This is a genomic window from Paenibacillus sp. FSL M7-1414 (assembly GCF_038003195.1).
Classification (GTDB): domain Bacteria; phylum Bacillota; class Bacilli; order Paenibacillales; family Paenibacillaceae; genus Paenibacillus; species Paenibacillus amylolyticus.
Map to the genome: position 1 here is coordinate 4959749 of NZ_JBBOOS010000001.1, position 57671 is coordinate 5017419.

Genomic DNA, 57671 nt, shown 5'->3' on the forward strand with positions numbered 1-57671 from the left:
AGCTCATACTCCCATGGTGCATGTCGCAGAGCGTATGAGAGTTCCTTGCTTAATTTCATCAGATCCAATGCAATCATCTCCCACATCTAATAAAACTGTCTATTTTTGCGATTGAACCGCGGTTAAAATCTCCTGAATGTTACGTTCCAATCCTTCATCGTCTTCCTGATTGAATTGGCGGTGTCCATCAATCCCACGTTGGATAATCGTATTCATCACCGGATGAACCTCACGATCAGAAGCCACCCGAATCAGATCATCGGCAAAATCAACCGCCTGCTGTTCACTGTAATTAAACGGTTTAATCAGCATCCGAATGCTCAAGGCATGGGCCTGCGGCTCCGCCAGCTGATCCCGATGAGTGATGCCATACACCGCGCCAAAACCAAAAGCAGCCATGACCTGACGCTCCAGTTCTGTTGTCTGTTCCAAAGGCGTGCCAATCAGCTCACACATTTTGTCCACCATTTGCTCCAACTCGTTTGCTGCCGCAGCCAGAATTACGTCATTAATATCGTCAGCGTTGATAAATTCAGTCATATTGGTTTTCTCCATTTCTGCACCGTATTTGATCCATTCTCTCAGACTCTATGAGAACATTGTATCGGAGTTGGGGTGTTCGTTTCAAATTCATCTACGAATAAAGGCGAAGTGAATGCTCCCGAAGCAGTTTTCTTACAGAAAGTTTTTAGGTCTGCTTCTTCAGTGCATGAAGATCTTTATGTATGCGTGGGGCAACTTGGTAAATGTTCATATGCGTCACTGTTAATACCAACGTGATTCATCGTTTGGCGCAGCTCCGATACAAATTCCATAAAATACACTTCAGGACTACGGCTTGCGGCATAATACTGCAAGTCATAATCGTAATTCAACCTCAAAAATACATCATGCAGATCGTCAACCAGTATCTTTTTCATATCCTCTCTCGTAATAGCTGGGTCCATGCTGCACTCGTTGGCCAGGGTCTGCATTGTCTCCTTGAGCCCCTGCTGATCGTATAACGGGTTAGACAACAGATGTTGCAAATCATACAAGTCTTTAAACCTGGGCCTCACTATCGTTTGATGCAGCTTCCATGCAATTTGGATGGAGAGTGGTACAGTGTAAGGAACGACAAAAGCTTCACCAACCATGGGTTGGTAGGATAGAGTAACAGGCTTCTCATCCAAGTCGAGGTTAAAAGATATATCAAGATGCAGTTCATCCTCATACTCATTTTCATTCCTTGGTTCACTATCAATATAAAAGGCAAGCTCCGTGTTCACCGTAGGAAAATCATCCGCCATCGCGTAGTCTATTCTTCTCCAGAAGGCATTCTCCCGAAAGCTTCGGAATATGATACCGTCATTCAGGTCCATCTCCGTTACCCGGATCATCCAGTCTGTAAATACTGCATTGGCCTGATCCTCAGTCTCAATTCGACCTGTATACAGAAAGTCGATGTCATCCACATAACGAATATTGGGATTCTCCAAATACTGTCTTGTTAATAAGCTTCCTTTTAATACAAATGGACTATTCACTAGAGAAGCGCGTTTTAATAGAGCTTCTAACACAACAATGAATCTCTCATCCTCATTTAGGAGATGCATTTTTATGTTTTTTTCTGACACTCGTTCTCCTCCTCCATTCATCGTACTCAACATCCAATTAGATCCATCCACGATCCAGTTCTTCCCGGCTGTCATAGATGCACAGTTCATATTGCTGTTTTAACAGTTCGATCTTGTTCGTATGCAAAATGGTATGGATCTCTCCCACTCTACGATAAAAATGTTCTGCACTCTCATATTCACGGACCGTTACGAATCTCACTTTGCCATCTGCATTAAGTGAGTTCCGTGAGATATGTCCGCCCGAATCCGCGCACAGTTGCTTAAATACGGCCACATCATCCACACATACCTTTCCGTGCCATTCGAAATAAGGCTTGGACTGTGCCAGCATCGGCTGATCAAAATACGTTTCTTCCTTAGCCGGAATTTCCACCTTCGTCCGAACAACTGTGAATCCGTTATCCCGAAACTTCGCCCCAACTTCTTCAATAACATTCTTCACTTCTTCGTAATTCGTGCTATGTACAATGCCTGTAATCATTGGCTGATTAATATATTCACCTTTGTCCAAGACGATCAACACGGGCTTCACGTTCTCTTGATTACAGATGTTGATAAAGGTCTCTTTCTCGTTCTGCTTCAGATCACGCATGGTTACATGATATTCAAATTCCATCAGGTCACTTCCTTACTGATTTTTGTCATCTCTCATTAGACAGATCTCTCTTCTATCTTCTGTTAATTCTCCACTCACATCGCTCAACTCAAATATTTCCACAGATCTTCTTTAAGTTTTAGAATTCACGTTCAAAACGCACCCCTAATTTCTCTACAAGATACTGACAACTGGGGCATTCGTTAACATGAACTAGGAGAACTTTATTTACTCAGCAATTCAAAAAATTCTAATATATTGGTCGCGACTTTTTGTGTCACAGGAGAAAACTCCTCTGACTCTTCATGAAACCAAATAACTACAGTAGGCTCTTCTGTTTCTCTAAAATCCAAACAAATAAAATCTCCTGAAAAAAGCGCTGCAATAGGAACTACATTCATTCCCACTAAATCTTCATTATCAGTTAATCTATCACCTATTTGCGTAATAGTAACTTCAATATCATACCATCCATTAATAGGATCAGACTCACTGTCATCCAATATACATAGAAATTTTTCTATTATGTATTCTTGCTGATTCATACTAAACATATTTGTGATTGGTACAGCTCCGTTATGTTCCTTAATAAAGTGCCTATAAGATTCAGGGAATGAAACTCTGAAACTTCGCTCAACTGCATCTAATAAATCATCGCCTGGTAATGGAACGACAATCGTATTAACATCCATTCTCATATGCTTCACTTCCCATTCTCATCTTTTAACACATGCCCCACCACATGGACTTTAACCAGGAAGATCAGAATCCCCTAACAACAACTTCCTTTCGTACACACCATTAGTATAAAACTGGATATGATGCTCTTTCTACCATTTGGAAACTCAAAATAACTCGATTCCATTTGAGTGTTGTCGTCATCATTTTGGCATAGGAATCTGAAACAGGCTCTCCTGTATAGGGGTGAACTCCCAGCTCAAACAAGCACACCTTTAGGTAACAGATGTAACAACTATAGCCATTTCATCAAACTATAAAAAACTCACTCCTGACTCATTGTTCGAGTAGGAGTAAGCCTTTTAATTTTTCTCATATGATTGCATTATAGGAAGAACCTATTCTTCTAGCATATCAAGAAAACGATTAACATTATCTGCAATTTTTTCTGTAACTGGGTCATACTCATCTGATTCCTCATTATACCATATACAAACAACTGGATCGATTTTACTTTCAGTATAGTCTAGACAAACAAATTCTCCTGCAAATAGAGCTGCAATTGGTACTAATTCAGCACCTGTCATATCTCCATCAAAGAGTATCCTTTCATCCAATTGACTGAAACAACCTTGATATCATACATACCTTTATCATGCTCGCTTGGCTTGTCCAATAAACAAAGAAAACGATCAACCACATATCTATTCGATTTAAATTCAAAAAATCTAGTTATTGGAATAGATCCATTGCTTTCCGATATAAAATCTATAAAATCTTTAGGAAACTCGATTTCAAAATTCTCTTCTACACGCTTAATTAAATTACTACCTGGAAGCGGATAAATTATACTGTTATTTTTTATTTTTAACATATTTCACCTCTCAAATTAATGTCTTGGGGCGTCTGCTCAATGTCCCTTTGTTCTTCCTCCATTATGCTTTTGCAATATTATGAATACCAAAAGGTACAAGTTGCATCAATCCGCTTTCCTCATTATGGTGACAAATTGTTCTTCTGGTTGTACTTTATTTGGTAATCTAGCGTTCAGTCACTTGAATTGTACAACCTCTGTTGCCTTCAAAAGTTCCTTGGTAATATATCTTCTACAATACTACACTTCATATCGGAGATTTCAAACCTTTTAATTTCTTCACTTTAACCGTCGGGAAAACCGCTTCGTACTCCTCAATCGCCATGAACAGTGGCTCTAGCTCTGGTGGCAGATTCGCTACATGAACAGGCGCTTTGTTGCTGCCCTCCTGTTGCAATAGGCCAGCTCGTACCATGGCCTCCCCTCCAAAATGGGTGAGAAAGCGAACATAACAAAAAACAGATCCATTATGGTGGTATCTGAACATAATCGACCCGTTCAACTTGATGCTATTAAGTTAAGTAGGGGATAAAATTTAAGCGTTGATGTGCGTACAAACAAAATGAAGAAATCTCTATACAGGTACTACATAGGTTAAGTATGGGATTAGTTAAATGATGGCTTCATTTGGTACTGGGTGGGGGTTACTTCATTAATCGCCGCCATCTATATCAGAGAATGAAAAAGACCACAACACGGGCGGCTAACTCGCATTGTGGCATTATACGATCTTGTTGCTGGGGTTATAAACCAAGTTTACACTAAGTCTTTGACAGCCCCTGTTAAAGTACAATATCTTGAAGACCCACTTCTATTACTTCTTCATTTTCAACACCAATACCCAATCCGTGTTCTTGTTCCCAAGTGCAATCACATAATATCCCTACTCTTCTAATACCATCCTCGAAATCATATCTTATTAGCAAACCTGTAGGCGTAACAAGTCTCCCTAACTCGTCTATTGATGAAATCTTTGGAGCAATTTTTTCAACTTCTTCACTATCACTTTGCATTGCTCGATAATCTTCAAAGTTCTCTAAATAATACTCTAAAATCTTATCTTCGCTTTCCTTTACTATGCTAGGCATATTCGCTTTGAATTGCGAAAAAGCATCCCGTTGGTTCGGAGTAATTTCTTCATTCTCTTCGCCATAAATATTCAAAAGTATTTTTCGTTTTTCTCCAAATATAGTTATCTCTGTCGTCCCTATCCATAAATCTTCATAAACAATTTTTCCAAACAACTCATCTTTTTTCATTTTTAGAGTATCGTCCTTTCTTATTTAACTTCACTTACACCACCAAGGTGTCCAAAATTAGAATTAACACTACTCGGAACCAATTGTATGGTTTTCCCATCATTAAGTTCATACTAAGTATACTTGTTTTTTTGTTCTCCATATTGCCATTTCAGCCTTGCCCTTAAAATTAAATTCCGTATCCAGGCCTCTTTTGCATTGCATCATTTTATCTTTCACATCATACGATATGTAGTCATGAGAAACCCGGACTCCTAGCTGTTCATCCAATTTTTTTGTCATTTTTCATATAATTCTTAATGACTTTATGTATCATATGGTTGATCAAAGTTTTGACTTTTAAAACGCAAGATTAACCCTTTCTAAAAAACCTCAAAACAAATAAGCTCCAGACAAATAACTGGAGCTTATTTGTTTTATCTTTGAACTAAATATACAACTGGATATGACGCTCTTTTTCAGGAATATCTTCATCTTCTAATAAATCCACTTGAGTTAGCGCACCCTCATGCTTAAGTTCAGCGATGAACAATGCATAGAAGTCTCCTGCTGTCGGATAGGAGAATAAACCATATCCTTTTCGAGAAATTAACTTGTTCACTTCCCTTATTTTCTCAGGGAGATATTTGTAGTCAAACTCTCCTAACTCTTCTAGCTGATCTGCAGTTCCCAATTCGATATCATAGGCATACTCATAGTCTAAAATGTAATTGACGATTTCCTGATCCACTTCTCCTTTGTAGTCCAGAAATAAAAACCGTTTGGTCGCTAAGCCATGATTCAGCATACTATAATACGCCAGTGATTCATCCGGATCATTCAAAATCATGTCGATATCCTCTGTATTATCAAATATTAACGGCACCAAATCTTCATCTGCCATGCAATCTTCCTCCTCTCCTACTCAAACAGAACTCCATGGTGGTTCGGGATATACTCAGGATAGTTTTTCCGATAAAAATCATCAATCATTCGTAGAACGGGGTCCCACTCTGGATACGGTTCAGGATCTTGAATATTCATTTTAGCCTCCGGTGAGTTCATCAGGAAATCATCAAAATGACTTGGATTGGGCAGACCTTGTTTTTTTCTCACATGAAGCAAATACAAAATTTCATAAGGATAGAAAGCGTAATCATAATTACCAAATTCAAGCGATTTCCCTAACTCCGATGCAAGCATGGAATGATGTTCGGACATTCTTCCAATTAAACGTGTAATTTCATCCAATTCAGGCGTATTCCATTGTTCCAATACTTCTCTGTAGATTCCAAGTTCTTCTGGAATCAAGCCACATGGCTGTTCCCGATCTGTTAATGCGGATTTCACAGCCAAGTGAACATATTTATTAGTTCCTTCAATTTCTTGCTTGGTATGTTGGAGATATAACTCTAGTAAAAACCAGATATGTTGATTCCAATCATTGGCTTCCATTAAATTATCTCCAATATATTTGACTATAAAATCAAAAAATATCTGTTCCTCCTTCGCCCATCCAAATAAATTGAAGTGAACTAATGATACGATGCTATTTTGAAAAGAATAATCAATTACTTTCATCTCAGGATAACGATCTTTATAAATGTGCCTGCACATACATTGATAAAAAGTTACTTGCTGTATGTGTTTCAACCCCATAGGATTTACCCCTTCTTTAATTAACACTTCATTTTTCCATACTTCCAACCAATAAGAAGATATTTTGTACATTCTATTCAACAATTTGTGATCTTGATCTACTGCATTACTTTCTACCAAAGAAACAATCTCAAGTTTAGCTTCATCATATTTAGCTTGAACATCATTCAAACCGTCATCAAAGTTTTTGACATAGCGCTTGTATGCCATTTTCATTTTTTTCACATTCATTTATAGTCCCCCTAATTTTCAATTTATTTCCTTACTCCAATCTTTTACTTTGACGACATCTACCCCAAAACCTACGGATGTTTTAGAAATATCCACTTCAACCCTAATATAATCAAATTTCAATCCAGGATAATCGTCAATTAGCTTTTGAAGTTTCTCTTGAAAAACAGAAAAACTTTTATTTTTACGGCTTGACATCACTTCAAAATATTTTGGACCACCGAGTTTTTGCTCTGTTGAATAGTTGAAATTTCCCCACTCGGAAGTCTTAGCCTCAATCATGGTTAATTTAGGAGGCGGACCTTTGGACAAAAAGGCTCCATCTATTCCGTTCCTACCAACTTGAAATTGATCGGAAATATCCTTACCCAGATTGTTGTTTATTGCGATTTTTTTCGCAACTTCCTCGCCAAAGTCACCCTTATCATGATCATAATATTTTTTATTATCGATTTTTCGCTCATACCCTTCTACACCGGATAAATCAAATTTACTACTTATATCATCTGGAGTATCTAGTTGATTGGCCAGCTTACTTCGTTCTCGTTTTAACTTCTTAATTTCTTCTTCACTGGCCCCTACTTTTTCCTTAATTTTAATTTTCTGATCCAGATCGTCAAGTTCTTGTTGGATTTGCTTTTGACTCTTTCCTTTTTTCTTTTTCAGATTGTCATTAGTATTTGGTTCTTTTGTATCATTTGGTTTCTTCGTTTGTTCGCTAGGGCTGCCCTCGTCCTTCTTCGTGGTTGTAGACGGTTTCCAAGTGTTCACTTCATTCGGTGTTTTATTGTTAACTGAATTCGAACTTTCTGGCTTTGTTCTTGCATCTTTGAGTTTCGTACTTGAACCATTTTGTTTAGTCCCTGTACTTGAAGAACTTGGTTTTGAGTTTGCTGGCTTGTTATTTCCAGATGAACCGGTTTTTACAGTCTGCTTCGAAGATTCAGCTGCAGTCTTGGGAGGGTTCCCAGAGTTAGGACTCGTTTCAGTTTCAGCTTCTGTTTTACCACCAGAACTTGCTTGTCCCGTTTTTTTCGACTTATCCCCGCTCCAATCGCTTCCTCCACCAGAAACGATCCTCATTTTCTGACCGTCTGTCCATTTCTTCTTTGCAAATGTCGCTGCTGTTTTTAATCCGTTACCAACAACTTGCATGACCTTTCCTTCAATGTCTGGCGTCCTTACCCTTAGATTACCACCAATCATCGTTCCGTTCTCTATTAAATCGCGATGCATTTCATAATCGTAGATCATCTCTACGAATTTCTCATCGCTAATCGGATTGTAAATCAACTGTGTCAGATATTTCATCTGTTCCAATGTCAGGTCCTGACGCAACCAAAAATCGTAATCTTTTACTTCCTCGACGGTAATATTATGATATATGCCAGCCCTGTCTAATGCCCATGAAATTTCTTGGTAATAGGGCGAAAAGAAGGTTTGATGTTGAACATCGTCTTTCTCCACACTCTTGAAAAATTCCAGCGACTTCTGCAGGTCACGTTGGGCTTTTTCATGCGCCCACTTCTCACGGAAGTAACTCGGAATCTGCTCATAAGCAAGGCTAATCTCCTTGTTCTGTTGTTCCAACTTCTTAAAGAAATCGGTCACCGAAGTCGATGTAGTCAACTCTTTGGCGGCCGTCAGCATTTTACCCAACATCGTCCATTTTGCTTCGTTCTCCTGCTGTTGCAGCTCAGCAAAACCATTCGTAAATCGGTCCAGCAAATTCAGAGCCGAAGGCTTGAAGGAGCCTATCTTCGGCACGCTCGCGATGAGACCCGTGGCAACGGCAGCAATGCCTACGCCGATGGCTGTCTGGGCAGCAATCCCCCCTAGAGCTCCCAGGATCGGAATCATAGCAGTGATGGCCAATGCAGCTCCAGCCAACGATCCATCTTTCGGGTTCGTCGTTGATGCCTGCGTCACTCCAGCAGCCTCTGCGGCTGCTGCGGCCTGAGCCGCTTCGTACTCCTCAATCGGCATCAGCGGTGGCTCCGGCTCCGGAGGCAGATCCGCCACATGAACAGGCGCTTTGTTGCTACCCTCCTGTTGCAATAGACCTGCTCGTACGTTGGCCTCCCCGTCCAAAATGAAGCTACCACCCCCGCCAAGAAGCCAAATCGCTTCTGGTGCTGTAGCTTCGATCTGTCCGGCCGCAAGCAGGATATTGCTACCTTGAATGGACAGATTGCCTGGACTATTCAATACGATCCCCTGATCATTCAAGGTAATCGTTAACCCGGATCCGGCTTGCAGTGTAACCTCCTCAGGCGACATCCCGATAGAGCTCCCGGCAGGATGCCCCCAGACTTTATGGTCTGTCCCTCCGTTAGTGGAACGTTTACCCTCAGAGATGGAATGACGAATGTACGCTCCGGATTCAAGACTACTTGGAAAATATAATTCCACCTGATCCCCGATCTCCGGCATCATGTATAATCCGCTATGCCCTTCCGCAGCATAAACTGGCGCGACCGGATAGGGGCAGGCGGAGCCTGGCGTCATCGGGCCCTCATCCATGGGTAATTTGATCTGAATGTGATCATGAATCACGCGGACCACCTCGCCGTACAGCGATAACCCAATCAGGTCCGATAGGTTGCATCTAGGTACACGAATGTGGTCTTCGAGTACCATGCGGTATGTCGTCATGAGCAACCCGGATTCCAGTCGCGAATGGGCATACACCACGGTCAGCTCTCTACCATCCGGAAGTTCGACCTTGTCTCCGAGCGAATAGGTCTCGACACTTTCCACCGTATATTGCAATACGCCTTGCGATCCCTTGGAGCCCTGAATGATATATCGATCTTCCGTTCCGGAGCCGTGCCAGTCGATTCCAGCCAGTTCCTTACGAACCTGATAAGGTTGGTCTTCTGGCCATTTCCACAACTTGCCTGCGGGCAAACCGATATACAGTTTGGGTGATGCCGCTGTGATTTCCGGGACCAGCACTGTACCGAATCGCGAGGCAAGCCTGCGTAGGAACATCCAATCGGTCTCTTTATATTGTAATACAAGTCCGCTCAATGAGGTATTTCCGGTAACCTGATCCATGACATCCGAATAGCGGTAAGAATTCATAATGAATTGAATGAGTTCCTTGAACGTCCACCCTCTGTTTTGAAAGGCTCGTTCCTCAATTCGCATATCCATTTGATAGGAGTTGGACAAGGCTTCAAGTTCGAATCGATAGACCCCTCCCGACAAATGAACCGAGAGCGATGTCATTACGCCATGGAAGAGTCTCCTCACTGATCTACCATTTTCATCGACTTGTCTGAGTACGATAGATTCCCCTTCAGCCTGAACTTGAAGAATGCCCGGCCCATCCTCTTCCGGAATTATACCGCTGACGTAGAGTTTCGCATGCTCGTTCACTTGGCGGGTAATTTGCACGCCTTCTAACGACTGTGCACGATAAGGCCAATATAGACGTATTTGCTCATAGCCGATCTGGTCGAGTTTCTTCTCCGTAATTTCATTCATCGTCAAAAGTCCAATTGCTGTCCGTCATTCTCTATGACGATATCTCCGCCATACAGACACTTGTGCGTACAGTGACTGAGCAGTGCAGCTTTCCCTTCCACCTTGGTATCTCCCTTTCCATGAAGCCAAGGCATGGTCAGCACGGGAACACAAGGCGCTTTCTTAACCCCATAGATGTCAACCATCGTGCTTGCCGCTACTGCTGGATTAGCTGGATTGGAACAGTTACCGAATGATCCAATATGAATACCTGGAACATAATCCTCGACAGTCATCTTCGCCTTCCCCTTGATATATACGCCATGACTGAATGGTATCTTCAATCGTGTACGCTGCGTCCCGCAATTGCATTTAAGTATTGCTCCTGCAACGACATAGCTTTTAGAGGCTTCTCCAGCCGTATGAATCTGGGCATCATGATCTTGACTTCGCACCATCATAACCTCTCCCTTCTAATTCGTTTGTTCCAAGTCCAACGGAATGAATTGTACTCCTGCCACATCTCGCCGCAGAATGCTCTCCGACAACGCCAGATTGACAATGATCACGGTTTCGCGCAGCTCCATCAATTGGAACAGGGGTACATCCGGGAAATCTCGCTTCAGTACGATCCGCTCCAGACTTCCATCCATGCGCCGACGGGTATGAGGAGATAATACGTTTGCCAGTGCAGGAGGATGAATGGCCCAATACGTCTCTTGGGTCATTCGCTCCTTGTCCGTTAATACGGTAGCCCTTCGCTTGAGCTGAGGACAATACAAAATAAGTGTTTCAAGCAATTGATCTGAAACTAAGGGAACCGGCTGTTCCAAATAATCGGTATAATCGACATGGAATCCGCTTCGCACATAAAGGTTAATGGCTGTATGCTCACTGCCCGAATCATGAAAAGCCTGATTCCAGGTCCTGCGTTGCAGTTCACCGACAGGCTCAGTCTCTACGCGGTGTATCCATCTGGGATCGGCCATTAGACGAAAGTATCGGATAACCCTCGCCTCCTCTCGTCATCGTCAAAAATCGCACCCTCCACATCAGCACCCTCCCATAACGTATCTGTTAGATTAGCTCCACAGAATATGGCTCCACGAAGGTGTGCCCCTCGGAAGTCAGCACCTGAAAGGTTTGAATTCTCGAAGTTAAGCGCATCGTATTCTGGACCCTGAGCGAGTCCTTCCGGATGTCCTACCTCCCCTATTATCTCCCTGAAAACAGCTCTTTCCAGAGAACACCCGCTGAAATCTGCCCCATATAGAATGCTTCCGGTGAAATCGGTATTCTCCAGACTACAATTGCGCCAACGTGTCCCTATCAAGATACAGCGTTGAAAATCGGTAGAATGCAGATCGATACGATCAAAACGGCTGTAACGAAAATCCAGATCGCTACATTCCATTTCGCTCATATCCAGTCCCTGAAAGTGCGCGTACACGACCTCCAGACCATCACTTTCTTCCAATGCTTCACCAATCTCCTCAATGCTCCTATTCCTTCGATCAAGACGAAATACGCACTCACTAGCATCCAAGTATTCTCCTACACGTACTTCGAATATCTGTTCCAGATCCATAAGAGAGTTCCATTCGAAGTCCTCCAGCGCGCGACAGCTACGGCGTATAAAATGTACAAGATATCGATTCACCAACGCCGCTTCCTGTAACATGATTCGGTCCAGTTCTACCGCTGTAACGGTTCCTTGATAGTGAGGAAGTTCTTCTCTTAATCCATTGAGCATCCGTTCAAGACACTCATAGGCCCAGTGGGAAGAATAGAATGAACGGATGGGTGTTCGATCCAGCAACCATGAAGCATCATATGCTTCGACCAGGACATTCATCGCCCCTCCAAGAAGTTCTGTTCGCAACATAGAATATTGAATGTATGCGATCGGCCCTTTCGCCCCACGCTTTTGGGCGTCGCTGACTTCCTGAATCATCAACCTGAAATGACTTAGGAACTCGGCTGTCAATTCCGTATACCTTGTATGCAACGTATGCTGCAAATCATCCATAAGTTTGGCCCGCGCAGGTTTTACCTGATGGGTATAAAAATGCAACATAGATTCCTTGCGATCCATTGGAAATTATCCCTCCTGCCCATACGTCACGTATCATGCTAGTTGGCTTTCACTTCTGATCCACTCATTTTTGCCTGTCCATCCAATTTGAATGTCCCTCCCCCGCCTTCCAGCAACAATTGTGAATCGGCAGACAACGTTATTTTCTTCCCGGCTTTGAGCGAGATATTGCCCCCGGCAGACATCCGAATCTGCTGGCTTCCGATGATCTGAATGCCCTCGTCCCCGCTGAGACGAATGAACACCTCGCCCTCTTTGCTGCTAATGGAGATGGAATCTGGGGTCAGTCTGATTTCTTTGCCATAAGGCGTACGGAAAATTTTATGATCCGGTTTGTTCAATTGGTTCGTTCCAGTTACCTTGTTATCCAGACGGGGTGCTCCTGTCGCATAGGCTTCTTCTTCGTTTTGCGTAGGAAAATATACGGCCACCGGATCACCCACTTCAGGCATGACATACCAACCTGTCTGCCCCTCTGCGATGTATGGAGACTGATACAACAACCACAACGCTTCCTCTTCCTCCTGTTTTTCATCACAGTCCAGCTGAACTCTTACATGACCACCATGCACTGAAAGGATGCGACCAAGTAATGAGCTTCCGGCAATTATCGAATTGTAATATGTCTTTTGTCTTAGTCCTCTATGAAGGCTAAGTACATATTGGTGCTTCACTATTCCTCCCACAAGCTCGGTATATGCCTCAGTCACATATAGGCTTCTGCCTCGGAAGGTAATATGATGTCCAAGCTCCATCACCTGATCTGTCTCGATTTCGTATATAATGAAATCTGATTCGTTGACCTTTAACGTATCGTTTTCGGTAAAGTACATGAATGGTGCCATGTTTTTGCGGATTGTATAACGTGTATTGTCCAGATCGATTGAGTTTCCGTGCTCAAAGACGCCAAAATAAAATTTGGGGCTGTCAAACTGAGCGGCCGGCATCAAGCTGGTGTGAAAGCGAGAAGCAAGTCTCCTGAGAAATGCCCAATCCGTTTCTTGATATTGCACGGCAACCTTCCCGATCTTGGCCCCCCCTGTTCCCTCATCAATCACGTCCAGCCCCGGATAATCCTGATCCAGTTTCTTTAACAAATCGGGTAACTTCATTTTGACATTTTGAAATGTACGCGTTCGTTTTGTAATGTCCATCCGGTATGTATGTGAAATGGCCTCCACGTGGAGCGTATATACGCCTCTGACAACCTGCACTTCAACAGATAGTGGAATGCCTTTGAACAGAGGCTTCTTATTGCCATCCTCATCTTTTTGCCACACTTCAATTGGGGTATTTTGATCCGTAACATCGACATAGCGATCCTTCCATTCCTCAGACACCATGCCCTTAAACACGAGCCGAGTGTGCTCATTCATTTTTTTCCGGATCGTCAGTTCTTGCAAATGCACCAGTTCATATGGTTCAATAATCAGATTCTCATAAGTCAGACTCATGTTTCCCATCTCCTTTCAACTTCAATGGATCGCAAGTGAATTTAGAATCGTCTCGCCAGGCTCCAGCCAATCGCGCTTTTCTTCATCCGTGCAATTAAATCCGTAAACAAGAACTGACTGGTCTAAAATCGAAAAACCGATATGGTTATAAATCTGATTATTCAACCCCTGAACGGAAAACTGACAGTAGCCCGTGAACTGTCCCGTTTCAGTAATTCGAACGCCATGTTTCTCCCATTGTCTGATAGGCTGCGTTCCGCGAATGACATTGGCCATCGTTTCGGTAAAGGAAGTCAGCTCCTCTTCCGAAATTCGATGCTCCAGTCTGTTAAACGTAAAATTGACTGTCCCTGAATCATTGGTATATATCCATTCCGGCCGATGAGACGAAGGATACTTCATGCTCGCTTCCTTCTCTGAAATTAAACGCAATGAACGTGGAAGGGATATGGCTACCCTACTATCGTACAGCTCAGTTCGTTTTAGAAATACGCTTTCCTTTCCAATACGGAGCCTCGCTGGCAGCTCTGTTGAATCAATAGCCTGGGATTTATGTGCTAATTTAACCGCCTCTTCTACTTCACTGTTTTGATCATTCTCTTCATTTTCACGATGGTTATATAATATGGGAATTACTTTGCGATCAAGATATTCCATATGAAAAACAACTTCCTTTCCTTGTGCTGAATCAATCCACAATCATACGATGTGGTCCGCCCACCGGCATACCCGAACGTCCCGTTCCCCGACCTGCATTCGCCAGTATGCGATCCAGATATCGATGAATTTGCGCATTATCATATTCTCTGTACTCCAGCCCTAATCGACTAGCAATGTGATGCAAAATGACGCTACGCGCAACCGTTCCTTCATTGAGACACATCATGGCGAAGACCAGATCCTGGGGATCAGAGGTCCCCGTTCGAAGCAACCTCTCGGCATAATCCTTCATGACAACAGGAGATAAGGTGCTTGCCCCCTCGGCTGCATAAGGGACATGAATGACATGCAGGGTGTTGAACTCCGTTGCCAAGTCGGCAAAGGTCTGGTAGTCACGCCGCAGCCGGGCCCCTTCCTTCAGCTTGAATCGAGCCAGTTCCAACTCTCTCGATGTGCACGTTGTCTCTTCATCCAAGAGCAGCTCCGAGTGGCTTATCGTCATGTCACTCACGGTCTCCTCCGCGGTAAACCGAAGCTTCAGCACATTGACCCGTCCCGTAGCTTGGTATGCCAGTTCCATAGGCTCTGTCAGCATATAAATCCTTCCTTTATGCAGCACCATCCCAGGGGCGACCAACAATCTGTCCGGGAAAACTTCTACCTCTGCACCTGCAAGAATGCCATCTGCATAACCGCGATAGTACAGTTCGATGAAGTCTCTGGGGAAATCGCGTAGTCCCTCCAACATGGATGTTTTCAGAATTCTTCCCTTGTTAAAATGCGGATGCGAATATGTGAACATGAGCGTTGTTCCCCCTTTCTGCTCGTGATCCTCACTTCATTCCGTCAAAGAAGTCCAGTTCCGACAAGTCTGTTTCAAACGGAAGTAGCTTCTGCGATCCCAGATACAGCCGTTCATTTCTGCGAGCTACAGGCAACACATGGAAGCCCCAATGACGATCATCCGGAAACACAAAAAACTTCGTCTCTCCATTCACGATGGAATCCGTATCATCCTGCGGAATTTTATCTCCATATCGATCTCGAATGTCTTCGTAGAGCACCTCTTTATAGAATTCCGGGCGGTTCCCATATACGAATTTTTGTCTCAGCTGGCCATCGCTTCCGCTAAGATACAACTCCACTTCTGCCGTCTCGAATGGACGGGAAATGCTACCTGGAATGCCATCACTCCGATCCAGACTGCTGATCAGCATTTTTTCACGTCCATTATGTGTGTAGGCACTTACGGTATACGGAATTACAGCGGCATCATGCGTGATGTCAGCTTGAACGCTTCCTGTTTTGCGGGCACTCAGATAACGAATTGCCCCTCGAAGGCAGGCAAGTTTAAGATCAGGCACACGCCCTTCCGCAGGTTTTTGCCGAAACTCAATGCTTCTGCCTGGAACGAACTCCTTCAGTGCTTCCCGAAATACATCAATGCGGCAGGACTGACCTGTCAACTTGATAATCGAGTACTGGTTCATCCGCCCTTGATGATAGAAATCATCCAAAAACTTGCGAACCACCTCATAGATATCGGCCTTAATCAGCTGGGTAATTTCCTTGATATTGAACACCACATCGGGGAACTCATATTCATCCTTCAACTCCCCATTCCGTTCTACCGAGAGGAACCAACGCTCCATGGTCGTTATTTGCAGATCACTGTCCCCGTCGTCCTCCATCTCCGAGTGGAATCGGTTACGCAATATGCCGGTTTTGCGGAAAAATTGCTGCTTCATCTCTTCTGCGATTTCCCACAGAAAGTAGAAGTTGCCTCTTACCCGCAAATACTCGTCCCGAGAACGATTCTCTCGGCGCGCAAACGCGGTAGGGATGATGTGTTCTGCCTCATCATATCGCTGCTCCAGCTTCTGATAAACGGACTTCACACCCTCTTCGTCCACCTGACGGAACACATCCGCACCAGGTGCCTCAATCAGGCTATCAATATCCGTCACCTGACGGCGTCCGCTATAGTAGTCGGCGAATACAATTTTCATGAATTGCATAATACGATAGGTAATGTTGTGACCTCCGAAGTTCGTATCCCCATTTTCGTAGGTAGTATGAATATCGAGCTTGTACGCCATATGTCCATCCTCGATCGTAAAGGCACAGGAAGATAAATCCGTCGTTCCACCGCCACAATCAATCACGAGCGCATGATACGTCTGCCCTTCCATGAAAGCACCACGTTCCATCCCGTCAGCAAGGGTGTTATAGAGTACAGCCATTCCCTCATCCAGCGCATACGTCTGCTCAATCCGATAATCCGGAAGCATCTCGCCGAACATCTGCAAAAACTGTGTTTTCATCTTCACGGGACTGGTAAAATGCACATGGCGAAACTTGCACTTGAACTGATGCTCTGCCGTTCGGATGATGTAATTCATGTACGCACGCAGCAGATCCATACGAGAAACGATGGCCGCATTGCCATGAACATCGACGATTTCTTCCATTTTGTTGTAATTGTTCACCCATCGCTTCATGCTGCGGAAGACACTCGCCCGGCTACTGTATCCTCCCCGACGCATACTTCGCAGCGCTTCATAGCCGAACTCGTAACGAATGTTCGCTGGATCCGAACACTCCGCCACCCCAATGGCCGTAGGCAGGACCTCGATCCAGTCCGTATCTTTGTATGTAGGATCGGGAAAAGAAACGTAGTTGATGGCATCCATACGGACTCGTCCATTCAGCAAATCCTGGCTGCTCGGCGCCTGAATATAACCGTTATGCAAATAGGCGCCTGCCGTCGTATTGGAGGTGCCAAAATCAATTGCAAGCACTGCTTCTGTCGGTTCAAGCTCCCGGATGTCCAGATCTGCCAGTGGGATTTGAGTATATTGAATATGAACCGGTGGAAGCGGTCTGCTGGAATAATAGGTCTGATATAAATACTCCGAGTCGCGTTTACGGAAAAAGAGGAGACTGTACTGTCTGTTGCCCGATTTCTTCCAGGTCGACCCACTTCCTGCGGTCAAGTAAAAGGTTCCCGATACGGAGTCGTCCTTAACCAGGTTGAAGATGCCACACAGCTCCATGCTCTCATTGACTAAAAGTACGTTGGATTCGGTTAATCCACCCGGTGCTGTGACCACATATCGATCCAGCTTGTCCACGTTCAATCCTTCGTACAGAATCAGTCGCGCAGGCACACTAATGCCTCCATCACTGCTCATGGGAGCCGTCATATGACGAGAGATAGCCTTTTGTATACGCTCGAATCCGCCATCAACAGACTGGTCGATCCACAATACATCGTCCGCTCCCAGAAATTTTAAAATAATCCGAATCAGTTCTTCCCGCTCCGTCCGAGGGCCCAATCCCTCAATTAACCGTTCCTTGTAGCAAATGTTCCGTAATTGGAATGTGGTCATGTCCATCAATTCTTCGCGCGTATAACGCATCGTTCCTCTGGAACGTTCCCTGCTCGTGGCGTCAGGATACAATCGGTATGAATAGCCGTTCATCTATACTTCCTCCTTACAACTGCTGGTGCTGCTTAATATAGGGCAATCCCGTCCTGTATCATCGTATAGTCCACATCCAGAATGCCAAAATGATGCCCCCAGTATATTTCCGTGTCGAAACGAACCGGCAGAAAGAGTTCAAGAATCAGTTCCAGCTTCTCCTTCGCTTCCGTACGTTCTACCTGACCAATATACAAAAGCAATTCATCCTTCTCCTCACAATTGGCATAAAGGGTTGAACGCGGGAACATTCGAACAAGGGTATCCCTCAGCAGATGAACTGCCTCTCCCGTATCATACAAACGGAGCATATTGCAGGCGATCACTTCCTGCTCCTCCTGCCCGAACAGCTCCAGTCGCCGCCGAACCCGATCCCCGTACACACCCGAATGCATATCCTTCAGAATGAAGCGAATATAATACTCCCTCTTGTTCATCCCCTGCATCAAATCCATGTCCGCCAGAAAATGAATGACCAGATCAAAGAGCGCTTCCCGCAACTCCACCTGCTCTTCATTATTGATATCGAAGAGGTCCCGGAAAATATCAAAAAAGCGATAATACGGATTGACTTCAACCGTGCCTTCCACGCCTGAAGCATTCAGGTTTGTCTGGCTAAGTTCCATGTAAGGCGAATATACACGTGCTGGCACAAAGGTTACGTCGCGCAGATCGGTTCCATTACGCTTGGCCCGAATAATCAGATCCCAGATGTAATTCATGCTGTACTCACACCCATTCCCCTTCGCAGCAGTATTCCGGGAAAGCCAGCTGGATTTCGGATACCAGAAAGCTCAGCAGATCATCCAGAAAAATGGCCTGTCCCGGCTGCTTCCCGTGTCTGCTGAACCTTAAAATCATTCGATGTTTATCTGTTTCAACACGGACATGATCGCTAACAAATGCATTAAGTGGATACGTAATGCCCAAAGCAGGTCCTGGCGCCACCACTTGCACATCTTCCAGTTCCAATCCCTCTGCTGCCTGAAAAGCGTGAACCATGCGGGCAATCTCTCCTTTGGATCGTACAGAACGTCCTTCCTGACGCGCATATTTACCGGCAAACCCTTCCCTCTTGTTATTGGAAAACAGCGGATAGTCCATCCTGCCAATGCGGGTTGCGACGGGACCAGCTATTTTCAGCACCGTCCATGAATCGGATTTTTCCAGTGGTGATACGATGGTGATATCTTCTTCCGATCTTTTGATATACCGAATATGCGATTCGTCTCCATCCACCAGATATCCGTGTTCCGTTCCGGTTTTGCGGAGTGGCAACACATGTTCATAATTGATTCGGTCCGAAGCCGGAACAGGGAATCCACCCGTTTTCATATCCAGCTTCTGAATGTTCCACAGCGGAATCATATTGGTTCTTTTATAAGACTCAAACTCTTCGAGATGGATGGAAAGTTCCTTGACAGCATGTTGTTTGTCCCATGCTTCTCCATCGTCCGAACTGACCAGAACACAATCAACGAATTTGAACACATAGGGTGCATTGATCGATTTCCATGGCAGACTGTTCTTACGAAAGACCCGGTACAATTCTTCAACTTTGGAGATATACGCTGCACTTGATTTCAACCGAACCGTTATGGCATGTCTGCCTCCACTGGTTACTATCTCCCCGCGAAATGTCCGATTACTGTTCAGCAGAGATTGGAGTTCCTGTTGCCCACATTCCATGTAGAATGTGAACAATTTCATCTCTTCCTGACGCGCCAGTGCCTCTGAGGCCTCGCTCAAATAGACGGTCTGTGGTTCAGCATCCTCAGGAATGATCGGGTACAGAAATTCATGAATGGGATCCAGATCTTCCCGCGCACATAATGTGACATATACATCATGACGTTCCTCCTGCGGCAACACCTCATCGAAAACTCGTTGCTCAATCTGCTTGTTCAGCGTCTCCTGATACTCCACAAGATTAAGAAAAACGCCTGTCATGAGATCTTTGAGCATGCGGCGTTGTTCAAGATCCTCCATCTTGTTAAGACGGTCACGAATCATGTCTTTCATCATGAATCTCCTCCTTCCGATGATTCCTGTTCATTCACGTCAGCCTCCGTAGTGTCGGTGCTTTCGTCAGCCTTGGAGGCAGAATTACTGCTAGCATTACTTGTCGTTTTTCCAGAAGAAGCACCTGAGCCAGAAGCATCCGCATTGCCATTTCCAGCCGAGATGACATCACCAGTGGAAGAACCGTTCCCCACTGTATTGCCTGCGCCCATACTTCCGGTACTGCCGGTCATATCCGAGGTCATTCCCGATGTGTTTCCTGTATCTAATCCTGCCGTATCCTGCGTAAGATCAGCCGCCGGTACCGGTGGGTTCAATTTCTCATCCAGTTTGTTTATTTTCCGCTCCATGGCCAGCACACGTTCCAGCATATCGATCTCCTGATAAATTCCCTGTGCCGAAGCATAGGCATCCATGGCTCCGCTGTAGTCTCCGGCTTCATTGAAGCGGTCACCCTTCTGTTCCAGCGTATCTGCCTGAAGCTGCCGGGATTGTCGCTTGATATCTGCACGTTTGGTCTCGGCCGTCTCCAGTTGCGTAGCAATTTCCTTCAGCGCATCTTTGTAAGCTGTCTCCGTAGCGGCCGTTCTGGCCCGTTTATACAAAATGATTGCTCCACTGTAATCTCCGTTCTGGAGTTTCAGATCGCCCTCCGTGATCCAGTCTTGCACTTGCTGGAAAGTGGTCATCTGCTCCAGGCGCTCCTGAATAACTTCCCGGTTGAACATGCTATAGGATTCAGACAATTCCAATGCTTTGGTGTAACTCGCGGTTGCTTTGGTAATGTCGCCTTCTTTCAGGTGAGCTTCCCCATCAACCAGCGTCTGGGCAGCAGACATCTTCGCGGTCAACAGCTTTTTATGTATAGGGTCCTTGATTTTGATGGAATTATTGCGTGCAAGGCTGTAGTCCGAGACCGCCTTGGCATACTCTTGTTCCTTGACGTACTGGTCTGCGGTCTCTTCATATTGCAGCATATCTACGACCAATTCAGCTTTTTTGGCTGCACTTTTCACCGCGTAGAATATGCCGGCTCCACCAAAAATCAGGAGCATAACCAGCATGATGGCAATCCGCTTAATCCATTTCTTACGGTTCTTGGGCTCTTCATGAAAAATCTTGTTCACATATATGGCTGCCGCACTATAATTCTCGATACGGGTACGCTGCTTGCTAAGCATTACTTCTTCAAGCGTATCCGCCAGTGTCTGCGGGTCATTGGCACCTTCAACCGCATCAATCATCTCGGCATCCTGAACACCTTCCCATAATCCAGGGGTGCAGAGCACAAGCACATCGCCATCGGCCAGCTTAATCTTATCCGATACATACGGTCTGATCATGCCAGGTTTGCCCGCGTATTCGTTCAGATTGCCGCGTTCATCATGCTGATCCACACGATCTTCTGCAATCTGGCCTTCGGCTGCCAACTGGGCAGCAACGCTATGATCCTTGCTTTTTAGTGCAAGCCGATTTCCACGAAAATGATACAAACGGCTGTGTCCGGCAGATGCCCACACCATACGTGTATAATCTGTCACAACAATGACGAATCCCGCTTTGAGCCTGACTCGGCGGCTTTCATACTGCAACCATTCATGGGCAATCTTGATATACTCCGTCAGTCTGCGTTTGGACATGGTTGGTTTTTCCAAAAAGGATTCCAGAATGGTCTGCACTGTGATCTGTGCGCTGTTCACTTCCGTATCCGTATCCAAACCATCTGCAATGACATAACAGGCCCAATCTTCCAGCTCAACGCAGCCGTAGAAATCCCGATTTTTCAGGAAAGATCCCGCTTCCGAGACAAAAGCCGTCTTGAATTCACTGTTCTCCTTCCTCATCCGTCTCCCCATTTCCCTTCCCTGTGCGTTGCCTGATCCGTTACCATCCTTGCTCCAAAATGATAATCGTGGCATTATCCTGATGCACAAGCTGTTTTTCTTCAATCAAATCAATGATGGTCTGGGCTGCATCAAATGGCGACATGTCTTTCGCCAGTATAGTTTCCAATTCCATCTCAGTAAGGGAGTTGTATACCCCGTCACTGCATAACACAATCTTGTCCGCCGGTTGCAGTGCAAACGGCTCGTCCGCGATTTCCATTTGTTTAAAATGGTCGTATCCCAAATAGTTGACCAGCCTTTTGCGCTGCGGATTATCCAACGCCTCCTGCTCCGATATTTCTCCAGACATATACTGTTCTTCGAGTTGAGTTTCCAGCGTATGTTTATGATTGATAGCAAGTAGCTCACCTTTGCGAAATACGGCCAAAATGCTGTCCCCTACTGCGCCCCAATACAGCTCCCTGCCCTTGATCATGGCAGATACCAACGTTGTTCCTCCAGGAACGCCCAGTAAATTGCGAAGAATCGCCTGGTTTGCCGCATGGGAAGAAGCATCCCAAAACTCTTCCGGATCAGGAAACCGCTCCAACTCTTCAAACTCACGGATAAATGTTTCTACAGCAGTTGTACTGGCTACTTTCCCACCAGATAATCCGCTAATTCCATCGGCAAGTACCGCAAGCACACCATAAGGCTCCACGGCACAGGCAAAATAATCATCCTGTTCACTGCGAGCACCAATGGTCTGTCCATTCCCGATCTGAACGCCAACCGGCCTATCGTCACGTTGCCTTACCGGAATCCGGCTTCGGACGAATAACAACAACCAGATCGACAAACAGCCTGCTGCCAGAACCCAATAAGGCGTTAGCTCCTTGTCGTTCCACAAGATCATGAAGGTATTCACTGTTGCTCCCATTCAAAATGCACACCACATAATGGGATGAAAATAAATTTACTGCGTCCCAATTGAATGACGTCGTAGGCAGCCAGTTCCACCGGAGAATAGACCGCTTCGTTGTTATGGTAGGCAAGGCCGGAAGCATCGCCGGGCAGCAGATAGAAATTCCGTTTTTTGGGATCATATACAATCACCGCATGATTGCGCCTTGAAATCGTGTTATCCCCAAGGATTCGAACATGCATCTCTTCCGAACGTCCAATAAAGTTCTTTTCAGCCATAATCCGATAATCCTGGCCCATCTGTGGACCTTCGATACACACCATCCATCCCGTTACCGGTTCAATTCCTGTCGTTTCTCCCAGGTATGGCATCGTTCTGTCATCCTCTGCCGTGCGAGGCGCGCGTGGGATTGCTCCCCCTGCTTCACTATTGCCGGAAGGCGGTGACTCGACGGCCAGATTACAATATGGACAGGTGTTTCCGTGCCGTCTCGTGCTGAACATATGTCCGTTTCCACATCTTGTCAGACTCATTTCTTTTCATTCCCCCGTAAGCTTGTATGATGGTATGCCAACGTTATTTCACCAAAATTCGGGTATTGGCAATATAAATTAAGTCTCCTGCCTCAATCAGGCTGGGTTCTTCGATTTCCAATTTGGATGATCTGCTTTGATTTCCCTTACGTACGCCCACGCCGCTGGCGGAGTCAATATCCTCGATAAACCATTGGCCCGAGGCTTTGTTCAGCACAGCATGTTGCGGACTGATGAGGGAAGCATATGGAGTATCGGACAAATCAATGTCCGCCTCACTGTTCTTCGAACTTTTTCCGATCAATACACTTGTCTCACCCTGAATGTACCATTCCTTCACACTTGTACCGTCATCGTCCAACAGTACGAGTTTCACAACACGTGAAGACAACTTCTTCTTTTCCCTCTTGCTGGCAGGTAAGTATTTAAAAAACAAGTATGCTCCCCCGGAGAGGACCACAATAATTCCAGTTATCCACTGGGCACTCATGTCCCGGTTAATGATGAATATGTAATACAGCACGGCTAACGAAATCATGGCGACGCATGCGTCAACCCCTATCGTCATTACCGACCTTCCTCGTTTCACTTCCATAACCTCCGCCTGAACCGGCACGATCCATTACAGGCCACCGGCTTACTTTTTTCGAACTCCGAAATATCGGTCAAACATGGCGGACATATCCATTCCTTTGTTGGGATCGGCTTTGCCACTGTTTGAGCTGTCCTTGCCTTTGGGGCGATAGCCAAAAAATTGTTCAAATTGTTCCTGCATTCGTGATGGATCAGACCATACCTTCTCGGTATTCATAGGTCCATTTTGGGCTTGTCCACTCTTTTCTCGTGCAGTACTGGATGTTGCTCCATTTGCCCCTCCTGGTTTCCCTGTAGATCGAGGTTGTTGATTGTATGCAGCCCTTAACTCGGGATTTCCGAGTGTACTGTAGGCCTCATGGACTTGCTTGAAACGCATTTCTGCCTGCGGATCTCTCCCATTAACATCCGGGTGAAATTTCTTTGCCAATTGACGATAAGCCTTCTTGATCTGCTCCGGAGAAGCTTCACGTTCCACACCAAGCACGGCATAATAATCATTCATGGTATTCGTACCTGCCTCCCTGCCGTATTCGGGCGTAAATAAAGATTAAGGGGCACCAAGGCCCCTTAACTTGACAGAATTATTCTGGGCCAGCCATAACTGACCCGGAACATCAGCTGCTCCCTTTATACCGGGAAGCCGCCTTCAATTTTAGTGAATTCCGTTTTGTCTTTTTTCTGTTTGATGAACAGGCTGAATTCACCTACGCCTTCGGTATCTCCGAAACGTTCTGTGTAATCCACAACGAACGCGTTAGGCATGTAAATTTTGCGTACCACTTGATCCGCCGCAACCACTTCAAGGGTCACTTTACGGTAGCAATCTGCTTTTTCAGCTGGAACGAGTGACCACAGAGCAAGTTTCATCGTGTCATCTGCATTGTCACCGTCTGTTGCTGTAATAATTTTGCCACTGATGCGAAGTGTTGCACCTACATCTGTGGATCTAGCGTTGGAATCATCCGGTGTATCTGTGTCATACACTACTGTGCGGATATTATCCATTCCCAATTCGATTGTTTCTGCGCCTTCTACTTTCAATACAAAACCCATTAATAAAAACCTCCTTAAGATTAGAAAACAATGTGCCCGGCATGCTCTCCATCTGGGGAGAGGTACCGAAATATATGTATAAGGTCAGCCATAAAGGCTGCCTTTAACACCAAAATAAATGTCTACAATTCGTTGTTTAAAGAATTATACTCAAAATCCAAAACTTGTAACTACTCAAGTCTCTTACACTTTCATCGCGCTGGTACCTTTAGTAATCATGACCTCCAGGTTCTTCACGTTGCCGTTGAATACCAGGTCAATGTGGCACATATTGCTCTTCTCATCGATGATAAAGCTCATGTCGTCACCTTCCTGAATGATCGAATTGATCGACCCTCGGGTTCCCAGCCACCGGCTCTTCTGACTGCTCGGATTGTTGCTGAAGAATTTGACGATATTTTCATGCTTGAAATCACCCGTCTGGAAACGGAGCAAGCGCTCAATGTAAGTACTTACGAGTGTCTTATACAAGGAATCAAAACCATCTTCGGACATCGCCATGCTTCTCGCTTTGTATACCGTGATCCGCTTGATGTCGCTATCCTGGATTTGGGCATTCTCCGATGAGAAAATAAATCCAAAGTTTTTGCGGTTAATCGAATCCTTGATGGTGTTCGTGAATCCGGAAATTTCTTTGGTCATCGTAGTCACTACACGCAGACTGTTATCGCCTGCCTCAATATCAAAACGCACACCTGGATAATCCCGGTTCACGGTTTTGAATGCGCCTCGTAGATACTCGGGGCACTGATATGCAGCCACAATTCCGGCAGATACATAAGACGCACCGACATACACACCTTCAATCCACAGCTTCAGAATGTCTTCCTTCTCCTTGGAAAGCTCCACACCATTCTCCGTCTGGAGCATACGACTGTCGATAACGACACCCGATTTCTCTTTCGGAATGATGGTGAAATTCGGAGCACTTGGAATGGCGAATTCGCTGTAGTCTTTGCGAGTTAATACCGCGCATTTATCAATATATTTATCGATGCCCGCAGTAGCCATGCTGCTGAATGTAGTCTCTTCTCCAGATTCAAAGCTGAAGAATACTTGTACTTTGTAGTCTTTAACGACTTGCAGAAGCATGGACAGGGATTCCATACTGTTTCCGTCTTGTTTAACCACTTTCTCGTTACCACGGAAACGGGCTCGACTGACTTGAACTTGTCCCGTATTCTCCAGTTCAACGGAAGGAACAATTCCGAACCAAATAGTGTCGGTAAAATCATTCTTCGCATTGACTGTGTTGAGATAGGTCTCCAGCCGCGGAATATTACTGCTCTTGACAAGCATATCCAGCTTGGCATTGGCAATCAGCATGGAAGGCAGCATGCCTTTGTTCTTGGTCGCATATTGATCAAAGAACATTTTGACACCCAAAATTTTCTCTACCAGCGGTTTTACGGTTTTCACAAAGTCATCCTTGGCGTTCTTGTAAAATTCCAGGTATGTATTGTAATTCTGTACTTCAACTGCCGCATCAACATCCGTCTGAACCGCAGGCAGTGGGCAGAATGTACGAACGACCAGATCCTGTACATACGGTGAAGGTGCCTCGGAGAGTGAATCATAATCTTCGGCAAACACCTGAGTCAAATCTGTGCTTGTCGACTCATCCAGGAGCATCAACTCGTTGTTATCACTCTTTGGAGCTTCGATAATTTTCAATTCTCCGCTCTCACCAATCGTGAGTTGTCCTACCTGAATCGCTTCGGAAGAAGTTTCTTCTTGAGCACGGCCCAGCAACAAGCGGGTTTTGATATCTTCGATGGCCAGTGGCAGCATTGCCATAACATTGTTATAGTTCCGGCTGGCATCTTCAAACATGACATTAAGTTTATCCCCGATATCCAACTTCTTCGGGTCCCCGTCATCCAGCTTCTCATGCTGGCCGTACATGTAATGAATTTCTTTCCGTACCTGCCGAATGTCATCCATAACCTTTTTCGGTGAGATCATATCCAGCAAATTTTCAAACTTGAAATCTACATTCGTAATCCCCTGACTACGTTTGGTATCGATCAGGGTAAAGAGCATTCTCAGGAAGTCATTGCTATGATCAATTTTGATCTCAGAGATTGCTTCATCCGGAATCCCTTCGGGCTTTTTGAGCGTATACATGACTTTCTGGTTTACCGCATTGAAAAAGGAATACACACTGGGAGAAAACTTGTCCAAAAACTCATCGAAGCTTCGTACAAGCAGGTGTTCATTGATCTCCTTGATCTTGTCATCATTCAGACTGTCGATCCCTTTTACGTCACCGACAATCGTAATCAAATCCATTTTCTCAGGATTGATCTCTTCGAAAAGCATCGTTCGGTTCGTTTGATTAATAATATCCATTCAGGCAACATCCCCCTAATGATGGTTCATTTGGGCGAATGCTTCCCCCCCTCCATCAATTTTTGACACTCCGCACGCACTATCAGTCTTTGGTCATGATCTAAGAGAATCATCTTCTCAGGCCATCACAAGTCCAATAGAACGAGCTGTCAACATATGACTGGAACTTATGTACCAGATTATGCCGTTTGCTTTGGAGATTTATGGAATTCATCTTAATCATCAGTGATATGTTTTGTCAATATTCCCCTATATAGGTCTAAAAGCTCATTTATGTGACTTCGATATACCTATAGAACTATTTTCCGAATTTCGCTTCACTTCCCTTCTAATCATGCCGATGATAAAGAATATCCTATAATTTGGATGATGTTCAATGATTTAAGACTAGTGGAGTTTTCCCCCTAATCATGAGGAAATCACCTTAACGTATGCGGTGTTGCAATATTCTTAACTTATCAAAACTACGCATAACGGGGTTTTATCGAGTGAAAACAAAAGTTTTTCAACAAAAATCAGTTTCACCTCTAAAAACAATTGTAGTGCCCAAAACAGAAAGGAGATTCAAAGCATCGTATGATATTATTAAAATTCAAAAAAACAATTTTCTCTCTTTTGTTCATCAGCTTTTTAATTCCAGCATGGGACATGGGAAGCATATACGCTGAATCATCCGTCAAGACCCAGACGTATGAAGGACTCGATGCCATGTTTGTCCTGGATGTTAGCTACTCCATGAATGAGACCGACAAAGATCGCATCGCCGAAGAAGTTATACATATGTTTATGGATATGAGTAGTGGACCTAAGACCCGATTGGGGTTTGTAGCTTATAATGACAAGATCACTTCATCCGTACCACTGATGGTTATTTCATCCTCAGGAGCTCGCAATAATCTTCGTAGCCGTGTGGATGGCTTAAAACGTTCAGGATATACAGATCTCGGACTTGGCTTACGCCGAGGTGCTAGCCTGCTTGAACAATCACAGACGGACAAACGTAAACCATTTATGATTTTGCTCTCTGACGGAGAAACGGATTTACGAGGATCGACGAGCAGAACACCTGCCGACTCATCCAAGGATGTGGACAAGGTTATTGAGATGGCACAACAAGCTGGTTATCCCATCTATACTGTGGGACTAAACCGCGACGGTACGGTTAACCCGGCAGAATTGGAGCGCATCGCCAAAGAAACGGGTGGTTCTTCCTTTATTACCGGAAGTGCGGATGATCTGCCTGAAATCTTCAATCGTATTTTTGCAGATCAGATTCAATCTGTTCTTGTGTCTGTAGCGGCTGTGACTGCAACTGGAGCAATGCAGGAAGTAACCGTGGATATTCCTAACTCCAGCATGGCGGATGCCAACATTATCATGCTTTCTGATCATGCTGTCTCCGAAGCTCAGCTCTATTATCAATCCAGCAATGTCAGCTTCATTCGATCTGATAAATATGCTCTGATGAAGATCATTCGTCCGGTCAAGGGACAGTTCAAACTGAAGTTTAAAGGTCGTAGTGGTGATCTGGTGAAGATTAATCTACTGGGCAATTACAACGTAGCTGCTACTGCAAATATGGCAACAGAGCAGCCAGTCAAGGGGAAAAGCATCACATTTGAGGCATCACTCTACGATCAGGCTGTGGACCCTAAACCCATTCAGGACTTGGATGTGTACAAGGGACTGGAAGCGGAACTCATTGTAACTCCATCTGATGGAAAAACAGAACGTATCCCTTTGACCAATACAGGTAGCGGATTTACGGGAAAATACACTTTTCCCAAGTCGGATCTGTACACATGGGGACTACGGATCGACGGTCCAGACTTTTATCGCGAAATTACTCCGGTTGAAGTAGACATTACGAATCAAGCACCCGTATCCACCGGCGAATCCATGGTGTTATCCAAAGATGACAGCAATACAGATGTCGACCTGAACAACTACTTTAAGGATGCCAATAATGATCCTTTAACTTATGTCCTTGCTGAAGGTGGAAATAAACGCAAGCTCGGGGAGGCCGTCATTGAAGGTAACCTGTTGCGATGGTCTTCTCTTCACACTGGAAGTTCAACGATCAAGGTGACAGCAACGGATTCTGAGGGAGCAAGTATAACTACAGACATTTCGTTGCAAATTCATTCTTTACGTGAAAAGGTACTGTTATATACAGGATTGGGCCTGCTTCTTGCTGGTGGTATTTTCGCACTGTATTGGTTCGTATTGAAACCAAAACCCGTATTCCGCGGAAGACTGGAAGGATACTTTCTAGCTACAGCGAACGGCGAGGATATACCGGTGACCAATTGGCCTCTAACCTCATTGGAACGCCGAAAAGTAAGTCTCAGTGAACTGTTTGATCGCATGGACATCGGGGTCAAAGTACTAGAAGCGGGACGAATCTGGCTGGAAGCGGGTAAAAAAGAAACGTTATTGGTACGGCACGATACGAATTGTACGGTTGTCCGAGGCCGAACGCCAGTGAAACGCAGACACACGGAAGCTATGGAGTACAATGAAAAGTTGTATATTACGTTTGAGGATGGTGTTACGGAGATCGAAATTCGTTACAAAGCCATCAAACCAAGTACCAATATCTATGTAGGACAAAAGAGAGATCCACAGTAAACATTGTGTGTTAACTACGTGGAAATGAAGCACGCTGATGTATGTTCTCTCTGAAAATATAATAGAAACAAGCCAGTTCGCCCCATATGTACGGGTAAGAACTGGCTTGTTTCTATTTTACACCTATTTAACGGTTATGCTTTTATTTAAGCGTATCTACTTTAGTAACATAGGTCATGACTGCTTACGCCGTCTCATGTTGCTTTTTCGACTCCACTTCATAGACCTGCGTATGTTCATTCTCGGCTAAAGACCATTCCACTGTACCTGGCTTGCGCACTTTCCATACCCAGGCTTGAACTCGCAGCGAGCTTCTGACCCAAGCTAAGGAAGCACAGCGTTTCTCAGAACGAACCGTCAACCCCCAATGAATAACACGAGCGAGCCAAGGATTCACATACTCATTATGTGAGCGAACAGATGGCAATTCATCCTGGAACAACCGCTGTTTCACGTCCATAGGGGGTTGCCCGCATGTCCAATAATGGAGCAGAGCTGCCAAACTATAGATGTCCGACATCGGTCCCTGACTGGATTTCTCCGAATAAAACTCTAACGGAGAATAACCTGCCGATGTAAATATCACCTGTTTCTCTCCAGATTGCATAGGCCAACGGGTAGCTGAGCCAAAGTCCAGAAGTTTGGGTGTACCGTCCTCCATAACCATAATGTTGGAAGGTTTCACATCCCGGTGAAGAATGCCTTGCTTATGTATGTAATCCAATGTATCCACCAGTGGAAGCAGCGTCTCCGTTATGAAGGCAGCATCAAGAGCATGATTATGTTCATTCAAATACTCGGTCAATGTGATTCCCGTGCAGTATTCCATAACCAGATACCCCGTATCATTCGCTTCAAAATGATCCAAATACGATACAATATGAGGATGATCCAGTTTCGATAACAGTTCACCTTCGAGCAGAAATGCAGCCAGTAACTCCTGATATTGCCCACCATATCCTCGTGAAGAGCAGAACACCCCTCGCTTGTCTGCCTGCCGTTCAGCCATTCTCTGTGGAAAAAATTCCTTAATGGCTACTTTGGCACCTGTATTACGATCTCGCCCTGCATATACAATAGCCAACTCACTGCTGGCTAATACCTGTCTTACCTGATATGTATCATTTATAATCACATTGCGCTGCAATGCCATTTTGCAATTGTCTTTTCTCATAACAGACCTCTTTTCAACCTTGTCGATCGGAAGACTTTCCGCGTAAATGCATCACTTGGTTTAACCAGTCAGCAATTCATCGCCAACTATACATATAAACCAAATGATGCAATTTGAAACACCTTAACGCGAAATATTTAAATATTAATGATATCAAGCCTTCTTCGTTCTACTGCTAATCCCTATCCACACTATTCTATAGAAGAAAAGCATTCTCTTATATAGAGTATCGACAGATGGATGTAATTACTTTATTAAACTGGAGAAAAACATTTCCCATCCTTCATTTACAGCTTTTATTAATAATTATTCTGTAAAAAACGTCCTATTTCCTCGTTCATCTGAACCAATACGTCCTGTGAAGGGAAATGTCCTGTATCATACTTGATGGCTTCTACATTCGTAATAATCTTTTGAGCTCGCTCAATACACTTATCCGCTGGGAAAAAGACATCCTTCTCTCCTACCAATAACAAGGTTGGTGACGTATAATTCACCAGTTCTTCCCGCTCCGTAAGCTTGGGCAGATCCTGATCTATGCTGACGTATTTAAAAAGTTTGCCGATAATGTTTTTATCCATTTCTTTCATGCAGTTGCACGACATGTTGTCCGTAATTTTTTGCAAAGAAGATGGTGAAGACGTCATGCGGTACTTGACGAGTGGCAGCGTGATATCCTGAGCTGTTTTAATTTTGGAGTTGACCGCAAGACCCGCAGGAGCAACCAATACGGCACACGAGATGCGTTCCGGAATATAGGTAGCCAGTCTGAGGATAATGCCTCCTCCAAACGATGGACCGATAAATGCACTCTTTTCAATATCATAGTGATCTAACAGATCCGATACCCATAATGCCAAGCTATCAAACCGTGTCGAGATACTCGCTTCCTCACTATAACCAGGATGACCAATCGTATCAGGAGCAATAATCCGGTATTCTTTAAATAAAGAAGAGAACCATGACAACGTCATCGGATTCACACAATTACCGCCTTGGAGAATAAATAACGGCTTGCCATCTAGAGGACCCGTCAGTAAAACATGCGTCTTGCCAAAACGCGTCTCTACATACTCCCGAGTAAATTTCTCACCCAACTCGTTCAAATAAATCTCATACTCTTCAAGTATGCTGCTCTTGCCTTCTTCACTTCTATAAATGGAACTCATGTCTGCCTCCTGCAATATATACTCAAATACCCCATTCTATTGAATGGACTTGCTAATCAGTGGACCAAAAAGATAAAGAGGGCCTGCAGATGACAGGCTCCTCCATATGTTTAACTAATCATATTCAGATGATTATAGAGCGGAAACTGGAAATTGTAAATAACGATTCTAATAGACCAGAAATAAAGGAGGCATCCTTTGGAAAAATCCCTACTTCCGGCCGTAATCCGCCTTGATTTCGCCCCACTGCTTGGTCTGCCATTTTAGCACTTTATTGCTGTACGTATTCGTCTGGAGCCACTGCTCCGCACGATCAATCATCAGCCAGATTTCTTCTGTGGAGTTGTCCCTTGGTAACGTTGTGGCTACTTTTTTCTGCTTTAACCATTTCATGGCATTGACCGAGTCGGTATACACCGTTTTGGTACTGCCTTCTTTCTTCAGATGTGCGAGGGCATGTACAATGGCTAAAAATTCGCCCAGATTGTTCGTGCCTTTGGAGATCGGTCCGACGGAGAAAATAACCTCACCGGTGCGGGTGTCTACCCCTTTGTATTCTACAGGTCCGGGGTTACCACGTGTGCCCACATCAACAGAGATGCTGTCGTAATCCACTTCCTCTGACGTTTCCATGCCAGCACTTCTTCCGCTACTAGCCGACTTTGTCTTCGACGCTCCGCTTCCACTTGAACCCCAGTTCCCTTTCCAGCCAGCACGATACGCTTCTTCTGCGGCTGCTTTGGATTCATAGGATTTATATTTTGCTCCAGTATAATGATCCGTCTGCGCTTTGCAATCTGCCCATGTGTTATACACACCCGGCTTCTTGCCTTCCCAGACAACATAGTATTTCTGTTTTGCCACTGTGACCCGCTCCTTTGTTCACTTCATCAATACCCTATTGTAAACGATCTGGTGGGCGGAATGAAAGCTATGGATTTGCCCATCTGCATAATTCCTCCAACTCCAGAACAGTCTAAGAAACAAAGCGCATACTGGAATAGAAAGGAATATACGTATGGACTGGATATGGAAATCTGTTTTACTTGTACTTATCGGCATGATTCTGCTGCGAATTGCAGGACGCAAGTCGATCTCACAGATGAGTGTCGCCACAACGGTCATCATGATCTCCATCGGAACAACGATTGTACAACCCATCGCAAATCATGAGCTTGGCAAAGCGATTGGATCAGCATCAGTCTTCATTTTGACATTGCTTGTAGTGGAACAACTGCAATTGAAATTTAATATTTTTGAACGGTTAATGAGTGGCAGTTCCAAAATCGTGGTAGAGGACGGAAAGGTCATTATCCCGAATTTGAAACGTATGCGTTATACGATGGATCAGCTTGAGATGCATATGCGACAGCACGGAATTACAAGTGTAGACGATCTGGAGACGGCGACGGTGGAACCCAATGGTCAACTTGGTTATGTCCTGAAACGACATGCTCGTCCCGTGACGATTGGAGATCTGGAAGAGATCCTACGAAGTTATGCAATTACAGGTAGTAGCCCAGCAGCGGGAGAACACTCCCAACAAGATAACAGCAGCAAGTCTTCAACGCATAGCGATAACTCCTCCGATATTTTCCAAGAAGTCAGTAAAGGTGCTCATGCTCATCCCGTTGATCCTAAGCTTCAATAGTTGATTCCTACCCCCACCTAAAAAACAAAAGACCGGCCCTGTGAGCACCAACAACATCGCTTCAACAGGTACGGTCTATGTTCACTTCAATTGATTATTTCGAAGATTTCTCCAGGTCATCCAAACGAAGATATAGTCCCAATCAACGTGTACTCAGGTAAGCAATGCCTAAGCCGCCCGTAATTGGATTTGTATAGATTTCACAATCGACATCGAATACCTCACCAATCATCTCGCGAGTCAGAATATCAGCCGGTTTGCCATGGACCACAATCTGGCCCTTTTTCACCACATAAAGATAATCGCAATATGCTGCGGCGAGTTCGAGATCATGCAGCGCTGCCAATATACCAATGCCGAGTCCACGGACAATATTTAGAATTTGTAGCTGGTATTTAATGTCCAGATGGTTCGTCGGCTCGTCCAAGATCAGGAATTGGGGTTGCTGTGCCAAGACACGCGCCAATACGACACGCTGTTTCTCCCCACCAGACAGAGACACGTAATTGCGGTCTGCATGTCCAGTCAGATGTACTTTTTTCAAAGCCTGCTCAACGATTTCGTGATCCCGTTCATTATCCGTCTCCAGCATTTTTTTGTGCGGGGTACGGCCCATCATGACCATCTCACGTACTGTAAAATCAAAACTCAATTCATTAAACTGGCCAACAACGCCCATGTGTCTGGAAACAAGCTTTGGACTGGATTTGAGAATATCGGTATTGTCCAGAAAAACCTTACCTTGCTGCGGTTTGATCACTTTATAGATGCTCTTGAGCAGCGTTGACTTGCCACAACCATTGGGTCCGATCAGTCCAACGAACTGTTTACCGTTCACCTGTAATGAAATATCCTTGATGATGTCCGTGTTCAGCACAGAGATGGATACATTTTCTACGTTCAGCTTCATGTTTAATTCCCTCCAAAACCGTAGCCTTTTTTGACCAGCATATACATAAACATTGGTGCACCAATCATGGCCGTAATAATACCGATTGGCAACTCCACGCTGGATATGAGGGATCGTGCAATAACATCCGTCCAGATGAGGAAAATGGCTCCAAACAGCACAGATACAGGCATCACCTTACGATGGTCGGAACCCACGAGACCTCTGACGATATGCGGAATAATGAGGCCGACAAAACCAATCATGCCACAGCTCGCCACCATAACGCCTGTCACCAAAGCGGTTAACAGCATGTACACCCTGCGGTACACACTCAGATTAATGCCCAGTGTAACGGCTGCTTCATCCCCCAATAACATCGTATTAAGAACTCTGGACTGTAAAAGGAAAAATAGAATCGCCACCAGCACGACGATACCCACGAGTGGAAGCTTGTTCCATCCGGAAGCCGCCAGGCTGCCCATGGTCCAGAACGTCACCGTTTTGATGCCTTCAGCATTGTTGGCAAAATAAATAATAAAGTTCGAAAAAGCGCTGCATAACGCGTTAATCACCATTCCGGCAAGCACCAGCTTGACCGACGTCATTTTCCCCCGAATCCCTGCCAAAGTCAGGACCAGTAAGGACGCACCCATCGCACCGGCAAAGGCCCAGAAAGCCACCCCCGTCTGACCTAGCCACCCAATCGCACCGAGTCCAATAAGAATTGCAAAGGTTGCTCCAAGTGAAGCGCCTGAGGATATACCCAGTATGTAAGGATCAGCAAGTGGATTCTGCACAGCAGCCTGCATAACAGCACCGCACAAGGCCAAACCTGCACCGATAAACATCGCCATCAGCACACGCGGGAAACGAATCTGCCAGATAATATCGGTAAAGGAACCTGCCTCAATGGGTGTTGTCCCCCACTGAAATCCCGTTAATTTGTATAAAAGAATACGATATGACTCCGCCAGTGGAATTTGTACCTGTCCAATGGAAACTGCAATACCTACGGATATAAGCGTAATCATGATTAAAGTTGCAATCAGTAAAGCAAACCCGGATTTACTATGAATCAGAGACTCTCTTTTCCCCATACGCTGTGTCTGAACCTGAACCGTCTGTGCCATCTCTTCCCCCATCAATTCGCGTAAAATGTAGAACTAATTAAATTTAGCTATTTACAATGTGTTTTCTCGGATTATAATTGAGAATGATTATCTTTGTCAATTTAAAACACATAGAAAAGGGGTTCATCATTTAATGAAATTCACATCCAGAACCATTGGCTTTGCTGCTCTAAGTCTCCTGTTACTGCTACTTGCAGCCTGTTCGAACGCTTCAACTTCTTCCCCTGCCGAAGAAACAACTTCACCTACTAACACGACAGAAACTTCAGCTCCTGCTGAGAATACAAATAAAACGACGTACCCGCTCACCATTGAAAATTTCACGATCTCGGGTGAGGGTGGCGAGTGGAAACCCAAAGTGCAAGTATTCGATAAAGCACCTGAACGTGTTGTTGCGAATACCCAATCTGCGGCTGAGATGCTCATCAAATTAGGTCTGACCGATAAAATGGTCGGTGTTGCTGCTCTATATGGTTCCGTTACACCGGATGTGGCTGATGATTTCGCCCAAATTCCGGTATTGTCCAAGGATTATGTAGGTAAAGAGCTGGTTGTAGGTGCAAGCCCGGATCTGGTTCTCGGACGGGGCGACCTGTTCGCTGATGCAGACTGGGGCGTAGGTACCGTCGATGGATTGAATGACATGAATATCCGCACGTTCTTGCAAACGACGAATCACAAAGGTTCACTCGATAGCCTGTATAGTGATATTGCACAACTTGGACAGATCTTCGACGTTCAAGAAAATGCCGCAACTTTCACGGAAAGTCTGAAGACCCGTGTTGCAGCCATTAAGGCAAGTGTAGCCGATCAGCCTGAGCATACTTTTGCCTATATCGTACCCGCTACGGAAGACACCATTACGGTCAGCAGCATGCAGAACGATACGTATCAGCTTGATGCACTTGGTCTGTTGAAGCTGAAAAATACGTTTGATGGTGTGCAAGGTGAGGTAAGTGTTGAGCAACTGATCACAGCGAACCCGGACTACCTGCTCTTGTCCGCGTATGCCGGTTCACCGGATATCGACAAGCTGATTCAGAATCTGTATGCCAACCCTGCCCTGCAAAGTATGAATGCAATCAAGAACAAACAGATCTATGTCACGGATTTCAGCCAGTTCTGGGGTTATGGATATCAAATTCTGGATGGTATTGAGAAAATGGGACAGGAAATGACAGCTAATCCAATCAATAATTAAAATGAAATAAAAGCAAAGGAGCAGGAGAAGAAATTCTCACTGCTCTTTTGCAATACTGCGCATGCAAGAAATCAAGGATCAAAGCTTGACATTAGTTTGATAACAAACTATATTACACATATGAAAACAAGAGACGCTATTTCACTCATATCCAAAATTAAAGAGAAGGTCAACCGCTTCATCCTTACTGAGATGGCTGAGCAGGGAATCCAGGATCTCGCTACGTCCCATGGGGATATTATCTATGCCCTGTACAATAATCATAGGATGACTATGGCTGAAATCGCCAAAAAAATTGGCAAGGATAAATCCACGGTGACTGCACTTGTGGACAAATTGGTGCGCACAGGATACGTCGTTAAGGAGCGTGATGCAACAGATTCACGAGTTGTTCATGTGGCGTTGACTACAAAAGGAGAAGAATTAAAGCCTGTGTTCGAAGAGATATCGCAGCGCATGCTGGACGTGTTCTATGCGGACGTTACGGAAGCGGAGAAAAAAGACCTGCTGCGAATTTTAATGAAAATTCATAGCAACTTCTAATTTTTTTTGGAGAAATAGTTTGATATCAAACTAATAGTTCAGAGGAGGTTTTTGGTATGATGGACTACACTCAATTATTACCGGAACATGAGGTAAAGAAGATCGGAGAACATGATTTACACTTGGAGATTTTCGCAGGAACCCCGCCTCATGACGAAAAAACAACGACCAAGAAGCCCCCACTGCTGTTCGTTCACGGTGCATACACAGGCAGCTGGATGTGGAGCAAATATATCCCCCACTTTGTCCAGCACGGTTGGACCTGTTATGTCATGAACCTGAGAAGTCACTACAAGAGTCGGGTCATGGATATGACATTGATTACGTTTGACGATTATTTAGAGGATATTCGTGAAGTGTTAGCCGAGTTCAACGTGCCTCCCGTCCTCATTGGCTTTAGCATGGGTGGGATTCTCAGTCAAAAGATTGCAGAAACCGTTACTCTGGCAGGCCTGATTGTGATCGACGCCAGTCTGAGTAAGGAAGTGCATGAGCTAATCCCCTACCCGGAAAGCAATCGTATCACACCTGGAATTATCATGCCTGCACCTGTCCGTGATGAACTAACCAGTATAGATGAGACGGCAGAAGACATTGCTTTTCAGCGTAAATATCTGCAAACGGAGTCCGCGAAGGCATTTGCTACCTTTTCAGTTCTTTGTGGAGCGGATGGAATATCCATTAATGGCGACCTGATCCATTGCCCCAGCTTGGTGATCAAGGCTGTTTCCTGTGAAGACGAAGAACAGAGAGGCCATTTAACTGCCAAGCAACTGCATGCCGAATATGCCGGACTGTGGGATACAACCCATACGGGTTTACTGGTAGGCCAACGGTACATGGAACCTGTCGAACTCATCCTTGGATGGGTGAACAGACAGCTCCCCTTTGAATTAACGGAAAAACTCATAAAATAAAATAAATACCATGTTAAGACCTCCTTTTTACCTTTAATCCTGTATGCAAAAGTTTATTTTTTTTAGATAAGCTTATATGCATAGTTCTGGATAGGATTAAAATATAAGAAATGAGGTTTTATTCATGACCGCTCACACATCCCTCCCAAACCAAAGGGAGCTACCTTCCATATCTTCAGAACGCCTTCCGTGGGCTGGGCTTCTTGCATTAGCCATGGCGGGATTCATTTGCATCCTCACTGAAAGTCTGCCTGCGGGACTGCTGCCGCACATTGCAAAAGACTTGGGGGTCACAGAAGCCCTCACCGGACAGTTGGTGACTCTTTATGCCATTGGATCACTTATTGCTGCCATTCCCTTGACTGCTGCTACACGTGGATGGAGACGCCGACCTCTTCTGCTGGCATGCATTAGCGGCTTTCTTGTTTTTAACACCGTTACCGCCATATCCTCAGATTATATCCTGACACTTGCTGCTCGTTTCATGGCCGGGGTCTCTGCGGGTGTGTTATGGGGAATGACAGCAGGTTATGCTCGTCGGATGGTCCCGGATTCGCTAAAAGGTAAGGCCATGGCCGTGGCTATGGTCGGCACACCGGTGGCGTTAGCCCTTGGTGTCCCAATTGGTAGTTTTCTCAGTTCTTATGTCGGCTGGCGCCTCATCTTCGGGATTGTATCTCTTCTGACCGCAGCTTTAATCGTATGGGTTCTCTGGAAAATGCCGGATTTTGCAGGAGAGCCAGCTGGTGAACGTCTTCCACTGCATAAGGTGTTTTTAATTCCGGGAGTTAGGCCTATTCTGTTTGTTGTTCTGGCCTGGATGCTTGCCCATAACATCCTATATACCTATATTTCTCCCTACCTTGCCCAGACCGCATTTGCTAACAGAGTCGACTTGATTTTGCTCATTTTCGGTATTACTTCCATTGTTGGAATTTGGTTAACCGGAATGCTCATTGACCGATTTTTGAGGAGATTGGTTATCATTAGCTTGGCATCATTCGCTCTGGCCTCTGTCGCGATGGGAATCGGTACTCATCAACCTATGATTATTATCCTTGGCATCATGATCTGGGGAATTACGTTTGGTGGGGCTGCCACGCTACTACAAACTGCCATTGCTCAAGCCGGAGGCAAAAGTACAGATGTCGCCCAATCGATGCTGGTTACAGCATGGAATCTGGCGATTGGCGGAGGAGGCATCATCGGGGGCATCCTTCTTGAGCTATTTGGAGCAGGATACCTTTCTGGGGCGCTGTTTATCTTGCTTATTCCTGCGTTGCTTGTAGCTATGCGTGCTTATAAATATGGATTTACCAGAGCAAATTAACAGGAAGGCATTTTTCATGAGTTACACGTAAGACAAAAGAGGAGTTCACTTGATGTGGACTCCTCTTCTGCATTACATTTCAAAGTTTTATAGACTGTAATCTTATTCTGCCTGTGCCAGCAGATTTGGTCCTTCCACGAGATTCTTATGTGCAATTGGAGAAGACATGGTGATTAAAGTCATGTAAGTACCGTACGGATCACACTTGTTCTGAAACTCCTCGAGTTCCTGAATGGTATCTGTGAGGATTTTCAGCAAGTAATTGTACTCTCCGCTTATCCGATAACATTCCACAACTTCAGGTGACGCACGACAGAAATCCAGGAAAGGATAACAATCCCGCGTACGAAAAAGAACATAGGCTGTGCTCTGCTTGCCCAATTTGGATGGGGAGATTACGGTTCGATATTCCTCGATGATTCCCTTTTCTTCCATTCGTTTAACTCGTTCAGTAACAGCGGGCTGAGATAATCCCACCAGTTTGCCGAGTTCGGTCATGGATAATCTCGCCTGATTCTCCAAGTGATACAGAATATGCTGATCTATTTCGTCCATGTGATCCACTCCTTTAAATACATAAGATATATTCAGAAATTACCTTAAGTATATTCGCCAATTCATTATAACGCCTTTAACAAACCATGTAATACAAGATCAATCATTTATATAATAAACACAGTTATCACGAGAAATCAAATACATCAGTTGGTGAGAGGAAGATAAGCATGAGAAAAAAAGACATGACGACATTGCATAATTATGTGGATGAAGCCATTGACCGCGCTCTAAGCGAAAAAAGAATCGTAGGAACAGTTGTACAAGTTGCTTTAAGAGGGAAACTGATATACAGCCGGGCTGCTGGTTTCGCGGACAGGGAGCAAAAGCGCAGCATGTCGGAAAACGCTCTGTTTCGACTTGCTTCCGTAACCAAACCTATTGTCTCGACAGCAGCTCTGGCATTAATCTCACAAGGAAAGCTGAGTGTGCATGATCCGGTGACACGCTGGCTTCCTGCATTCCGGCCCAAACTTGCTAATGGTCAGGACGCTTTAATATCAGTACATCAGTTGATGACACACACCGCAGGCTTGACATACCGTTTCTTCCAAGAAGATCAGGGAACCTATGAGCTCGCAGGAGTATCGGATGGAATGGATTGGTCTGAAATTAGTCTGGAGGAGAATCTGCAGAGGCTGGCTTCTGCTCCTCTTCTGTATGAGCCAGGCAACATGTGGAGATATTCCATTGCGACAGATGTACTTGGTGCCGTTATCGAAAAGGTAACTGGGATGTCACTACGAGAAGCTGTCCAAACGCTGGTTACTCATCCACTCCACATGACCGACACTGACTTTGTTGCGGTGGATTCGGAACGATTAACAGCCGCATATGCTAATGGTTCTGAAGAACCGCGTCTCCTTCATCAGGAGTTGGAGCTGATTCCTTTTATTGAGGGTACTGCTGGCTTCCGACTGTCACCCAATCGTGTGAATCGTACTTCTGCTTACTTATCGGGCGGAGCGGGTATGGTTGGAAGTACCGGAGATTTTCTTACTTTACTTGAAGCATTACGACAAGGAGGACAGCCTCTTCTTACAGAAGCCGTTGCGGCTGAGATGTCCACCAATCAAATCGGGGATCTCGTGATGCCATATTGGCCAGGCAGAGGGTTTGGCCTTGGTTTTACCGTACTTAAAGATCCTGTCGCAGCCGGTACACCGGAATCCCCGGGTACGTGGCGGATGGGTGGAACTTACGGTCATTCCTGGTTTGTTGATCCAAAAGAAGAACTTAGTGTTGTAGCATTCACCAACACGGCACTTGAAGGGATGTTGGGCCAGTATACCACCGATATCTGTGGTGCAATCTACGCAGGCATTCGTGAAGGCAAAGAGGCTACACGAATATAAATACGAATAACCGCCCAATATTATTGGGCGGCTATTTGGCAACGATGGTAAGGCTACTGTCTGTTATTACTCAAATTTTTCTTTTTAAAAAGGTAGATCCCCGCAACAAGAATAAACCACACTGGCGTGACAAACAGTGCAACACGCGTATCCTCGGCCAATGCCAATACCACTAGCACAAACGCCAGAAACGCCAGGATTAAGTAGTTCGAAAACGGATATAGTGGCAGTTTGAAGCGGCTACGACTCGCCAGTTCCGGCTGAGTACGACGATATCTGAGATGACAGATCACCATGATGCCCCAGACAAAGATGAAACACACGGTCGACACGCTCGTGATCAACGTAAATACGCCTTCTGGCATGATATAGTTCAGAACAATTGCAATCAAAATAACAATCGTGGAGAAAAACAGCGCATTGGAAGGGACTTTCCTCTTGTTCAGTCTTGCAAATGATTCAGGTGCGTTGTGATCCTTTGCCATGGAGAACACCATACGGCTTGTACTGAAAATGGCACTGTTACACGCTGACGCTGCGGACGTCAGTACCACGAAGTTCACAATGCCGGCTGCAGCTGCAATACCCACAGCGGCAAACACTTGTACAAACGGACTTTCAGTAGGCACAATGGCGTTCCACGGGTAGATGCTCATAATAATCAGCAGTGCGCCAACATAGAAGAGCAGTACCCGGATCGGAATCTGGTTAATCGCTCTAGGAATAACCTTCTCCGGATTCTCCGTTTCCCCCGCTGTGAGTCCCACCAGTTCCATGCCTACAAAGGCGAACACCACCATCTGGAACGATATGATGAACCCATGCAGTCCATTCGGGAACCATCCCCCATGACTCCACAGATTGGTGAAACTTGCTGGACCCTGATCCGTGGTAAAACCTTTGAATATCATATATAAACCAACAACAATGAGTGCCAGAATGGCCACGACTTTAATCAGGGCAAACCAGAATTCCATCTCACCAAACAACTTGACCGTTGCCAAGTTCATGATTAGTAAAATGACTAACGCAATTAACCCTGGCATCCACTGAGGTACATTCGGAAACCAAAACTGCGTATACAAACCAACGGCCGTAATATCAGCCATGGCAATGGATATCCAGCAGAACCAATAGGTCCAGCCTGTAATAAATGCCGCCATATTTCCCAGGTAATCACGCACAAAATCGATAAAGGAATGATACTGCAAGTTGCTTAACAGCAGTTCCCCCAATGCACGCATGATCAGGAACAACACAACACCCGTAATGATGTAGGCCAGCAAGATGGATGGCCCTGTCAGCTGAATCGTTTTGCCTGCCCCGAGAAACAGACCTGTACCGATCGCACCTCCGATCGCCATCAACTGTACATGCCTGTTCTTTAATCCCCTTGTTAACGTTTCTTGCTGCATGATCAACCACCACTCTCTTTCTGCAAATGCTCTCTACGATGCAAAATATTATTACTCATCATATAATAATCTGCTCAGAATACATATCCCTCATTTATATTTTTTTTGCACAGCAAAGAGGCCACCTTTGTAAAAGGTGGCCTCTTCATATGCTCCTATTTCATGCCCCTGGCTTTTAAAACTTAAGTTGCATCCGATCCATACTATTCATCAGCCTATGTACATTCCTTTGTTATTCTCATGCCATGTCATGCTGATAATACATATCTATAGAAGTATTTTAAAATAAAAGCCAAGCATAGAGCGGCAACAACTAAAAAGGTAATCGCTAATGAACGTTCGTTTTTCCAAATTCGAATAGCATTTGCAACACTAATCATCGATAGCGCAATATAGTTAAGAACACTTGAATACGATTGGAACATGTTATAAACGATCATAATCATCCCCATGATACAGATTAACAAATACCACACTGGAATCTTCTGAAAAAGCTGCTTCATTATGATGTACTCCTTATATATTAAATTGGTCTGTGTACAAGATATTCTTCAACGGGAATGGAAATTCCTTTATTTAGGTCATAATCCCAAATAATTAATACTATTTAGATCTAGTTTTAAGTATCTTCACAGTAAAAAGGGCTCCCGATAAAGGCGCCCTCTGGTCTGTTAATCTATTCCTTTTTCTTTTCCAATCTGTTTTGAGGATATCAATTAGTGTAATTTCATTGCCCTCTTTGTCCGTGCCATTTTCAGAGAGCGCAGTGTATCAAATTTTCGATCTTAATGCATCTCCCTACAAATGCGGAAGGTTCAGAAAGCACCATCTTTTTAACGAAAAGCGCTATCTATCCAACAACTACTTTTGCTTATAAAACTCGTGGTACAGCTTCATTAACGCTCGCTTCTCAATCCTTGATACATAAGAACGTGAGATGCCCAGTTCCTTCGCAATTTCGCGTTGAGTTCGTTCCTCCCCGCCTGCCTCCAGGCCAAATCGACCGATTACAACTTCCTTCTCCCGATCATCCAGGATGTCTAGATTGCGATAAATTTTGCTTTTTTCAATCTTGAGCTGTACCCGATCTACAACATCATCAGCTTCTGTGCCAAGGATATCGATTAATGTAATTTCATTGCCTTCTTTATCCGTACCGATAGGGTCGTGCAGGGATACATCTTTGCGTGTTTTCTTCAGGGAACGCAGATGCATAAGTATCTCGTTTTCAATACATCTCGCCGCAAATGTGGCAAGCTTCGTGCCTTTGCCTTGTTGAAAACTTTCGATGGCTTTGATCAAACCAATGGTTCCGATGGAAATCAGGTCTTCCTGATCTTCACCCGTATTGTCGAACTTCTTGACGATATGCGCGACGAGGCGCAGATTGTGTTCAATGAGCAGATTGCGAGAGTGAGCATTGCCTTCAGCCATAAGGCGCAAATGTTTGGCTTCATCACCCTCAGCCAGTGGCTGGGGGAACGCATTATTTTTGACATACGAGACGAGTAACGTTAACTCTTTAATGAATAGAGCAATTGCGGTAAACAATCCGGGCACAGATGACACCTCCTGCAGTTTTACAACGATCTGGCCTGAGCACATGTGGGAACAGGGTCGATCTATTGTATGTAGGCAGAGGCCCAGAAGTGCACGTACACTTGAAAAAGGGGATGATCTTGCGAAGATTTCACAGACTCACAGAAACAATGGAGCCCACCCGCTGAAGCAGGAGAAATTCTTTTTCCACACTTTCGATAAAATACTTCTTTTCACCAAATAGGACAACATCATTCTGGGCTAATGAAACATCGCTTTTGAAATAAATCACATTGTCCGTTTCCCGGAATGCACCTTTGTAATAGAACATCCTATTTCTCTCCTTCATGTATCTACCTATGTAATTAACTACCCGCTCCATGTGGATCTGCTTCCTTCATGCTAACATATTCTCTCTCATTCATCATGTCATATTCGCACACTAACCAACATAAAGCCCCAGCCCTGTGCAGAACAGAACTGAGGCTACATATCGATATGAATTCCTGTTTCTCCTGTCGATTGCTTCAAGAAGCTAATTCAAATTAAATTATTTGAAGATTCGTTGTGAGAACTGATACAGGCCGCTGTTCCAGACAGATGGTTCATGTCCACCTACATCCAGATAAAAGGTATGCGGAATGTTCATGCTGCTCAAGCCGTTTTTGAAATTCTGGCTGACCCATAACAGACCGTCACTTGATCCACAGGAGATCCACAACAATTTGAGTTGGCTAGCGACTTGTCCCGGGTTGGAAACCAGCTGCGATACAGATTGCGTATTCGGTGCAGCCGAGAAGGCCCCTACCCAAGCGAAGGTATTCAGATTTTTCAATCCGAAGTTAAGCGACTGCCCACCACCCATGGACAGTCCGGCTAGCGCACGACTATTCTTGTCTTTGTACACCGGATAATTGGCCTCGATATGAGGAATCAGATCCTTGAGCAGGTCTTGCTCAAACCGTTCAAACGCAGCCACTTTGTCCGGAGCAAAAATGTCACCGACTGGACGGTCGTCCTTCATGGCACGGCCATTCGGCATGACAACGATCATCTGGGACAACTTACCTTCAGAATACAGGTTGTCCAAAATGTTCTTGGGTTTCATTGCATTGACCCACTCATGCTCATCCCCGCCGATGCCGTGCAGGAGATACAAGACGTTATACTTTTTATTCGGAGAATATCCTGGCGGTGTATACACGGTCGCTTTCCGTGTATTGCCCACCGTTGTGGAGTAATAGGATATCAGATTGGTATTTCCGTGCGGAATATTGTTTCGATAGCCATCAAAACCCGGTGGTGCCGGCACCACCGGAGTATTAGCAAGCGCATTGTTTGCGTCATTGCCGGATACATTCATAGATTCATACGCTGTGTTCTGAGCACCAACCTCGCTGGAATCCGTAGCAAAAGCCATTGTTGGGGCAATCATGGCAACGATCATCGAAAGACTTAAAAGGATTGTAATACGTTTTTTCATCTCAATTTCTCCTCTCAATTTTGTCAAACTTAAGTATGCGTTTCTCGAAGTTTCACTGGATTACGCTTGATGCTGAAGTTCAACTTTTTCTAACGCGGTGAAGCAAGCTTCCTCTTAACCCAAAATTGAAAGCCCTTACAAGAAACAGGTTAGATCACCTCCCTTCCCTTCAGAAAAACACTGAAACATGTAGATTCCACTCTGTTTTCCCGACACAGAATTACTTATATAGTATATTTAAACTTATTTATCCATTTTTTGCAACAATATTTTCATTTCTATCGATTCAATTCAATGATCTTATAGCATCAGAGTTTTTCTTCTTTCTTCTTTATTCTCGAATCATAATTGAAAATTGTAAAATACTGTTGTTAAATTGAATATTTTACCTTATTATAACTTCCATAGGGGGGTGTCTATGAACAATTTCAATAGATTCATAATATTTTTCTTCTGAGATATGCTTACGAAAAAGTTTCAACGTTTCGGCCACCAATATCTTTTGCAACTACTTTATTTTCTGGGAGGAAAATGATGATGTTCAATGTACGCTTTTCGATCAAAAAAGCATGGGCTTCATTCCTGGTTATTACATTATTGCTGCCTTTACTTGTGGGGTTATGGCCATCCAATGTCTATGCTGCATCTAACAATGAAGGAAAAATATCCATAACCGCAGATGATGAATTCACACTTTTTATAAACGGCAGACAGACGGGAAAAGGCACCGACTGGGCCAAAGCCTATACGTTCCCTGTGCCGATTCAATCTGGCATCAATGTGATTGCAGTTCAAGCGAAGGATATAGGCCTCTATGCGGGACTGCTGGCAGACCTTAGCTACGGAGATGAGAATCTGGTTACGGATTTCAACTGGAAAGTATCTGAACGATATATCGAAGGTTGGGAGCAACCCAACTTCGATGATTCGTCATGGTCACGTGCTACTGACTTCGGACGGTATGGCAGTGATCCTTGGAAACAGATTAGTGGCATGCCTGAGGAGACCAGTGCACGCTGGATCTGGGCAGGCAAGACCAATGTGAATGCTCCAGTTTCAGAAGCATATTTTCGAATCTCATTTAACATCTCCGAAGATGGACTGGCTATTAGCAATCCCATTTCTTCTTCAGGTCAATTCGAGCAAGTCGATTATCAATTAAAACCAACCCAACCCATGCCTGCTTCCATGGTGAAGAGACTTCCCGTGGTAAATGCCGTCTTTGAAACGGTGGAAGAGAAAGGTTCAATAGAACTTAGCACCCAAGAGGCTGCCCAAATCGGTAATAACCTAGCTCCTGGTCAGATTTTTCTCGATCAGTCCTCTGCCCGGGCTATCAAAGTTACAAGCGTCAATAGAAGCTCTGGTGGTATGCGGGTAGATTACACCACTCCGGGTGTGGAGGAATTGTTCGATTACTATGATATTCCCGAGCAGGAGGTCTCGTTCGAAGAGCGTAATATCGTCATGCCTGATCCTGAGATGGTATTGGATAGCAAGGAATGGCTTGTTCAGGAAACCCCTTCCTTGTTAGAGACCGATATAGCTGATGATGCTGAAATGCGACAGTTCAACATCGACAACACGATTCAAAATGATTTGGATGCAAATATGGACAGGGTTGCGGATGCAGAAACAATGGATATCGCTTCCACGGATATCGCACCCATGGATCTGAATGATGTGAATTCCATGGACATGAATGATACAAATGATATGGATCTGAATGAAATAAACTCCACGGAATTAACTGATATTAATTCAACAGATCTGGATGATGTGATTCGTGCTGCTGGAGCAGGTGATTTTGCCAATTGCAAAAAATCCGGCAATGAGTTTGTCTGTGATTTCAAGAAGGTACTTGTAAATCAACAAAATGCAAACGGTAACAAAGTGTTCGTTGAAGCAGGTGGCAAGCTCACCTTGATTGCACCCAAAGTTACGGGGAAATACGGATTTTGGGGAAAATATGATCTGAAATTTACTGCTGGTGAAAAAGCCAACATCTATATCAAAGGTGATGCCAAGTTCAAAAAAGAAGTCAAAGTTCCAATCATGGGCTTCAACATTGGTGCTGGCAATCTCGGAGCCGTATCTGTCGGCGTTTTTCTGGTCATTGGTATTGACGGCAACGTCACCTTTGAATTTCAGGTCGATCAGGGATACACGGTTACCGCGGGAGTCAAAGGGAAAACACGTGTCTTTATTCCCGTGAAGATCCAGCCTTACAGCAGTGTGAACAGATATCTTACAGTAACCCATAAAATTGAAGGACAGATCACTGCTTGGGCAGGAGCCAAAGCGGAAGTCGGTCTGAAAATTGCCGGCAAAAAAATACTTGAGGTAAGTGTTTTTGCCGGCATTGAAGGCACAGGGAAATGGACAAGCAGCAATAATGTACCCAGTACCATGTCTCTAAAGATTGATGCTCTCGTCAAAGGAGAAGGAGCTGTATTTAATAAGTCCTTCAAACTCTTCGAGCTGCGCTGGAATTTGGTGAATCTTGTGAAAACCCCTACCAATCCGGGAACCGGACAGAACCTGGCACGAAATGCTGCCGTAACGGTAACTTCCACCTATCCCGGGTATTCAGCAGCCCGAATCAATGACGGGGATCGTAACACGGCCTTGGGGGAAAATTATAGCTGGGCCAATAACCGTAATTCCTCACTTCCCCAATATGTCGTCATTGATTTGCCGGCATCGAGTTCAATCCAGCGAATTGATCTGTATACCACACAGGGATACCCGCTTGCCAATTATGATCTGCAATACTGGAATGGCTCAAATTGGGTGAATCTTGTACAGATTACAGGCAATCAAGAGTTAACGCGTTCACACACATTTTCAGCAGTCAGTACCTCCAAGATCCGTGTCGTAGCGAGTAAAGGTCCTTCCCATCAGCCAACCTATGTGCGAATCAATGAGCTTGAAATCTATTAAAACAACATGCCCAAAAAGCCTCAGCCCCTGGTTACACAGGATGGCTGAGGCTTTCTTGACATCTGTTTAGTGTACGGATACTGGATTAACTACCTCTGCACCCTCGGGTGAAGCCAGTCTGTCTTTCATCAACAGACTGATGAACAAACCCAGCAAACCCAGTGCAGCAATTACTGCAGCATACAAAGGCACTGAGATAAGTCCTGTATGCGTAATTGCATACCCACCCATATAGGCACCAGCGGCATTTCCCAGGTTAAATGCCGAATGACTTGAGGTTGTCGCAAGTAGCGGTGCTTCACGAGTCATATTCATAATCCGAATCTGAAGTCCCGGCATAATACCAAAAGCCGCTACACCCCAGAAGAATATGGTGATTACCGCGAGATAAGGATTCTCTAGTGTAATCGTAAGTGCAGCAAGAAGAACCGCCAGTATCCCGAAATTAACGATCAGGGAAGGCATCAGCTTCCAGTCTGCCAGACGGCCGCCAACCAAATTGCCCAAGGTTACACCGAAGCCAAACAACACCAGAATCCAGGTCACACTTTGCTCCGCAAAGCCGCTAATATCCACAAGCATCGGCGTAATATAGGTGAAGACTGTAAACAAACTTCCGCACCCCAACGCCCCAATAAGCAGAACCAGCAACACTTGTGGACGAACCAGATTCCGAAATTGCTGTCCGAGGTTCGCTGGTGCTCCTTGCGGGAGGACGGGAATGAAACGAATGATACCAATCAACGAAATGATGCCCAAGATCGTAATCGCCCCGAAAGATGACCGCCATCCAAGCTGTTGCCCGATAAACGTACCAAACGGAACGCCAATGATGTTGGCAATCGTTAGCCCCGCGAGAACAAACGATACCGCTCCTGCCCTTCTCTCGGGCGCAACAAGCCGCGTCGCCATGATTGAACCTACACCAAGGAACGTACCATGAGCAAATGCCGTTAAGATCCGTGCTGAGATTAACAACCCATAGGTGGGAGCAATAACGGACAATGCGTTTCCGATAATGAAAATGCACATCAGCAGCACCAGCAGTTTTTTCTGCGGAATCTTGTGTGTAAATACGGTCAAAATCGGCGCACCTACCGCTACACCAAGCGCATATCCCGTAATGAGTTGTCCTGCCTGCGGAATACTTACATTCAGGTCTGTTGCCACATTGGGCAGCAGGCCCATAATAATAAATTCAGTCATACCAATCGCAAAAGCCCCTATCGTCAGGCATAACAGGGATAATGGAAACGCCCCTCGTTTACCTGACGGTGAAACCTGTGGTTGTACTGTGTGTCCAGTCGTGCTCATAGATGTTCTCTTCTCCTGTCTGTCTCTTTATCAACGATTTTCTATCGCCTTCAACCACAAGGCATCTGTTAGTTGTTCGAACGTTCCACGCATGGCCAGCTTGTCCCGCCAGTGTGCCGGAATACCACTCAGTCCATAATAAGCACCTGCGATTTGTCCGTACACCGCACCCGTGGTATCCGCATCATCACCCAGATTAACAGCTAACAACGCGCCTTCCTCAAAACTTGAGGACTTATAGAACGCCCATAGTGCTGCCTCAAGTGAACGAACCACATAACCACTGCCCTTAATTTCCGGCGGTTCTTTGCTCTGATAGGAACCCATAACAACCTCTTCAATAGCGGGCGAAAAAGTAGGTTCTTCCCTCCACTGTCTGCATGTCTCCGGCATCAACATGACGCTCTTGTTCGCTCCGCGCAGACCGGCAACAATTATGGCGGCCAGCACTTCACATGCTTCCACACTTTCCGTTGCAGCATGTGTTGTCCGGGAGCTCAGCCCGGCATAACGAACCGCCTCGTTTGGTTGATTAGCATAAGCCATCGCGACAGGTGCAAGCCTCATGATAGAGCCATTGCCCGCCGTCATCGGGTCAGTTGATCCGCTGTAGGCTTCTCCAGTTATCTCAAACCTCTCCAAGGCACTTCGCGTGGCCCCGCCGATATCAAAGCAATCGCCTGTGCTGCTCATATACCCGACCTTGTACCAATTGGTGTATCTGCGCATCTGATCCGCAGGATCAAAGTCTGCCTTACGTACCAGACTTTCTGCCAGGCACAGAGCCATGGATGTATCATCTGTCCACTGCCCTGCCTCCAGCCCGAATACGCCGCCACCCACGATATCCGTTACGGGTTCAAATGTGCCCGGGCTACTGAATTCCACGGTAGTTCCCAACGCATCACCCGCTGCAAGCCCGATGAAGCAGCCATTGAAACGGTCCTTTTGCAACATGCTTGTCTTCCTCCCTTACTCCATATACTTTCACAATCTTTCTTCCATTCTCCCACAGGGCCTGATCTGGCGTAAAGATAATAAAATCCAATAAATTCAGCTCCATTTCTTCTATTATAAAAGTGTCGAAAGCTGTTGAACGGCCAGAATAGCAAATTTTCATAAAAAAAGTTTTATTTTTTTGAGCTGTAAAAACAGTTTATTCAGTACACCGCTTACATGCAAAAGGGTTAACGGTTTGCAACGTTCATCATTTTCTGAAAACAAATCATATATGTGAAAATTTTCAATGTAAACAATCATGACGCGCTTGACCCTTCGGTTTGTCCTATGTTACGGTTTTATTAGCTTAAAACGCATATTTTTTCCCAAATTAATATTCATTTTCGGTGTATTGCGTCAACTAATATCCCGCAGGTTAATAAATGAAGGGAATGAATTTGCAGAAAATTTTCATTTTTTTATTTCATCCCCAAACTAATTCTGAAACAGGAGGAACAAATTTATGATTAAGGCACTGGTGTTTGATTTCGACGGAACGATTATTGATACAGAGACAGCATGGTATATTGCTTTTCGTGATGCTTACAAGGAACACGGCGTAGATTTAACCCTGGAGATGTATTCACAATGCATCGGTACCAGTCTGAAAACATTTAATCCATATGAGTACCTCATCACAGATTTGAATCTTCCGATCGATCGGGAAGAGTTCAGGGAATCCGTTCAGTTGCAGCACGCTGCATTGATGAACAAAGAAAAGGTGCGTCCTGGTATTCAGGAATATCTTGAACAAGCACGTGAAGCCGGACTGAAACTGGCTGTAGCATCCAGCTCCAAACGGGAGTGGGTTGAACAACATCTGGAACAACTGAAACTGAAAGATTATTTTGAAGTCATTCGTACGGCAGATGATGTTGCAAATGTGAAGCCTGACCCGGAACTCTACACTCAAGCGCTTGAAGCCCTTGGAGTAACTGCAGACGAAGCCGTAGCGATTGAGGATTCACCTAACGGCGCGCGTGCAGCTGCTGCGGCTGGTATGCACTGCGTAGTCATCTCGAATACCATCACAGGAACACTGGAATTCGATATGCCTCACCAACGGCTATCTTGCTTGACCGACCTTACATTTAACGATTTGATTTCGAAGCCACTCGTCACTACCGTCTAAGGTCTGCACGAATTTCGCGATTTAATCCTTAAAGGGGGAGTTCACACATGAAAGCTGTACATTTTGGTGCGGGCAATATAGGCCGCGGTTTTATCGGTCATATGTTGTCCGCTTCCGACTACGAAGTCTGCTTTGTCGCACGTAACCCGAAGAAAATCTCCATGCTTCAAGAGAGACAGGAATATCCGATTACACTTGCCAATAGCGATCAGGACACTACGATTGTCAACAACGTGACGGCTATCAATGTGAGTGAGCAGAATCTGGTTGCTGAAGAGATCGCTTCAGCCGATGTGATCACAACCGCGGTGGGGGTATCTGCACTCGGAGATATCGCCGAACCGATCGCCAAAGGCATTCAACTTCGCATGAAAAACAATAATCAGGCTCCACTGCATATTATCGCTTGCGAAAATGCCATCGGTGGTAGCACCAGGCTGAAGAAACGCATCTATCCATTTTTGGATGAACAAACTCGCAAAAAAGCCGAACGTTATGTTTCTTTCCCCAATGCAGCTGTGGACCGGATTGTTCCGGCTCAAAACCACAAAGACCCGCTGCAGGTCACTGTTGAACCTTTTTACGAATGGGTCGTTCATCGTCCAGCACTTCTGGATGGTTTTAAGAAAATAGATGGCGTCCACTATGTGGATTCGCTTGAACCTTACATTGAACGTAAAATGTTTACGGTCAATACAGGACATTGTGTCGCTGCATACTTCGGCTATCTCGAAGGATGCAAGACGATCCGCCAGGTGATGAGTAATTCTACCCTGCGGGCCAAGGTGCGTCATGTTATGGAAGAGACCGGTCAGATGCTCATCCAGAAGCACGGATTCGATGCTCAGAAGCATAACAAATATATCGATACCATACTGGAACGCTTCGCCAATCCCAACCTGACGGATCAGGTTACCCGGGTCGGACGTTCCCCCCTTCGCAAGCTTTCACCTCATGATCGGCTTGTTCGCCCAGCGATGCAAGCCAGTGAATTCGGAATTGAAATTCCTCATTTAACTTCTGCTATGGCGGCCGCAATGCTGTTTAATGACAAGCGCGACGAGGAAGCCATGAAACTACAACACATGATTCGCGAAGATGGCGTCTCCGCCTTCATCCGTGAGCGCATGGGAATTCCCGACGAACATCCCGTTCATCAGAATGTAATCGCCCGTTACCAGGAACTCAAAGGGCGCAAGGAATCGACCATACTAACCTGAGTAACGGATCAGGGCATGGGTTTGATCCTGCAAACTGAATAGAAGCACGGCCAAGAAGCCGGGAGGAACCTATGCAGCAGCATCGCTCCTTCCGGCTATTTGTCTATGCACGGCACGGTACATCTATCTATATTGTAGTAACGTTAATAAAACAGCGCATCTCCTCTCTCAAGGAAACACGCTGTTTAGGGAATCTTTTTAATTTAATTTTCTACTCATTCATAATGGAATTGAGGGATGCATATGCCATGGGCAGGAAACCTTCCGAAGGTTCACCAATAGGCGCTTGGATGTGGAAAATGAAACCATTGCCGTCCAGTTCTTTGACAATAAAGTACTCTGTTTTCTTATCATTCTGGGACATCATGTATAATCTTGCATCCTTCATCGGGCCGTTGCTGAGTTGTTCAGCCGTTAACTGCTTCACTTCTCCGGTCTCGGACAACTCTTCCTTGGCATCCATCTTCAGCGTATCCAGATTGTAATTCGCCGGCAGCTTCTCAATCTCTACCTCATAATCCGGATCAATCTTCATTGTTAATTCATGGTCTTCAGCGTCAAAAGCCATCGGTTCAAACACATAAAGTGAATAACCTTTCGCTTGTGCCAATTTCACTGGACGTTTCTCGGTTATTCCTTCTACCGTCACTTCCAGCTCCGATGTCTTCGGACGATCGGACGTTACTGTACCGCCTGCATTGGAACCGTTATTGTCATCACTCGATTCAATCTTTGCAATCTCTGTAAGTACCAACTGTTTCGTTGTTGCATCAATCGTTTTCTCTACATATTTGAAACGAACGGAATCTTCGTCATCGATATCATCCAGAGACTTTTGCAGATCTTCGCTCACCTGGAATGACATCGGCTTCTCATTCACTCGAATCTCAACGGTATGCGGATCAGCCCATCCAGTCAGAATACCTTCTGCTTCTATTGCAGCACTTTCATTTGGTTGTTGCTCCGGTGCTGGTGACTGTTCTTCCGTATTATTCACTGTTGGCTGTGCAGCAGGATTACTGTTCCCACAAGCCACAAGCGAGAATCCCATAAGTAAAACCAGGAGTGATGCACTGACTTTCATTGTATTTCCTTTTCGCATATGAACACCTCCGTTAGCTTATACGCAATGATGCTTGTCCATGTTGCTTCTCATCCATTGGCTTGGCTGTATACTAGTACTTACACGGGAGACAGGCAGCTCAATCATGCAAAATGTCTGAATGGTTGCTCAAATCCTCTGCTCAGCTGGCCTGATCCATCTGTACCAGTTTGGCATTGGCTCCGTTAAATGCTTTGGTCTGGAGGTTAAATTGCTTTCGGAATTCAGCAAGCTTCGCATATTCGCTATTCCGTAACCGAATAGCTCGCTTAATCTTAACCAGATTAGGTTCTGCACTTTCTCTCATCAGATCATACAACTGCTCATCGGCACTCAGACTCAACTGATACGAAGCAACAAAACTTTCCAACGCACGTGCTCTAGCTTCATATTGATCCAGCACCTTTTCTGCCTGTGCCAACGTTTCTTCTTTTTCAAATGATAGTTCCTTAAGGGAACTGCGCAAGGCTACCGTCTTCTCGTTGGTCTGTTTCATGGCCTCTTCCGCCTTTTTCAACAACGTTCTTCGTTCATGGATATGATCTGATGCCTGATCCAGCAGTGCTTCGAGATCACTGTTTTTGTTCTTGCCTTTGTCTAAAATAGACTTGTATAACTTCATATCTTCCTGCTCATGACTGGTCAGCGTCTTCAAACTCTGATCGATCTCCTGACCGCTGAGCACCAATTGGTTTATCTGATTTGCCGCAGGCTCCTGCGGATCTCCACAACCACTCACCAGCAGAATTAGCAATACACTAACTGCCGCAAGCGCCACTTTTTTACTCGTTAGCACCAAAGTCCTTCCTCTCTTGCATCATCTTGTTGTTATATTACAAGCGGGTATCTCCGCTAAAATTGGCTACCCAGTGTGCATCCGGGTCGTATACTTCGAACTCGTAACCCCGATCTTCGAGTAACTTCAGAATGCGTGGTAAAGCCTGAACCGTCTGCTCCCGCTCATGCATCAGAATCACTTCCTTATCCCGATGTACACTTTTGCTCACCCGGGCCACAATCTTGTCCGGCTGACCGGGAAGATTCCAATCGAGTGAATCTGTCGTCCAGTCCCACAGTTTGAACCCGGCCGCAGCAATGTCCCCTCTGAACTTTTCACCGATCTGTGGACTGCTGCCATAAGGTGCACGAATCAGATGAGGCGTAAAACCAATCAGGTCTTGCACCATCTTCTGCTCCTTCTTGAATTCTTTCACAAAATTTGCAGAACTGCCGCTCTTATAAAGCTTTTTATAGTTATGCGTCATGCTGTGGAGTCCAGGATAACTGCCTTCTTTCAACAGCCGTTTCACTGCTTCTGGATGCTGATTCAACTGACGTCCGATCATAAAAAAGGTAGCCTTCGCCTCATGCTGCTTCAATATATCCAGCAGTTGTTCTGTATATTCAGTTGGCCCATCATCAAACGTTATGTATGCCAATTTGCGAACCTGGCCCTGGAACCGTGCCGGCTCCTCCTTCGCATCCGGAGTAACTTGTATCATGCCGAGCTTGGCCGGCTGTTCGATTACAGTAATCGGAGGCGGCGCCACAACGCTTTTGATCCAATGCGTCATGCCAAAGAATACATATGTAATACCGGTAACGAACAGTACCAAGAGCATTAGAGCTATGATTACCCTTCCATACCGGATTTTTCTTCGTTTATGTGTTTTCGTGCGACTTGTGCTAGGCGGAATACTGCCACGCTCTCCCGCTCTCTCTTGTTGAACTCTCACTGTCATGCCACTTCCTTACTTTCATTTTTTCCCGATTATTGGTATATTATCTCGTTTCATGTCTCTATATAGAAGATTAATAGAAAAATGGATCGGGAGAATGACAGAATAGTTACAAGCCCGGTTACAATCTACTTATCTCTTCGTTCTCTTTATCTTTCCTGCGGTTGTCTTCTCCTGTATAATGAAGTGATTTACGCTATCAGACTTCAAGAAGGAGCTACACCCATGACAAGCTTGAACCGTGCCGGCAGATCCATCTATCTGTTATTCTTTGTCGGCATTATCGCCATTTCTTTCTCTTCGATCTTTGTACGCTGGTCTACCGCAGATGTTGCGGTCATTGCCATGTACCGTCTATTTCTGACCAATCTGCTAATGTTGCCTTTTGTCTGGAAATACAGACATGAGATGATGCGTCTGAGCTTACGGCAGTGGGGCTTGCTGCTTGCATCCGGTGTGATGCTGGCCCTTCATTTCCTGCTCTGGATGGGTTCGCTGCGGCTCACCAGTGTTGCCAGTTCCACAGTTATTCTCGCGCTGGAGCCTATACTGATTCTTGCCGGTTCGGTATGGCTGTTCAAAGCCAAAATTAACCGCATGATGATCATCGGCATGGGCATCGCCCTGCTTGGATCAATCGTCATTGGCGCAGGAGATTTCCAGTTGGCAGGTACTGCCCTGCAAGGTGATGTCCTGTCTTTACTTGGCACAATCGCAGTCGCCGTTCATATGCTGCTGGGTCAATTTTTGCGAGCGGGACTTAGTGCATTTTCGTATAACTTCTGGGTGTTCTTCGTAGCTGCTTGCACGCTGGCGGTATATAATCTGATCATGGGCCATCCGTTCGGAGGTTACGCTGCGTCAGAGTGG

General features: G+C 45.1%; 56 protein-coding genes and 1 pseudogene (2 of these 57 running past the window's edge). 11 read left to right on the forward strand and 46 right to left on the reverse strand.

Features of this window, described 5'->3' with window-relative positions:
• From MHH92_RS21545 to MHH92_RS21685, 30 genes and pseudogenes are all read right to left on the reverse strand, one after another.
• Positions 1-68 carry the 5' portion of an RNA 2'-phosphotransferase gene (locus tag MHH92_RS21545; RefSeq protein WP_340906180.1) on the reverse strand. Its footprint begins 472 nt before the window's first position, so only the first 68 of its 540 coding nucleotides appear in the window; its start codon is at positions 66-68; its stop codon lies off the left edge, out of view.
• Positions 69-99: 31 nt separating this feature from the next.
• A complete protein-coding gene (gene imm48, locus MHH92_RS21550; protein ID WP_053061631.1) occupies positions 100-540 on the reverse strand; it encodes an Imm48 family immunity protein in 441 nt (146 codons plus the stop codon).
• A gap of 179 nt (positions 541-719) precedes the next feature.
• Positions 720-1616 (reverse strand): nucleotidyl transferase AbiEii/AbiGii toxin family protein, encoded by an 897-nt coding sequence (locus MHH92_RS21555; RefSeq protein ID WP_340906183.1) that lies wholly within the window; start codon positions 1614-1616, stop codon positions 720-722.
• A gap of 37 nt (positions 1617-1653) precedes the next feature.
• Entirely contained in the window at positions 1654-2235 is a 582-nt protein-coding gene (locus MHH92_RS21560) for a hypothetical protein (RefSeq protein WP_340906184.1), read from the reverse strand.
• Positions 2236-2438: 203 nt separating this feature from the next.
• Positions 2439-2912, reverse strand: a complete 474-nt coding sequence (locus MHH92_RS21565) for an SMI1/KNR4 family protein (protein ID WP_100528557.1) — start codon at positions 2910-2912, stop codon at positions 2439-2441.
• Between the two features lie 378 nt (positions 2913-3290).
• Positions 3291-3479 (reverse strand): SMI1/KNR4 family protein, encoded by a 189-nt coding sequence (locus MHH92_RS21570; RefSeq protein ID WP_279303096.1) that lies wholly within the window; start codon positions 3477-3479, stop codon positions 3291-3293.
• Entirely contained in the window at positions 3476-3766 is a 291-nt protein-coding gene (locus tag MHH92_RS21575; protein WP_340906185.1) for an SMI1/KNR4 family protein, read from the reverse strand. The genes MHH92_RS21570 and MHH92_RS21575 overlap by 4 nt, the downstream gene beginning before the upstream one ends.
• 61 nt (positions 3767-3827) lie before the next feature.
• Positions 3828-3902 carry an HNH endonuclease gene (locus MHH92_RS30640; protein ID WP_354437613.1) on the reverse strand — a complete coding sequence of 25 codons (75 nt, stop codon included), beginning with the start codon at positions 3900-3902 and terminating at the stop codon, positions 3828-3830.
• Positions 3903-4013: 111 nt separating this feature from the next.
• Entirely contained in the window at positions 4014-4181 is a 168-nt protein-coding gene (locus MHH92_RS21580; RefSeq protein ID WP_165789964.1) for a hypothetical protein, read from the reverse strand.
• A 367-nt stretch (positions 4182-4548) separates the two neighbouring features.
• On the reverse strand, positions 4549-5025 hold the full coding sequence (locus tag MHH92_RS21585; protein WP_100528556.1) for a DUF6985 domain-containing protein: 477 nt from the start codon (positions 5023-5025) through the stop codon (positions 4549-4551).
• Between the two features lie 20 nt (positions 5026-5045).
• Positions 5046-5138 (reverse strand): annotated as a pseudogene (locus tag MHH92_RS21590) (HNH endonuclease); the annotation flags it as partial.
• Between the two features lie 314 nt (positions 5139-5452).
• On the reverse strand, positions 5453-5908 hold the full coding sequence (locus tag MHH92_RS21595) for a DUF6630 family protein (protein ID WP_100528555.1): 456 nt from the start codon (positions 5906-5908) through the stop codon (positions 5453-5455).
• 17 nt (positions 5909-5925) lie between these two features.
• Positions 5926-6894, reverse strand: a complete 969-nt coding sequence (locus MHH92_RS21600) for a hypothetical protein (RefSeq protein WP_100528554.1) — start codon at positions 6892-6894, stop codon at positions 5926-5928.
• Positions 6895-6912: 18 nt separating this feature from the next.
• Entirely contained in the window at positions 6913-10386 is a 3474-nt protein-coding gene (locus MHH92_RS21605; RefSeq protein WP_133120461.1) for a hypothetical protein, read from the reverse strand.
• Between the two features lie 2 nt (positions 10387-10388).
• Positions 10389-10823, reverse strand: coding sequence for a DUF4280 domain-containing protein (locus MHH92_RS21610; protein ID WP_307543034.1), 435 nt, complete (start codon positions 10821-10823; stop codon positions 10389-10391).
• Between the two features lie 15 nt (positions 10824-10838).
• A complete protein-coding gene (locus MHH92_RS21615) occupies positions 10839-11354 on the reverse strand; it encodes a hypothetical protein (RefSeq protein ID WP_340906186.1) in 516 nt (171 codons plus the stop codon).
• On the reverse strand, positions 11354-12460 hold the full coding sequence (locus MHH92_RS21620) for a pentapeptide repeat-containing protein (protein WP_340906187.1): 1107 nt from the start codon (positions 12458-12460) through the stop codon (positions 11354-11356). The genes MHH92_RS21615 and MHH92_RS21620 overlap by 1 nt, the downstream gene beginning before the upstream one ends.
• 38 nt (positions 12461-12498) lie before the next feature.
• Positions 12499-13914, reverse strand: coding sequence for a phage baseplate assembly protein V (locus MHH92_RS21625; protein WP_340906188.1), 1416 nt, complete (start codon positions 13912-13914; stop codon positions 12499-12501).
• Positions 13915-13935: 21 nt separating this feature from the next.
• Positions 13936-14571 (reverse strand): hypothetical protein, encoded by a 636-nt coding sequence (locus tag MHH92_RS21630; protein WP_133120460.1) that lies wholly within the window; start codon positions 14569-14571, stop codon positions 13936-13938.
• Positions 14572-14602: 31 nt separating this feature from the next.
• Complete coding sequence (locus MHH92_RS21635; protein ID WP_340906189.1) at positions 14603-15376, reverse strand: DNA and RNA helicase; 774 nt, start codon at positions 15374-15376, stop codon at positions 14603-14605.
• A 31-nt stretch (positions 15377-15407) separates the two neighbouring features.
• On the reverse strand, positions 15408-18059 hold the full coding sequence (locus MHH92_RS21640) for a molecular chaperone (protein WP_340906190.1): 2652 nt from the start codon (positions 18057-18059) through the stop codon (positions 15408-15410).
• Positions 18060-18091: 32 nt separating this feature from the next.
• Entirely contained in the window at positions 18092-18781 is a 690-nt protein-coding gene (locus MHH92_RS21645) for an iron-dependent peroxidase (protein ID WP_100528546.1), read from the reverse strand.
• 7 nt (positions 18782-18788) lie between these two features.
• On the reverse strand, positions 18789-20081 hold the full coding sequence (locus MHH92_RS21650) for a normocyte-binding protein (protein WP_340907734.1): 1293 nt from the start codon (positions 20079-20081) through the stop codon (positions 18789-18791).
• Entirely contained in the window at positions 20081-21925 is a 1845-nt protein-coding gene (locus MHH92_RS21655) for a serine/threonine protein phosphatase (RefSeq protein ID WP_340906191.1), read from the reverse strand. Before MHH92_RS21655 ends, MHH92_RS21650 begins: the two co-directional genes overlap by 1 nt.
• Before the next feature lie 40 nt (positions 21926-21965).
• Positions 21966-22847 (reverse strand): PP2C family protein-serine/threonine phosphatase, encoded by an 882-nt coding sequence (locus MHH92_RS21660; RefSeq protein WP_228469530.1) that lies wholly within the window; start codon positions 22845-22847, stop codon positions 21966-21968.
• Positions 22832-23365, reverse strand: a complete 534-nt coding sequence (locus tag MHH92_RS21665) for an FHA domain-containing protein (RefSeq protein ID WP_091013796.1) — start codon at positions 23363-23365, stop codon at positions 22832-22834. Before MHH92_RS21665 ends, MHH92_RS21660 begins: the two co-directional genes overlap by 16 nt.
• 43 nt (positions 23366-23408) lie before the next feature.
• Complete coding sequence (locus MHH92_RS21670) at positions 23409-23960, reverse strand: FHA domain-containing protein (protein WP_127545040.1); 552 nt, start codon at positions 23958-23960, stop codon at positions 23409-23411.
• Positions 23961-24002: 42 nt separating this feature from the next.
• Positions 24003-24464 carry a J domain-containing protein gene (locus MHH92_RS21675; RefSeq protein WP_340906196.1) on the reverse strand — a complete coding sequence of 154 codons (462 nt, stop codon included), beginning with the start codon at positions 24462-24464 and terminating at the stop codon, positions 24003-24005.
• A 125-nt stretch (positions 24465-24589) separates the two neighbouring features.
• Positions 24590-25015 (reverse strand): hypothetical protein, encoded by a 426-nt coding sequence (locus MHH92_RS21680; protein WP_056695746.1) that lies wholly within the window; start codon positions 25013-25015, stop codon positions 24590-24592.
• 183 nt (positions 25016-25198) lie between these two features.
• Entirely contained in the window at positions 25199-27367 is a 2169-nt protein-coding gene (locus tag MHH92_RS21685; protein ID WP_340906200.1) for a transcriptional regulator, read from the reverse strand.
• A 576-nt stretch (positions 27368-27943) separates the two neighbouring features.
• On the opposite strand from MHH92_RS21685, the gene MHH92_RS21690 reads away from it, so the two are divergent.
• Complete coding sequence (locus MHH92_RS21690; protein WP_340906202.1) at positions 27944-29998, forward strand: vWA domain-containing protein; 2055 nt, start codon at positions 27944-27946, stop codon at positions 29996-29998.
• A 184-nt stretch (positions 29999-30182) separates the two neighbouring features.
• On the opposite strand, the gene MHH92_RS21695 is transcribed toward MHH92_RS21690, so the two are convergent.
• From MHH92_RS21695 to rnhA, 3 genes are all read right to left on the reverse strand, one after another.
• On the reverse strand, positions 30183-31172 hold the full coding sequence (locus MHH92_RS21695; protein WP_253502202.1) for a serine/threonine protein kinase: 990 nt from the start codon (positions 31170-31172) through the stop codon (positions 30183-30185).
• A gap of 299 nt (positions 31173-31471) precedes the next feature.
• Positions 31472-32341, reverse strand: coding sequence for an alpha/beta fold hydrolase (locus MHH92_RS21700; protein ID WP_036668513.1), 870 nt, complete (start codon positions 32339-32341; stop codon positions 31472-31474).
• Positions 32342-32551: 210 nt separating this feature from the next.
• Positions 32552-33205: a ribonuclease H gene (gene rnhA / locus MHH92_RS21705; protein WP_340906205.1), complete on the reverse strand. Its 654-nt coding sequence runs from the start codon at positions 33203-33205 to the stop codon at positions 32552-32554.
• 154 nt (positions 33206-33359) lie between these two features.
• On the opposite strand from rnhA, the gene MHH92_RS21710 reads away from it, so the two are divergent.
• Entirely contained in the window at positions 33360-33992 is a 633-nt protein-coding gene (locus tag MHH92_RS21710) for a DUF421 domain-containing protein (RefSeq protein ID WP_340906207.1), read from the forward strand.
• Positions 33993-34134: 142 nt separating this feature from the next.
• Here the strand turns inward: MHH92_RS21710 and MHH92_RS21715 are convergent, their stop codons facing one another.
• A complete protein-coding gene (locus MHH92_RS21715; protein ID WP_340906209.1) occupies positions 34135-34902 on the reverse strand; it encodes an ABC transporter ATP-binding protein in 768 nt (255 codons plus the stop codon).
• A gap of 2 nt (positions 34903-34904) precedes the next feature.
• A complete protein-coding gene (locus MHH92_RS21720) occupies positions 34905-35981 on the reverse strand; it encodes a FecCD family ABC transporter permease (protein WP_339191507.1) in 1077 nt (358 codons plus the stop codon).
• 166 nt (positions 35982-36147) lie between these two features.
• On the opposite strand from MHH92_RS21720, the gene MHH92_RS21725 reads away from it, so the two are divergent.
• From MHH92_RS21725 to MHH92_RS21740, 4 genes are all read left to right on the forward strand, one after another.
• Positions 36148-37215, forward strand: coding sequence for an ABC transporter substrate-binding protein (locus MHH92_RS21725; protein ID WP_339186363.1), 1068 nt, complete (start codon positions 36148-36150; stop codon positions 37213-37215).
• A 96-nt stretch (positions 37216-37311) separates the two neighbouring features.
• Entirely contained in the window at positions 37312-37758 is a 447-nt protein-coding gene (locus MHH92_RS21730) for a MarR family winged helix-turn-helix transcriptional regulator (protein WP_340906213.1), read from the forward strand.
• Positions 37759-37814: 56 nt separating this feature from the next.
• Positions 37815-38675: an alpha/beta hydrolase gene (locus tag MHH92_RS21735; RefSeq protein WP_339186360.1), complete on the forward strand. Its 861-nt coding sequence runs from the start codon at positions 37815-37817 to the stop codon at positions 38673-38675.
• 124 nt (positions 38676-38799) lie between these two features.
• A complete protein-coding gene (locus tag MHH92_RS21740) occupies positions 38800-40005 on the forward strand; it encodes an MFS transporter (protein ID WP_340906216.1) in 1206 nt (401 codons plus the stop codon).
• Positions 40006-40107: 102 nt separating this feature from the next.
• Here the strand turns inward: MHH92_RS21740 and MHH92_RS21745 are convergent, their stop codons facing one another.
• Complete coding sequence (locus MHH92_RS21745) at positions 40108-40560, reverse strand: Lrp/AsnC family transcriptional regulator (RefSeq protein ID WP_339186357.1); 453 nt, start codon at positions 40558-40560, stop codon at positions 40108-40110.
• A gap of 170 nt (positions 40561-40730) precedes the next feature.
• On the opposite strand from MHH92_RS21745, the gene MHH92_RS21750 reads away from it, so the two are divergent.
• Positions 40731-41915, forward strand: coding sequence for a serine hydrolase domain-containing protein (locus MHH92_RS21750; RefSeq protein WP_340906218.1), 1185 nt, complete (start codon positions 40731-40733; stop codon positions 41913-41915).
• Positions 41916-41968: 53 nt separating this feature from the next.
• On the opposite strand, the gene MHH92_RS21755 is transcribed toward MHH92_RS21750, so the two are convergent.
• The 5 genes from MHH92_RS21755 to MHH92_RS21775 all read right to left on the reverse strand — a co-directional run bounded on the left by MHH92_RS21755 (position 41969) and on the right by MHH92_RS21775 (position 46232).
• Complete coding sequence (locus MHH92_RS21755) at positions 41969-43330, reverse strand: amino acid permease (RefSeq protein ID WP_340906220.1); 1362 nt, start codon at positions 43328-43330, stop codon at positions 41969-41971.
• A 248-nt stretch (positions 43331-43578) separates the two neighbouring features.
• Entirely contained in the window at positions 43579-43833 is a 255-nt protein-coding gene (locus MHH92_RS21760; protein WP_076254367.1) for a hypothetical protein, read from the reverse strand.
• Positions 43834-44191: 358 nt separating this feature from the next.
• A complete protein-coding gene (sigK, locus tag MHH92_RS21765) occupies positions 44192-44890 on the reverse strand; it encodes an RNA polymerase sporulation sigma factor SigK (protein ID WP_017687130.1) in 699 nt (232 codons plus the stop codon).
• Positions 44891-45020: 130 nt separating this feature from the next.
• Positions 45021-45200 carry a hypothetical protein gene (locus MHH92_RS21770; RefSeq protein ID WP_036615241.1) on the reverse strand — a complete coding sequence of 60 codons (180 nt, stop codon included), beginning with the start codon at positions 45198-45200 and terminating at the stop codon, positions 45021-45023.
• 219 nt (positions 45201-45419) lie between these two features.
• Positions 45420-46232: an alpha/beta hydrolase gene (locus tag MHH92_RS21775; RefSeq protein WP_370511457.1), complete on the reverse strand. Its 813-nt coding sequence runs from the start codon at positions 46230-46232 to the stop codon at positions 45420-45422.
• A gap of 651 nt (positions 46233-46883) precedes the next feature.
• On the opposite strand from MHH92_RS21775, the gene MHH92_RS21780 reads away from it, so the two are divergent.
• On the forward strand, positions 46884-49295 hold the full coding sequence (locus MHH92_RS21780) for a galactose-binding domain-containing protein (RefSeq protein ID WP_340906224.1): 2412 nt from the start codon (positions 46884-46886) through the stop codon (positions 49293-49295).
• A 66-nt stretch (positions 49296-49361) separates the two neighbouring features.
• Here the strand turns inward: MHH92_RS21780 and MHH92_RS21785 are convergent, their stop codons facing one another.
• Positions 49362-50609, reverse strand: coding sequence for an MFS transporter (locus MHH92_RS21785; RefSeq protein WP_340906225.1), 1248 nt, complete (start codon positions 50607-50609; stop codon positions 49362-49364).
• A gap of 30 nt (positions 50610-50639) precedes the next feature.
• Positions 50640-51566 carry an ADP-ribosylglycohydrolase family protein gene (locus MHH92_RS21790; protein ID WP_340906226.1) on the reverse strand — a complete coding sequence of 309 codons (927 nt, stop codon included), beginning with the start codon at positions 51564-51566 and terminating at the stop codon, positions 50640-50642.
• Positions 51567-52071: 505 nt separating this feature from the next.
• On the opposite strand from MHH92_RS21790, the gene MHH92_RS21795 reads away from it, so the two are divergent.
• Together MHH92_RS21795 and MHH92_RS21800 are read left to right on the forward strand one after the other, a co-directional pair.
• Entirely contained in the window at positions 52072-52740 is a 669-nt protein-coding gene (locus MHH92_RS21795; protein WP_036615249.1) for an HAD family hydrolase, read from the forward strand.
• A gap of 47 nt (positions 52741-52787) precedes the next feature.
• Complete coding sequence (locus MHH92_RS21800; protein WP_340906230.1) at positions 52788-53960, forward strand: mannitol-1-phosphate 5-dehydrogenase; 1173 nt, start codon at positions 52788-52790, stop codon at positions 53958-53960.
• A gap of 211 nt (positions 53961-54171) precedes the next feature.
• On the opposite strand, the gene MHH92_RS21805 is transcribed toward MHH92_RS21800, so the two are convergent.
• From MHH92_RS21805 to MHH92_RS21815, 3 genes are all read right to left on the reverse strand, one after another.
• Entirely contained in the window at positions 54172-55062 is an 891-nt protein-coding gene (locus MHH92_RS21805; RefSeq protein ID WP_340018030.1) for a hypothetical protein, read from the reverse strand.
• Between the two features lie 142 nt (positions 55063-55204).
• A complete protein-coding gene (locus MHH92_RS21810; RefSeq protein ID WP_253502242.1) occupies positions 55205-55858 on the reverse strand; it encodes a YkyA family protein in 654 nt (217 codons plus the stop codon).
• Between the two features lie 37 nt (positions 55859-55895).
• The gene (locus MHH92_RS21815; protein WP_256721299.1) at positions 55896-56798 is read right to left on the reverse strand and encodes a polysaccharide deacetylase family protein; all 903 of its coding nucleotides are present in this window, start codon (positions 56796-56798) and stop codon (positions 55896-55898) included.
• A 228-nt stretch (positions 56799-57026) separates the two neighbouring features.
• Here MHH92_RS21815 and MHH92_RS21820 point away from each other — a divergent pair, with 228 nt between their 5' ends.
• Positions 57027-57671 carry the 5' portion of a DMT family transporter gene (locus MHH92_RS21820; protein WP_340906234.1) on the forward strand. The gene runs 300 nt beyond the window's last position, so only the first 645 of its 945 coding nucleotides appear in the window; its start codon is at positions 57027-57029; its stop codon lies off the right edge, out of view.

Coding starts and splice junctions, on each gene's coding strand:
- MHH92_RS21770 (WP_036615241.1), bottom strand. CDS start 45,200: ATGTTCTATTACAAAGGTGCATTCCGGGAAACGGACAATGTGATTTAT.
- MHH92_RS21630 (WP_133120460.1), bottom strand. CDS start 14,571: ATGGAATATCTTGATCGCAAAGTAATTCCCATATTATATAACCATCGT.
- MHH92_RS21655 (WP_340906191.1), bottom strand. CDS start 21,925: ATGAGGAAGGAGAACAGTGAATTCAAGACGGCTTTTGTCTCGGAAGCG.
- MHH92_RS21735 (WP_339186360.1), top strand. CDS start 37,815: ATGATGGACTACACTCAATTATTACCGGAACATGAGGTAAAGAAGATC.
- MHH92_RS21560 (WP_340906184.1), bottom strand. CDS start 2,235: ATGGAATTTGAATATCATGTAACCATGCGTGATCTGAAGCAGAACGAG.
- MHH92_RS21670 (WP_127545040.1), bottom strand. CDS start 23,960: ATGGAAGTGAAACGAGGAAGGTCGGTAATGACGATAGGGGTTGACGCA.
- MHH92_RS21570 (WP_279303096.1), bottom strand. CDS start 3,479: ATGACAGGTGCTGAATTAGTACCAATTGCAGCTCTATTTGCAGGAGAA.
- MHH92_RS21780 (WP_340906224.1), top strand. CDS start 46,884: ATGATGATGTTCAATGTACGCTTTTCGATCAAAAAAGCATGGGCTTCA.
- MHH92_RS21620 (WP_340906187.1), bottom strand. CDS start 12,460: ATGGATCGCAAGGAATCTATGTTGCATTTTTATACCCATCAGGTAAAA.
- MHH92_RS21600 (WP_100528554.1), bottom strand. CDS start 6,894: ATGAATGTGAAAAAAATGAAAATGGCATACAAGCGCTATGTCAAAAAC.
- MHH92_RS21795 (WP_036615249.1), top strand. CDS start 52,072: ATGATTAAGGCACTGGTGTTTGATTTCGACGGAACGATTATTGATACA.
- MHH92_RS21710 (WP_340906207.1), top strand. CDS start 33,360: ATGGACTGGATATGGAAATCTGTTTTACTTGTACTTATCGGCATGATT.
- MHH92_RS21650 (WP_340907734.1), bottom strand. CDS start 20,081: ATGAAAGACATGATTCGTGACCGTCTTAACAAGATGGAGGATCTTGAA.
- MHH92_RS21690 (WP_340906202.1), top strand. CDS start 27,944: ATGATATTATTAAAATTCAAAAAAACAATTTTCTCTCTTTTGTTCATC.
- MHH92_RS21625 (WP_340906188.1), bottom strand. CDS start 13,914: ATGAGTCTGACTTATGAGAATCTGATTATTGAACCATATGAACTGGTG.
- MHH92_RS21720 (WP_339191507.1), bottom strand. CDS start 35,981: ATGGGGAAAAGAGAGTCTCTGATTCATAGTAAATCCGGGTTTGCTTTA.
- MHH92_RS21760 (WP_076254367.1), bottom strand. CDS start 43,833: ATGAAGCAGCTTTTTCAGAAGATTCCAGTGTGGTATTTGTTAATCTGT.
- MHH92_RS21610 (WP_307543034.1), bottom strand. CDS start 10,823: ATGGTGCGAAGTCAAGATCATGATGCCCAGATTCATACGGCTGGAGAA.
- MHH92_RS21665 (WP_091013796.1), bottom strand. CDS start 23,365: ATGAGTCTGACAAGATGTGGAAACGGACATATGTTCAGCACGAGACGG.
- MHH92_RS21755 (WP_340906220.1), bottom strand. CDS start 43,330: ATGCAGCAAGAAACGTTAACAAGGGGATTAAAGAACAGGCATGTACAG.
- MHH92_RS21615 (WP_340906186.1), bottom strand. CDS start 11,354: ATGGCCGATCCCAGATGGATACACCGCGTAGAGACTGAGCCTGTCGGT.
- MHH92_RS21725 (WP_339186363.1), top strand. CDS start 36,148: ATGAAATTCACATCCAGAACCATTGGCTTTGCTGCTCTAAGTCTCCTG.
- MHH92_RS21680 (WP_056695746.1), bottom strand. CDS start 25,015: ATGGGTTTTGTATTGAAAGTAGAAGGCGCAGAAACAATCGAATTGGGA.
- MHH92_RS21775 (WP_370511457.1), bottom strand. CDS start 46,232: ATGAATGTATCCGGCAATGACGCAAACAATGCGCTTGCTAATACTCCG.
- MHH92_RS21700 (WP_036668513.1), bottom strand. CDS start 32,341: ATGAGTTCCATTTATAGAAGTGAAGAAGGCAAGAGCAGCATACTTGAA.
- MHH92_RS21745 (WP_339186357.1), bottom strand. CDS start 40,560: ATGGACGAAATAGATCAGCATATTCTGTATCACTTGGAGAATCAGGCG.
- MHH92_RS21585 (WP_100528556.1), bottom strand. CDS start 5,025: ATGAAAAAAGATGAGTTGTTTGGAAAAATTGTTTATGAAGATTTATGG.
- MHH92_RS21675 (WP_340906196.1), bottom strand. CDS start 24,464: ATGAATGATTATTATGCCGTGCTTGGTGTGGAACGTGAAGCTTCTCCG.
- MHH92_RS21785 (WP_340906225.1), bottom strand. CDS start 50,609: ATGAGCACGACTGGACACACAGTACAACCACAGGTTTCACCGTCAGGT.
- MHH92_RS21575 (WP_340906185.1), bottom strand. CDS start 3,766: ATGTTAAAAATAAAAAATAACAGTATAATTTATCCGCTTCCAGGTAGT.
- MHH92_RS21750 (WP_340906218.1), top strand. CDS start 40,731: ATGAGAAAAAAAGACATGACGACATTGCATAATTATGTGGATGAAGCC.
- MHH92_RS21580 (WP_165789964.1), bottom strand. CDS start 4,181: ATGGTACGAGCTGGCCTATTGCAACAGGAGGGCAGCAACAAAGCGCCT.
- MHH92_RS21640 (WP_340906190.1), bottom strand. CDS start 18,059: ATGAACGGCTATTCATACCGATTGTATCCTGACGCCACGAGCAGGGAA.
- MHH92_RS21695 (WP_253502202.1), bottom strand. CDS start 31,172: ATGAGAAAAGACAATTGCAAAATGGCATTGCAGCGCAATGTGATTATA.
- MHH92_RS21605 (WP_133120461.1), bottom strand. CDS start 10,386: ATGAATGAAATTACGGAGAAGAAACTCGACCAGATCGGCTATGAGCAA.
- MHH92_RS21660 (WP_228469530.1), bottom strand. CDS start 22,847: ATGGGAGCAACAGTGAATACCTTCATGATCTTGTGGAACGACAAGGAG.
- MHH92_RS21645 (WP_100528546.1), bottom strand. CDS start 18,781: ATGAATTACATCTGGGATCTGATTATTCGGGCCAAGCGTAATGGAACC.
- MHH92_RS21635 (WP_340906189.1), bottom strand. CDS start 15,376: ATGTTCACATATTCGCATCCGCATTTTAACAAGGGAAGAATTCTGAAA.
- MHH92_RS21790 (WP_340906226.1), bottom strand. CDS start 51,566: ATGTTGCAAAAGGACCGTTTCAATGGCTGCTTCATCGGGCTTGCAGCG.
- MHH92_RS21685 (WP_340906200.1), bottom strand. CDS start 27,367: ATGGATATTATTAATCAAACGAACCGAACGATGCTTTTCGAAGAGATC.
- MHH92_RS21740 (WP_340906216.1), top strand. CDS start 38,800: ATGACCGCTCACACATCCCTCCCAAACCAAAGGGAGCTACCTTCCATA.
- MHH92_RS21565 (WP_100528557.1), bottom strand. CDS start 2,912: ATGAGAATGGATGTTAATACGATTGTCGTTCCATTACCAGGCGATGAT.
- MHH92_RS21595 (WP_100528555.1), bottom strand. CDS start 5,908: ATGGCAGATGAAGATTTGGTGCCGTTAATATTTGATAATACAGAGGAT.
- MHH92_RS21805 (WP_340018030.1), bottom strand. CDS start 55,062: ATGCGAAAAGGAAATACAATGAAAGTCAGTGCATCACTCCTGGTTTTA.
- MHH92_RS21715 (WP_340906209.1), bottom strand. CDS start 34,902: ATGAAGCTGAACGTAGAAAATGTATCCATCTCTGTGCTGAACACGGAC.
- imm48 (WP_053061631.1), bottom strand. CDS start 540: ATGACTGAATTTATCAACGCTGACGATATTAATGACGTAATTCTGGCT.
- MHH92_RS21800 (WP_340906230.1), top strand. CDS start 52,788: ATGAAAGCTGTACATTTTGGTGCGGGCAATATAGGCCGCGGTTTTATC.